This window comes from Peribacillus sp. Bi96 (assembly GCF_918698115.1).
Lineage (GTDB): Bacteria > Bacillota > Bacilli > Bacillales > DSM-1321 > Peribacillus.
Map to the genome: position 1 here is coordinate 1 of NZ_CAKKLV010000017.1, position 57,671 is coordinate 57,671.

Genomic DNA, 57,671 nt, shown 5'->3' on the forward strand with positions numbered 1-57,671 from the left:
ATTCGAAGAAGACTCAGGATGTGCCTATGGAAACAATGGAAATTGCCAAGAACGAGAGTGAGGAAACTCAAAGGATTAGGCGTCCCATTTGGAAAAGCATATGAATGGGGAAATAGCAGAAAGGGTTATTGGCGCATAGCGCATAGTCCTATTCTAGACAAAACGCTTAATAATGTTTATTGGCTCCACCAAGGGTTAGTAAATCTATATGAACGATATACAAAACTACGTCAGACTTAAACTGAACCGCCGTATACCGAACGGTACGTACGGTGGTGTGAGAGGTCGGAGGCTAGGCGCCTCCTCCTACTCGATTTAATGAACTCCCATAAAAATTAAAATATTCTTAAAACCAAAAAAGAGCATACAAAAATAGACCTAGAAAATTACTTTTTTTAAAAAGGCTGAGCCTTATGAGTGATCTGATTGAGTTTGATAAATCGTTAAACAGAAACCTCCAATTATAGAAAATTAAGTAGAGGCTAGAGTGACGACCAAAAAAAAGGATAAATCTCCCATGAGTGCTACCCATAAAGGGCGCGACAGTCGGTGGTACACCATGGTCGTCGGAGTCAGATTAACGGATGGGCTCAAAGACACCATAGTTCAACGACCTTCTTCGCCAGCCATTAAAACATTATCGACATAGAGACCAATTTTCATTCTCTGTGGTGAAGCGCTGATTTTTGCGCTTCATGGATGGCTAACGGGTGCTTTCGTATTATAAGGTCGAACAGTAAAAAAATTACTGGTTGACCATTTTTTAATAGAATCTATTATATCAGTAGCCAGGGTAGGACGTACGGGTGCGTGGGACTTGATCCCGTGAACTAAACTGTCCGCCCCTACTTGTAGAAACATGTTTGAGGCTGGTTGGGACTTAGATCTCGTATAACAAGCGAAGCTATGACACCGCATGGATGACTAAGGGGTACTGGTTAGTAAGTAGAGGAGAGAAAAATAATGAATCCAGTTGTTGGTCTGGATGTGGCAAAAGGAGAGAGCCAAGTTCAGGCATTTTTAGATCAATCTAAACCGTATGGGTAGAGCTTTTCAATAAAGCATATCAAAGAGGAATTAGATCATTTTTTAGACTTTCTAAAAGAAGTTGAAGAGGTGACAGGGCAGATGAATTAATAAAGGAGTTATGTACATTTTTTATTCAGTAATGGATGAAATTGTAGATGAGTATTTCCCAAGCATTTATAAAAAGTGAAGATGAATTGAATGAAATAGAAACGAAAAAAACAAATCAAGATTTAATTGAAATTTATGTTAAACATCCTTATGCAAAAAAACTATTGGTTCTGTGATGCCTTTAAGTATCTCATAATAACAGTTTGCTCGAAGGCATAGCAGAAGGGATTAACCTTGGTAATCAGTATATAAAAGTTAAGCCAACGACATCTAAAATATGATACATCGCATTTTAGATGTCGTTGGCTTAGTTGGCTTAATATTACTTAGAAACGGGCTGAACATTATAGTATTCTTCGAGTGTCACCCCTTGAGCTTGAATGTCTTTTGCTATCTCTATACCTACATAACGAATATGCCAAGCCTCATATTTATAGCCTGTAATTTCTTGCTTACCTTCTGGGTAACGAATGATAAATCCAAACTCACTTGCATGTTTAGCTAACCAATCAGCCTCTTTAGTTTGACCAAAACATTCCTCAGCAGCACAAGTGCCATTAATGCCACTTACATCAATAGCCAAGCCTGTTTGGTGTTCACTGGTTCCTGGATATGCACTATAAGTTTTAGCCTTTTCAAGCCCATCCCTTTCTACATAATTATTAAAAATAGCTTCTTGCGTTTCCTGTGAACGAAATGCCGATACGCCGGCTAATTTAATATCGTCTTCTTCGGCCTTAAGAAATAGTTTTTCCAAGGCTTCCCCGGCCTCTTTGCGCATCATTCGTTTTTCGATTTTTTCCTTGAAAATAAACGGTACATTTGGATAATAAAGGTCATCAGGTCTGTATTTATCAGGAAGTGGATTTAACTTATTTACTAATACGGGAATGCTTTGAGGATTTGCAGAGACTTTAATAGCCTCTTGTTGAACCGTGTTAATATTAGGTTCATTTTCCTTTGGGTTAGAAGTTGTATTTATTGTACCAACACTTTGATCGTGTATATTATCTTCTTCTTTAGAGTTATCCTTAACTGTACAGCCTAAAGTACATAAAAAAATAAATGTTAGTAAAGCTATGGTGTAAATGGATCTTAACATAGTGCGGCCCCCAAGTTCAATTTGTTACTAATCCTGCTTAATATTTTTATACAAAAATTTAACAATCGATAAGTTAGGGAGGGAGAAAGCAAAAATGAAGTGTCCTATCATTTATTCTCTTATATCCATCACATTTCGATTAATCATTGAATATGAAAATAAATCTTATTAAAAAAGAAAATAGTCGATAGATTCCCATAACTTAAACATAAAATCGTATATCCTGTATTTGTTTTTTAAATCGTAATTATTACTATTTATAATTTGATAAAACTCACAATATCAAATAATAAGATAAAAATCAATATCTATAAAGTACATTCCTACTAATTTCTGTAATGCCCACTCATCTTTTCCTTCTGTGCTTTAAAGAAATCCCCCATATATTGACGACCATAAGGTACTGTGTAATGAAATCCCAGTTTTGTTCAACGGAAAAGCCATCCTTTTGCTGTTGAACCCTCATGATAAATTCCTAGATTGGTTCATTTTGTTACTTTTGTTCAGATTTGCAAATAGGATTTTATATTACCAACAGTATCTAAGAATACCCCGACTAACTCCTTATATCTGTGGCCTGGCTTCCCATTTCTAATAAATCGTCGTGCTGCACCGATATGTAATGGCGAATAAAATCCAAAGCGATAAACATAGAAAGAGATAAAATTGAAAATTACGACACTTCTCAATCGGCACTAGTGTAAAAAAAACAGACCAAATATTGACACTTTCCAACATTATGCTATAATTCATTTTGCGATTATAAATCGTAATCATTACTATTTGCGGTGAATAATACTTTATGAAGAAAGGAAAACCCAAAAATATAAGTGTAGAGGGTAGTTGAGATGATCCAGGAAATAGATTTTATAAAATTTAATCCAACACAAAATATGACAATTCTCGTTAAAACTAATTTTCTAGTTGAAGAGTATAAGCACATTGCTTCGAAAATCATGTCATACGACAGCGTGCATGCAGAACAAGTTGGATTTATAGAAAAGCCGATAAATAATAAAGCTGCTGCAAAGTTACAAATGGCTGGAGGTGAGTTTTGTGGTAATGCTTGTATGGCACTGGCAGCTTTTGTAGCATCTGAAAAAGGACTAAAGCATAATGATTTGGCGGAGATAATATTAGAAGCTTCAGGCACAGATAAATTAATAACATGTCAAATGAAAAGAAATTTAGGTGAATATCACTGTCTGGTTACTATGCCTATTCCTAAAAAGATAGAACAGAGAACAATAAAGTATGATGGCAACGATTTGAATATGATTATAGTGAGATACCATGAATTTATACACATTGTGATAGAAGTGGAGGAATTTAGTAAAACAGTAAGGGAAAAAGCGCAATCTTTAGCAAAGTTGCTTGGAGTAACTTTAGGTACCAACTTGATCGGCGTTTTATTGTATAAATCGAAATCTGAGGAAATGGCTCCCCTCATTTATGTCCCACATTTAGATAGTATGATATGGGAAAGGGGGTGTGGTTCCGGTACAGCCTCCTTAGGAGCCTATCTAGCTTGGAAGAATAAAGGAGAGATTGTTAAAAATATAAGGCAACCCGGTGGCGATATTAAAGTATTTGCTACTTGTCATGGAGAAGATTTAACAAGCCTTATGATTGAAGGGTCGGTTCAAATAGTAGCACAAGGCAAAGCTTTTATAGATGGTTAGTTATAACATTGTACTGGGGGAAAATTAATGAATGCATTAATAACTTTTCAAGAATATTTAAGTGAGTTTTCAGAAAAATTTGATGGATTAGCAGGAAGTTATAATCATACAATCAATAATTGTTCAGAGTTAGAGAGTTTAATAGATTATTATTCAAAATTCATAACAAACGAGAGGAATAAAGAAGTTTGGAAACAACTAGAACTACAAGAATCTAGTGATTTGAATCAACTTGTGATGAACCTAAGAAGAAAATCGGCACTTTGTGTTGCTATTATGGAGAAATTTCGTGCAATCAAGCTACTGGATGGAAATAGTGAAAAGGCAGACTACTTTAAAAATATAGAATCATGTATTGAAAAAGAATTTGGCAGTTTTCAAATTACTTCGGAGTCAAAAGTATTGTTAGTAGGATCAGGTTCATTTCCAATGACGCCATTATTAATCGCTAAGCGAACAGGAGCAGAGGTTGTTGGCATAGATATTGATGATGAGGCTATTCAACTTGGACGAAACGTAGTAGAGAAATTAGGAAATGGATTAAATATTAGATTAGAAAAAATATTAGTGGAAAATCTTGATTTTACGAAAAACGTGACTCATATCATTTTTAGTTCAACTGTTGAAAATAAATATTACATATTGGATCAATTACATACATTAACGAATGAAAATGTAGTTGTTGCTATGAGATATGGTAATCATTTGAAGTCCTTATTTAATTTTCCATCAAGAGAGGTTGATGGGCAGAAGTGGAAGATGGTTGAAGAAATATTGCGTCCAGATCATGTGTTTGATATCGCATTGTATAAAAAAGCATAGCTTACTAAATTGTAAGAAAAGGAGGCCTTTATGAATGATTTTAAGCGAGTCCTACTATTAGGCACTGGCCCAACATCTATCCAACTAGCTATGAATCTAAAAAACCAATTGAATTGCTACGTAGGAATTGTTGGGAGAGAATCTGTTCGTTCAGAAAATTTTTTTGAGGCACTTAAGGAAAGTAATCATTTAGTTCGTGTAAGCGTTCAAAATGAAAAGCATCGAACTATGCAGGGTGAATGCTTCATTGATCAAGTTTTTAGGGGTTATGGAACAATTAAGGGTGAATGGGATACTATTATTCTTGCTGTAACAACGGATGCTTATATAGAAGTATTAAAACAAATTAATAATGAGAAATTAAAACAAGTAAGGTGTATTGTATTAATTTCTCCGACTTTCGGTTCCAATAGCTTAATCAATAATTATATGAACCAGCTTAATTCAGATGCGGAAATTATCAGTTTTTCTACATATTACGGTGATACACGATGGATGCACGATAAACCTTCTAATCATGTTTTAACAACAGCAGTCAAGAAAAAAATTCATATAGGCTCTACACATTATCCATCTAAAAATGTCGAGGGACTATGTAAGTTATATGAACAATTAGGTATTACTCTTGAAAATATGAAATCTCCAATAGAAGCAGAAACGAGAAATATTTCTTTATATGTTCACCCACCGTTGTTTATGAATGATTTCACACTAAGTGCAATATTTGGTGACTTAGAAAGCAAGAAATATGTTTATAAACTTTATCCTGAGGGGCCCATTACACAATATTTAATTAGGGATATGCTGGCTCAATGGAAAGAAATCATGAATATCTTAGGGAATTTAAATATAAAAAATTTAAATCTACTTAAATTTATGACAGATGATAATTATCCCGTGAGATTGGAAAGTTTATCACGTCATGATATAGAGGATTTTAATCATTTAGAAGCTATCCATCAAGAATATTTATTATATATACGTTATACCGCACTGTTGATTGATCCTTTTTCTGAACCAGATAAGAATGGGAAATATTTTGATTTTTCTGCTGTTCCTATTAGAAAAATGTTCGTCAATAGGGAAGGATATTTGGATATCCCTAGGATGCCTAAAGAAGACTATTATCGTATAAAAATAATTCAAGGAATTGCAAAATATTTAAATGTAAATTGTCCAACAATAGATAAATTCATTAAAACATATGAGAATAAAATTGAAAAAGTGGCTCAATCCCATGAAGGTGAATTGCTATCTAATGCATTTGTTGTTCAAAGCTTTGATGAAGATTTGAATATGATATGCAATGAGATAGGAAAAAGTTTAAAAACAAAAACACTGTAGAACTTAGACTAAGGTTTGTATCTGCAGGAATAGCTAAGGGCAACTTGCCATCTGTATTTTTACTTGGCAAGTGGAATTTTTTCAGTTATGTAGCTTTTTATATATACTTTTGGAGGAAAATAAAGTGAAAAAAAGAAAAATGTTTGTTTTCTTAACTATGCTTATGTATTTATTTGTACTAGTAGGATGCAGTGACGGAAATGATGCTAAAACCGTTTCAACGAATAACAAAAAGAAGACAGAATTAGTTTATGCATCAGCCAAAGATATTAATGATATGAATCCTCATTTGTACGGAGGTTCAATGCCAGCTCAAGGCATGGTGTATGAATCATTAGTTGAGAATACGGAAGATGGAATTAAGCCATTACTTGCTGAATCATGGGAAATTTCTAAAGATGGAAAAGTATACACGTTTCATTTAAGAGAAGATGTAAAATTCCATGATGGGGAACCATTTAATGCAGAAGCAGTAAAGAAAAACATAGAGGCTGTACAAAACAATGCAGAAAAGCATTCTTGGATTAAACTATCTACAAAAATAGAAAGTGTAAATATAGTAGATGCTTATACAGTTGAACTTGTGCTATCAGAAGCATACTACCCAACTTTGGTTGAATTATCTATGACCAGACCTTACGTATTTTTATCACCCAAAGATTTTAAAAATGGGGGAACTAAAGATGGCGTAAATGGATTTAATGGTACAGGACCATATATTCTCACTAAACATAAAACTGATGAGTACGCCACTTTTAAAGCGAATGAAAACTACTGGGGTGGCTCACCTGAAATTAAGAAGATTACTTCTAAAGTTCTTCCAGCAGGGGAAACGACATTTTTAGCTTTACAAAAAGGAGAAGTAAACTTTGTTTTTACTGATGACCGCGGTGCAGACAGTCTTGATGTAGAGGCAATGAATCAATTAGTTGATTCAGGTGATTATCAGTTGGTTAGAAGTGAACCAATGAATACGAAAATGATTGTAGCAAATAGCAGTAAATCTGATAATCCAGTAAGTGAAACAGCTGTTCGTGAAGCCATTTGGCACTCGATTGATAGAGAAACCATTAGTAAGGATATTTTAAATGGTACGGAAACAGTAGCCAATACACTATTCTCACCTAACGTCAATTATGCAGATGTTGATTTGAAGAAAAGAGGCTATGATTTAGAAGAAGCGAAAGAGATTTTAGAAGAATCAGGATGGGCAGCAAAAGATGGTTCTGATGTTAGAACAAAAGACGGCAAAAAATTAGCAATGAAACTTTATTATGATAGCAATTCTTCCTCCCAAAAAACCCAGGCTGAGTTTATCCAAGCTTCAGTAAAAGAGATCGGTATTCAGCTAGAAATTATCGGTGAAGAGTCAACTTCAATTGCTAATAGAAGATCGACGGGTGACTATGATCTATTATTCAATCAAACATGGGGACTTGCGTATGATCCACAAAGTACAATCTCTGCTTTTACTTCTGAGGCATCTTATTTACATACTACAAGCGGTATTGCAAACTCAGATGAACTCTACAAGAAGATTGATGAAGTAATGGTGTCACCTGATGAGAAAACACGAAAATCATTATATGCGGATATTTTGACGATTGTACATGATGAAGCAGTCTTTATTCCCATTTCAAATGGCAGTGTCACTGTAGTTGCCCCAAAAAATTTAAAAGGCATATCATTTAAGCAAACGCAATTTGAGTTACCATTCGAACTGATGAACTTTGAATAGAAATATAAATAAAAAGGGGAAGATTCCCCTTTTTATTTATGTGAAGAGTAACCTTCTAAGTATTATATTGCAGAAGTAAGTGTGGTTTTTTAAATTTCTATTAAAAGGAGATTTTCTATGGGAAGTTACATCATTAAGAGACTATTCATATCAATCCCTTTACTTTTGGTCATTTCATTTTTAACGTTTATTTTAATTAATCTTTCTCCCTTAGATCCAGTTGAAGTGGTATTGCAAGCGCAAGGTGTTCCAACAATAACAGATGAATTAATTGCTCAAACGAAAGATGAGTTGGGGATGGATAAACCATTTATTATACGATACTTCGATTGGGTTATTGCTTGCTTACAGTTGGACTTTGGGGTTTCCTACGTGACAGGAAAACCGGTTTGGTCGTTAATTGGTCCTGCTTTTCTAAATACGTTAAAACTAACGTTGGTTTCATCTGTTGTCATTATTGTTCTATCGATACTTTTAGGTGTGATCTGTGCGATGAAAGAGGGGGAAATTATGGATAAGTCAGTAAGGGGATTTTCATTTTTCCTAACGGCAATGCCGTCATACTGGATGGCGACTCTTATGATTTGGTATTTTTCCGTAAAAGTGGATTTATTGCCAACAAGCGGAATGGAGTCGTATAAAAGTTATATTCTACCGGTTATTGTCATTGCGATAAGCTATGCAGGCATTTATTTTAGGGTCGTTAGAAGTTCGATGTTGAGTAATTTAAATGAAGACTATGTACTGTATGGAAGGGCATGTGGCTTAACAGAGAGGAAAGTCACCATGCACATCTTAAGAAATTCATTGCAAGTGGCCATTTCGATATTTTGTATGGCTATACCTATTATATTGGGAAGTACAGTCGTTATAGAAAATGTATTTGCTTGGCCAGGATTAGGAAGTTTAAGTGTTCGAGCTATTCTAGGCCGGGATTTCCCGATTATACAAGCGTATGTACTTATTTTAGCAGTGGCCTTTGTATTATTTAATACCATTTCCGACATTATAAACGCTGTGATGAATCCTAAATTAAGGAATGAAATATAAATGAGACTATTTGAAAATTTAATAAAAGATAGGTTAGGCACAATTTCTCTCATAGTTATCGTTGTAACAATCGTTGTTGGCATTTTCGCCCCTATATTTGCTCCACATGACCCTGAAGAAGTAAATATGAGCCTTCGTTATGCTTCTTCATCATGGGATTACCTATTAGGTAATGATCACTTAGGACGATGTATTTTATCCAGAATTATTTATGGCATTCGTCCCAGTGTTTTATGGGTTTTAGTTGCATTATTCATATCTGTCTTGATTGGAGCGGTTTTAGGATTTCTAGCAGGCTACTTTAGAGGAAAAGTAGATGCCACTGTTATGAGAATTTGTGACACGATGCTATCTTTTCCAGGATATGTAATGGCATTAGCTGTTGTTGGTATTTTAGGTGTGGGGCTTGAAAATATATTGATTGCGTTTACCTTGATTAAATGGGCATGGTTTGCTCGAATAATCAGAACGTCTGTTATGCAGTTTGCTGAAAAAGAATATGTGAAATTTGCCAAAGCATCAGGTATTAGTGACGTGAAAATTATTTATAAGCACATGGTTCCTGTTACATTTTCTGATATCGCAGTGATTTCGAGCAGCTCAATTGGTTCGATGATTTTGCAAGTATCAGGCTTTTCATTCCTAGGGTTAGGAATTCAAGCCCCAAATGCTGAATGGGGAATGATGTTAAATGAGGCAAGGGAAGTAATGTTTACAAGACCAGAATTAATGTTAGCTCCTGGACTAGCCATTATTATGGTAGTATCTGCATTTAACTTTTTCTCTGATGCACTTCAAGTTGCCATAGACCCTAAATTAATTACCTCAAAAAATAAGCTTCAAGAAGAGTTAACAATCTCTAAAATTAAGCTTCAAAAGAGGTGGCAAAATAATCTATGAATATATTAGAAGTTAGAAATCTGAGAATATGGGATAGTAGCTCCGGTAAAGTGATTATCTATAATAGTTCATTCCATTTAAAGCAAAGAAGCTGTCTGGCAATTGTAGGAGAAAGCGGAAGCGGTAAGTCTCTGACTTGTAGGTCAATAATGCGATTAAATAAATCCTGGCTTCACCAATCAGGAGACATTTTATTTAAAGGCGAAAACTTAAACGAACTTTCAGAAAAGGAGATGAGAAAGAGAAGGGGAAGAAAACTTTGCATGATTCTACAAAATGGGATGAGTGCATTTGACCCTTCCTGTGTAATTGGGGTTCATTTAAAGGAAACGCTTGTTGAACATTTCGGTTGGAGTAATAAAGAAATCGAAGAAAAAATGAAAAATGCTATGGAAAGTGTCATGCTGAAAAATCCGATAGAGATTATGAATAAATATCCACACCAGCTATCGGGTGGAATGTTGCAGCGAATAATGATTGCGTTAGCATTAGTATTAGAACCAGACATTATTATTGCTGATGAACCAACAACAGCTTTAGATACTATTTCACAATTTGAAGTCGTTGAGCAATTTATAAAAATACGGGAAAGAATGGGCTGCTCTATGATCTTTGTTTCCCATGACTTGGGAGTTGTTAGAGCAATTGCTGATGAAGTTATGGTCATGAAGGATGGAGAAATTATTGAAAGAGAAAAATCAAAAACTATATTTTCAGAACCGGAACATGACTATACCAAATATTTAGTATCTACTAGACTAGCGTTGAGTAATCATTTTAAGAAAATAATGGGGAGAGCTTAAAATTGCTAAAGGTTGATAGTGTGGAGAAGTCTTATAAAAGTGGTGGACTCATTTCAAACAAAAGACAAAAGATTTTGAACAATATTAGTTTTGAATGTGGAAGTGGCGAATGTCTCGGTATTATCGGAGAAAGTGGGAGCGGGAAATCCACCTTAGGTCGTTTACTAATAGGAATTGAAAAGCCAGATCGGGGAACCGTTTTATTTCAGGGTGAAAATGTAGGGGATAGAAGAGTGAGATCGGGTAACATTAGCGCTGTTTTTCAAGACTATAAATCTTCCATTAACCCATTTTTTACAGTTGAGGAAGCCATTATGGAGCCATTAAAAATTAAGAGCAAGCTCAAAATAGAAATTCAAAACAGGATTGATAATCTATTGAATCAAGTTGGGTTAAATCCGTCCTACAGAAAAAGATATCCTCATGAATTATCAGGGGGAGAGGTTCAAAGGGTATGTATTGCAAGGGCCATTTCCACAGAACCAAAATGTATTTTATTAGATGAAGCAATCAGTTCTTTAGATGTATCAGTTCAAATACAAGTGCTTGAATTACTTAAGGAATTAAAAAACCTCTACAATATGAGCTATGTATTTATTACTCATGATATTCAGGCCGCCGCCTATATTTGCGACAGGGTCATTATTTTTAGAAATGGTCAAATTGAAGAAGTAATTAAAATCGAACAATTAAAAAACGTTCAGTCAGAATATGCTAGAAAATTATTGGACAAATTAATAACTTTTTAGATTATTTTCGAACTAGGAGGAGAAAAAATTGTGAGTGGAGCTATGTCTTGGCCGTTTCTGCGTTTATATCTGTTGGTTCTTCTTTATTTTAGTGCCAATGCCATTCTAAATGTTATTATCCCCTTACAAGGGGAATCATTAGGAGCCAGCAATACTACTATCGGCTTGATTATAGGGGCGTATTTATTTACAACCATGTTCTTTCGTCCGTGGGCAGGTCAAATTATTCAAAAGCATGGACCGATAAAAGTGTTGCGCATTATTCTTATAGTCAATGGTTTTGCTTTAATATTATATACGATTACTGGGTTAGGCGGCTATCTAGTTGCCCGTATGTTACAAGGGGTGTCGACAGCTTTTTTTTCCATGGCATTGCAGATAGGCATTATTGATGCACTACCAGAGAAGGATCGCTCTCAGGGCATCTCACTTTATTCTTTATTCTCTTATATACCAGGTATTATTGGACCTATACTGGCATTAGGAATTTGGCAAGGAGGTATGGATTATTTTACAGTAGTGATGATAGCAATTGCCATCACTACAGGGGTGTTTGGCTATAGTGCCAAAATGGAAAAAGGAAAGGATCAACCTGCTTCAGTTAAAAATGAGCAAGGAGTAAGTATGTTTAAGGCATTTAGTCAGTTGGTAAAAAATCCGTTTCTGTTTAAATGCAGCGTATTGATGTTAGTTACCTCCATTGTATTTGGAGCGATTACAACCTTCCTACCACTGTACGCTATGCAATTAAAAAACGGCAATGCTGGAATTTATCTCATGCTTCAGGCTGGTACCGTTGTCTTTGCTCGTTTTACTTTAAGGAAAAGGATTCCTTCAGACGGTAAGTGGCATTCATCTTTTATCATGGGGGCTATGCTTCTTTTAGCAATAGCGGCGCAATGTGTAAGCGTATCTATAACGGGTGGGGCTTTCTTTTTCTATGCAGGTGCGATTTTAATGGGGATAGCTCAGGCAATTATCTATCCAACGTTAACAACGTATTTAACCTTTGTATTGCCTAAGGTAAATCGAAATGTGTTACTTGGTTTATTTATTGCTATGGCTGATTTAGGTGTTTCGCTAGGTGGTGTCATTATGGGGCCGATAGCTGATTTTTCCTCATACTCATTTATGTATATGATTTGTGCTATCTTAGGTGTGACGATGACCATTTTTGCATATGATCGACGAAAAATATTTGTTGGGTAAATATAAAGGAGTCTTTCAAAATTTTCATATATGACTTTTGGAAGGGTTTGTTGAATTTAATATTTTACTCTTATAGAGGATAATCTTTTTATAGGGTTCTTTTTCTTTTTAATGGCTAATTAATTATGTATGAGATAAGCCTAAATTAAGAAAGAATGTAAGTTGGCATATTGTTGTGAATTAAAATCAAAATGATCAATCTTTTTTATAAAAAATAACTCATCTATAGAAAAAGCTCGTTTTGATCAAACTCTAATCAAAACGAGTATTTTTGTTTGCAGCTAAATCAGCGTTTACGGAAATTTTTTAAACAAACTTTATTCCAAACCAACACCCATACTATAACCAATCAATTGCCTGATAAGCTTCGTGAGAAATTTTCAAAAGGAATGCTTTTGAATCTCTTATACTTCAATAGTAATGAACTTATCTGTAAAAGGCCTGAAAGGATACCTTAGGCAGCCAGTCATTATTAAACCTTGAAACCTGGGCATTGGTTATCCTTTTGCGATAATGATTGTTAAGAAAAGAATCCGTTTTAATTATTTTTTTCAAAAAGGATTCTTAGTATTGGCTATCAAAGGATGTATTTGTATTTTTAGCTACAACTTTGTTAAGGTTAGTAGCATGTATCTGAATTAAAAAGATAGAAAAAGAATTCAATTACCAGTACTGGGGGAATGTGTATTCAAATCGTAATCATTCCAATTTACAAATCGTAATAATTACGATATACTACAAATGCTAAAAAAGAGTGAATATATATCGGAGGGTAATTTTATGAAAAAGTTTAACAGAATGGTAGCTCCTGTATTTGCAATCCCACTTATGCTTGTCGGATGTCAACAAGGGGATGGTAATGAGAGGGCGGAAAATCAAATAAAGAAGGATACTGATAAGATTCAAATAGTCACTACTTTTTATCCAATGTATGAGTTTACAAAAAATGTTGTTGGCGATCTCGCTGAGGTAGAATTATTAATTCCTTCTTCCATAGAGCCTCATGATTGGGAACCTTCACCAAAGGATGTAGGTAATATACAAAATGCAGACTTATTCGTCTATGACAGTGAGTATATGGAGACATGGGTGCCTGATATCGAAGAGAGTTTAGATTCTAAAAAGTCTACTTTTGTTAAAGCGAGCGAAGGAATCACTCTAATGGAAGGTGAAGAGCATGAACATGCAGAGGAAGAAGAGCAAGCACATAGTCATGAAAAGGATCCACACGTTTGGTTAAGCCCTGCACTTGCACAAAAAGAAGTTGAGAATATTAAGGATGCATTAATAAAGGTTGATCCAAATCATAAGGAAGAGTATGAAAAAAATAGTGTGGCTTATATAGAAGAACTAAAGGACCTAGATAAAGAATTTAGATCTACACTTGCAGATGTTTCAAGTAAAGAAATTATTACTCAACATGCAGCTTTTGGATACTTAGCAAATGAATATGGTCTTAAACAAGTAGCAATTGCCGGCTTGTCTACTGAAAACGAACCAAGTCCTGCTAAGCTTTCAGAATTGAAGAATTTTGCATTAGACCATAATATAAAAACTATTTTCTTTGAAGAAGTAGCATCCCCAAAAGTAGCAAAAACTCTAGCAGATGAAATAGGGGCGGAAACTCAAGTACTTAATACCTTGGAAGGATTAAGTGAAGAAAATCAAAAAAAAGGCGCTGATTATATTCAAGTAATGCAAGATAATTTAGGTAAACTAAAGGGTGCATTAAGTAAATAGTTAATGAAATAAAAGCGTGATACATGACATAGTCACTCTTTTTATTTTTTTGTAAAACTGAAAAGGAGTGACATGATTGAAACTTGTAGAAGTAAAAGCAATTAAATTTGGGTATGGCCATTCTCCAGCACTAGACGATATTTCCTTTCAAATAAATAGTAGTGAATTCATTGGGGTTACAGGACCTAACGGTGCCTCTAAATCAACTCTGTTGCGATTGTTGCTAGGCTTATTAAAGCCTTGGAGCGGAGAGATAAAAATAAGTAAAAGTAATGAAAAAGGACTACCGTTAAAAATTGGATATGTACCTCAACAAATAGCTTCATTTAATGTTGGTTTTCCAAGTACTGTTATAGAGTTGGTCCGTTCCGGGAGATTTCGTAAAGGAAAATGGTTTGCTAGATTGACTGCTCTTGACGAGAAGGTTGTTCAAAATGCTTTGGAAATGGTTGGGATGTGGGAATTTAGGAATCATAAAATCGGGGCATTATCTGGTGGTCAAAAACAAAAAATCTGTATAGCACGTGCTTTAGCAGCTGAACCAGACTTTCTTGTACTTGATGAACCAACAACCGGGATGGATTTTGAAAGTAGAAAAAATTTTTATGAATTTATGAACCATCGAGTTAAGGAGCACAACTGTACGGTCTTGATGGTAACCCATGATCAAGAAGATGTAAAACCTTTTCTTGATAAAATCATTCATCTTGAGAAGGGAGAACGAGATACGTGGAAATGTTTGACCTTGAATTCATGCGAAGGGCATTTTGGGCAGGAGGATTAATTGCCATCATTGCCCCAATATTGGGAGTCTTTCTCGTATTAAGGAGACAAGCGTTAATGGCTGATACCCTCTCACACATTTCCCTAGCTGGAGTAGCTGTCGGTTATTTCATTCATACTGATTTAACGCTTTCAAGCTTTCTTGTTGTTATCATTGGTGCCGTTGCAGTAGAGTATATGCGCAGAGCTTACCATTCTTATTCTGAGGTTTCCATTGCCATATTAATGGCTGCTGGTTTATCTCTTGCCCTCTTTTTAATGAGTATTAGTGCTGGTGGCATGACAACTAATGTGGAACAATATTTATTTGGTTCCATTGTAACTATTAGTAATCGGCAATTATATATCATGCTGATTATAACCTTAATAGTTCTCCTGTATTTTTGGATATTAAAAAGACCGCTATTTTTGTTAACATTTGATGAAGATACTGCATTTGCTAGTGGGATTAATACACATATTCTGTCACTCTCATTCAGTATTTTAACTGGACTTGTAATAGCGGTCATTATCCCTACAATTGGTGTACTGTTAGTATCAGCCCTGCTTGTCTTACCAGCTGCCTTTTCAATAAGGATAGCAAAAGGTTTCAAATGGGTAATTATTACCGCGATAATTACTGCTTTTTTCGGCATCATCACCGGTTTAAGTACTTCCTATTATTTAGGAACTCCTCCAGGAGCAACTATTACGTTGCTTCTTGTTGTCATCTTATTACTGGGATTTGCTTTTCAAAAGATTTACTTTTTAAAAAGAAAAGGTCATTGATATGTACTAAAAAGTTTTTTTGTTAACTTAGGGAAACCGTAAATCTTTCTGAGAGAAGAAGTGCCAATAATCATCTTACAGTGATAAAATGCGCACCTTCTCTCTAGAAAAATGAATAATTTTATTTATTCACATTCCAATATTTTAAATCATTTCATTATCTATTGTATTTGTCAGCAGTATCGTGTACATCGAAATTAACTATTTTTTAGGCACTCATTAAAGAGTTTATGAAAAAAATAATGAAATATACTTTTTTGATTTTCTAATGAAAATATGATTTAATTTTAATGTAAATCGAAATGATTACGATTTTAGGTGAATATAAAATGATAGATTATTTAAGACAGATGTTTGGGGGGATTATTCCATTAGGAAAGGAGTTTATAATGATGAACTTACAATATGAAATAAATTCTGTTTTAACTAGAACGGGTTATAAGATGACGAATAATAGAAAACTATTAATTAAATTGATAAGTAACAGAAACAGTGAATTTATTTCCGCCAGAATTCTTCATAAAGAGGCTAAATTAAAAATCCCCGGTATCAGTTTAGATACGGTTTACAGAACATTGGTTTTATTGGAAAAAAAAGGGTTTATAGAGAAGAAAGGTATGTGGGAAAGAGAATGTAAATATCAATTAGTGTCTGAAAATACGAGGAGTATGATAAAATGCTTGAATTGTGGGAAAAGTGAATCTCTGGATAAAGATAACTGTCCTATAGATTTCTCAAAGGTTTCCTTTAATAATCAATTTAAATTACAAAGGTTTGAGTTTTATGGGTACTGTTACGATTGTTTAGAGAAATAGTTAGTAAATCACGTTACATCAAGGGTATTGAATTATAGATATACAATAGTAATTAAAAATATTGCCCTAATCACTCACATAACATAAACAAGTTCAACTTCGAACTGTAATAGTAGGTTATGTCTATAGATTGTCTCTAAACTTCACAACATAAATCGTAATTGTTTCGATTTGTGTTGTGAAATAGAACAAGGAAAAATGGATAATAGGATTCATAATAAACGAGATTCATTTAGCTAATAAGCTTTTTATAAAAGGAGGAATATACATGATTACGATTATAGGAGGAGGCCCAGCAGGGATTGGTATGGGTGTTCTATTAAAGCAGAATGGAATAGATGATTTTATTATTTTAGAGAGGGATCAAGTTGGTTCAACATTCTTTCAATGGCCTGAAGAGACAAGGTTTATCACACCATCTTTTACTGCTCATGGTTTTAGTTATTTAGATTTAAACGCGATTTTACCTGATACGTCACCTGCATATACTTTTGGAAAAGAACACTTATCAGGGGAGGAATATGGCGAATATTTATGTATGATTGCTGAACACTATAAGTTGCCAGTTAGTGAAAATACACAAGTACATAAAGTAGAAAAAAGGGAAGAAAAAAAGTATTGGGTACAAACAAGTGAGAAGGGTGATGGTTTTTTCTCAAATTCAGTTATTATTGCTTGTGGCGAATTCCAATTTCCAAAACGTCCTTTTAAATATGGGATACATTACGGCGATGTTACCTCATGGAAAGAAATTGAAGGGGATAGAATCATTATTGGTGGTGGTGAGAGCGCAGCTGATGCGGCCTATCACTTAAATAAAGAAGGGAGAAAAGTGGATGTATATTACTCTGCGAAACAGTGGTTTGATATTGAGGTAGATCCTAGTAGGACCTTATCACCATTTACAAGAGAAAGGCTTGAATCAACAAAAGCGCTTAATGGAATCTTTGAACATCCAATGAGTAGAGCAATCTCCGTCGAAAAGGACGATGAAAAAGACATGTTTCTCATTCAATTCGAGAATGGTGATGTTGTAGAAACTAAATGGGAACCAATTATCTGTACTGGTTTTGGAAGCGGTGCGAAGCAATTCAAGGAGTTATTTGAATGGAACGAAGAAGGACTACCAATCTTAACTGAAAAGGATGAGTCCACGCTAGCCCCTTCAGTATATTTGATTGGACCGAATGTAAGGCAAAGTAATACAATTTTTTGTTTTATTTATAAATTCCGCCAAAGGTTTGCCATTATTGCTGAGGATATCATTTTCCATCATAATCTTCCTCGCAATCAAGATATTTTTGAATTGTATAAGAAGTCTGCCATGTACCTTGATGACTTATCTTGTTGTGAGAAAGGGTGCGCCTGTTAGGAGATTAATATGAAAATTGTATTATTAGGTTTAGAATCATCAGGAAAAACTACGCTACTTAAAGGATTATTACAAAAAAATTTCCCTACTCAGGGATCTAATGTTAAAGGATCTACCTCTACAATACTAGAAGTGAATGAAAATCAGACCCGGTATATGGATACACCTGGAATCCGTATAGGAGGTGAATTAGTCTCAAGTCAATATACAAGAAAAAAGATAAAATCTGCAGATCAATATTGGTTTATAGTAAGAGGCACCCACTATAAAGAGGAGATTGAAGTCTTAACAGAAGTTTTCCCTTTTGAAGATAAGCCGATTGCTGTCATAGTTAGCTTTGAAGATAAAATGGATCAAGAATCACTAAGTGAATTAAATGATTTTAAAGAAAAAAACAAATTCCCTTTATTTATAATGGACACACGAAGAGTTGATTCAAGAGTTGGGGATAAAATACGTGAGTTAGCAAGATCAGTTACTTTTGCAGAAAGTGTGGAAATTAATAATTTACGTATAAAAAAAATAAAGGACTTAAAATCACTGTTCCAAGTGCGAATCTTAGGGCCATATGTGGCTCTTATAACTTTACTAGTTATCTATTCCCTCCCAATCTTTTTAGCCTACCAGTTTTCTAAAAGAGTAGAGGGCATTGTAGAATCAACCATTGTTAATTCTCTTATTAGGTGGAGTGGAGGGGCTCCTGAAACCTTAAAAACTGTGCTCTTTGGAGATTTTGGACTACTATCATTGGGAATCTACTCCTTCGTTTGGGCTTTTCCGGTTGTGATTTTATTCGGCTTAGCTATTGCGATTACAGAAGAAAGTGGATTAAAGGATCAAATTACAGATGCACTTGATCCACTTATGAGAAAAGTTGGTTTAACCGGACAAGATCTTGTTCCTATCATTAACGGTTTTGGATGCAATGTTGTTGCAATACAATCTAGTCGAAGTTGCAACATTTGTACTAGGAAGAACTGCATTTCAGTTATTTCCTTTGGCTCTGCCTGTAGCTATCAGCTAGGAGCGTCTCTATCTGTCTTTGGTGCTTCAGGACATATCTTTCTTATTATCCCGTATATATTCATCTTGATATTAATATCACTTATTCACGGAAAAATTTGGAATAAAAAAACATTGGTACCAATGTTTAAAAAAAGAGAGACTTTCTTGCAATGGCCTTCCGGACAAACTTTATCCTATAGACTAAAGCCTGTTTTAAGTCAATTTCTTGTCCAAGCTATGCCAATTTTTTTAATTATTTGCCTGGTTGCTTCATTATTTGATTTTCTGGGATGGATGGAAATTTTAAAGGAGTTTATCGCACCCTTATTGGCTGTTATTGGCTTATCTACTGATATAGCCCCTGCATTTGTTGCAAGTTTATTCCGTAAGGACGGAATATTATTATTGAATGAAGGTTCCGGAATTATGGCAGAACAAATAGCAATAGGAGAACTATTTATTGCGGTTTTCCTCTGTAGTACATTTACTGCCTGTTTAGTAACCTTAGTAAAAATAATGAAAGAACTTTCTTTTAAAGAGGCATTCTTATTAGCTGGAAAACAAATGATAACAAGTATTTTAAGCGTTATTTTGTTTTCCATTCTTTTATCGTTGTATAATTAAGTTTCTCACTTACTATCATAAATAATAAACCCAGATGATGAAGTTAGAGGATAGAATCATATGGAATGAATTGCATTATTTATTCCCCAGTACTTTTTACTATTAAAAAGTACTATATAAAGTAAGAGCAGATTTGATAGTGACTTTATCAAAAGCTGCTCTTACTTTTGTTTATATTGGTAATAGCCTGTCTATACTATTCGGTTATATCTACATATTCATATAAATAGACATCCTTTGGAGCTTGGATTTTCTTAGAAGTGATTAATTGGATCACTGGAACGGTCTCACCATTATAGCTTCCCTTAGTTAATTTCCCTTGAATAGTGTACCAACTATTCGTTTTCATTTTTTTTACATGACCTTTAACCTGGTAACCATATAAGTTAGCATCAACGATACAACAGGTCATGGAAAGGCGAGCAATAGCAATTTGATTTTTCGGAAACTGATTCTCTCGATATACAAAACCTGAAATTTCTATTTTTCTTCCTTCGATATCTTCAATATTTGTCATTAAATAGTCCAAGACTTGAAAATAATTTTTATCGTCAACTTTTATTACATCATGTTGATGGAATGTTTCGTTCTTGGCAGAATCGTCAGACTGGATCTGTTTTTGAACAATTCCTCTCTTTGCCAATACATCTTCGCTTAATGTGAAATTAGTCAATGTAAACCCAAGTAAAATTGGTATCAAAAATAGACCATATTTGGAAATGGAGGTAAGAGACGACTTTGATTTCTCTTGATCTGTTTCACATCCACAGCAATGAACATTCTTTTTTTCTTTTTTCATTCGTAAACATCCCACAATCAAAAATGCTGCTAAGGAAATTAATGAGTATGACAGCATTTTCGGAGCAATTAATTGAGTTAAATTTCCAGATACATATAGCTTGAAAATCATTAGACCTAATCCAAGCAACAATAACGCTTCAAATTTATAAGTAAAATTTTTCACTACAAACCTCCTCTACTGATCCAGACCCCTGCTAACAGGCATAAACTAAGGACGACTAAGAAGACTAGCAATATATATATAAATACAAAACGCCATTTAAAGCATGACATCATGATAAGAGTGTTTTTCAGGTCGAGCATAGGCCCAAATACTAGGAATCCCAAAATTGAACCCGGTAAAAAACTATGGGAAAAGGAGGCAGCCACAAAAGCATCTGCTGATGAACAAAGGGAGAGTATATATGCTATTCCCATCATCAGTACTGTTCCTTGGATTTGTGAATTTCCAAGTTCGGCTAGTATTGTCCTATCAACACAAACTTGAAACACACTGGCAAATACTGCACCTATGATAAAATATTTCCCCACCATAAAAAACTCATCAGTAATATGATTAATTAAATGAGTTAATTTATGTGATAAAGAGGAAAAGTGGTCGTGTTGAGTATGATTGTGCTCATTTGCATTTTCTTTAATAATGTCTTTTCTACAAAAAATATAAACGAATGCACCTACTATAATGGCGGTAAGTATACAAATGATGACCCGTCCATATATAATTTCTGGGTTCTTTTGAAAAGCATAATAGGTAGATCCAAATACTATGATATTTAAAATGGGTGCAGTGACTAATAGAACGACACCGGCATGTATAGGGACACCCTTAATAATCAGCCTACGAACGACTGGTATAATTGCACATTCGCATACAGGTACGATCAGTGCGGCAACGATAGACCAAAAGAGTGCGGCAATTGGTTTTTTTGGTATCATTCGCTGAATTAATTCTTCACTAATAAATAAGTGTATGAACGAGGAAGCGATTGCTCCAAGAAATAGAAAGGGAATGGATTCTAAGAATAGTCCTAAAAATACAACGAACATTGAATTCAGCATAGGCATGGTTGATAGATTAATTTGAGTCGGAATAAAGCGTTCCCCCAAAAAGAAGAATCCTAGAAAAAGAAGTGATAGGATAAAAAATAATAGATTTGCCGAATAGCGTTTAAAACGCATCATATTAAGAACCACCTTCCTTACAAATCTTAATAATTACGATTTATGTTAATAAAGCATATGCTTGTCTTTATTCAACATGCTCACTTTTTTTTTCAAGTAGACATAGTTGTTAAAAGAAAAAGACTCAAAGTTTAGTAAATTCTTGATAGACTACCTGATAGAAAATAAGTAGTTTTTTTTGTCTTTAACCACTTATAAATAATTGATTTATGAAAGTAAATATTATATGGTTAAAGAACAAAGCGTAATGATTACGATTTATTATATTTTCGTACTCTTCAAAGTATTCCAGCGTAAAATGAATTTTTCTAGAGACTTGTTTAGGAACCAATCATGTGATCACTAAATGGTTTCTAAATTGTACAGAACTTTTGTACTTAACTAAATTAAGAGGAATTCCATGTAGTTTTAGAAAAAGGTATTACTCGTGATCAATATTTTTATAACTGGTAAAGAATTATTATTGAAGGGAAGTATTAAAAGATGCCAATTCTGGAATTACCTAATAAACTAGATCGACTTCAATATTTTGGTTCAGCCTGTCCTATTAATGGAGTTAAACCAACAGACAAACAATATATGCCAGACTTGCAAAACATAGAAAGAAATTATTTCTTTAAAATCGATAATGTAGGAATTAAAAAAATTAAGTATCCAGTCATTGTTAAAGCAGAATCTGAACCGGTAATTCAACAAACCATTGGTGAGTTTACACTAACTACTGAGTTGTGCAGTAATAAGAAAGGGATAAATATGAGCAGGCTCCCAGAAATTCTTCAAGAAGCCTATTCAAAGGGGATAGAAATGAATCCTCAGTCATTACGTCATTTAGCAAAACGGATGGCAGAAAGGATGGAACAGAAATCTTCAGCTGTCCAAGTGTCTTTTCCATGGTTTTTTGAAAGAACAAGTCCTGTACTGGGTATGTCAGGTCTGATGAGTGCAGATGTAAATATAGAAGTAGGCTACCAGGAGCCAGCTATATGGAAGGAAAAGATAGGGATGATAGCAACAGTTACAACACTTTGTCCTTGTTCTAAAGAAATCAGTGAATATAGCGCCCATAATCAGAGAGGAATTGTTTCTATTGAAATTGAAACTTATTCAGATAGGAGCTTCCCTCGTGATTTTAAGGAAATCATGTTAGAAGTAATTGAATCGAATGCAAGTGCTAAGCTTTATTCCATCTTAAAAAGGCCTGATGAAAAGAAGGTGACGGAACAAGCATTTGAAAATCCAAGATTTGTTGAAGACCTGATTAGACTGGTTGCTGCGGACCTATATGAATTAAGGTGGGTTCAATCATTTCATATTGAATGCCGAAATGAGGAATCCATTCATTTACATGATGCTTATGCTTCATTATCTTATGATAAAGAAAAGGTGATACCATGATACTTTCAGCAAAATACCGAGAAATTGTTGTTGAGGATGGGCAGTCCATTAATATAGGGCCAAACTCATTCCTTTTAGCTACTACAAAAGAATGGATTAAACTTCCGGGTAATATTACCGCGTTCCTAGAAGGGAGAAGTTCAGTAGGCAACATGGGACTATTTATTCAAAATGCAGGGTGGGTTGACCCAGGTTTTGAAGGGAATATAACCCCTTGAGCTTTTTAACGCGAATAGAATCTCGATAAAATTAACTATAGGTCGTTGAATTTGTCAACTTGTCTTTTCAGAAGTGCATCAACAAGCAAAATTATACAATGGTAAATACTTTGGTCAAAAAAATGCGACATCAAGTAGAATTTATAAGGATTTAGAACTCTAAAGAAAGAGATGAAAGATTTTATTTATAAAAAAAACTTGTAAATAGTAATCGTTACGATTTATAATGGTATAGCTATTAACAATAGCGGGAGAGAAAAAGCAAACCTTTATAATAAAGAATAGCTATGTATTATTAGATATTAAATCGTAATGGTTTCGGTTTGTGTGCGTAGATTATATTGATGATATAAGGGTGCTTTTTGAAAGGAGTGAAAATGTGGGTTCGAAAAGAATTCCAGTTACAGTACTAAGTGGTTATCTTGGTTCAGGAAAGACAACACTGCTAAATCACATTTTAACTAATCGAGATAATCTTAAAGTAGCTGTTATTGTCAATGATATGAGTGAAGTAAATATTGATGCTACCTTGGTGAAAAAAGGGGGATTTTCTAAAACTAACGAGAAACTGGTAGAAATGCAAAATGGCTGTATATGCTGTACGCTTAGAGAAGATTTACTGATTGAAGTGGAAAAGCTTGCACAGCTAGGAGATATTGATTATATCGTTATAGAATCAAGTGGAATAAGTGAACCAATACCCGTAGCTCAGACCTTCACCTATGTTGAAGAAAGTTTGGGAATAGATTTGTCTAGATTATGTAAGCTGGATACTATGGTTACCGTTTTAGATGCTAATCGTTTTTGGCATGATTACGCATCAGGAGAAACTCTATTGGATCGTAAGCAGGCAGTTGATGAAACTGATGAGAGGGAAATAGCCGATTTATTAATTGATCAAATTGAATTTGCTAATGTGATTGTACTGAACAAAGTCGATTTAGTATCGTCAACAAATGTTCAAGAACTAAAATCAGTTTTACAAAAATTCAATCCAGAGGCCCGTATTATTGAGAGTGAATATGCACGTGTACCACTTACTCAAGTTCTAAACACAGGACTTTTTGATTTTGAGACCTCCAGTCAGGGGGCAGGGTGGCTTAAAGAATTAAATGAAGAGCATGTCCCAGAAACAGAAGAGTATGGTATAGCATCATTTGTATATTGCCGCAATAAGCCATTCCACCCAGAAAGGCTAATGAATTGGATACATAATTGGCCAGTAGAGGTGGTACGTTCTAAAGGATTTCTTTGGTTAGCTACACGGAACGACATTTCCGGACTTCTCTCGCAAGCTGGACCTTCTCTAACTATTCAGGCAGCAGGAAATTGGATAGTGAGTCACCCCGAAGAAGAGCGAATGCAAATTTTAAAAGATGAACCAGAACTCTTGGATAGATGGGACGAAACATTTGGTGACCGTTTAACCGAATTGGTTATGATTGGAATTGATATGAGTCAAAAAGAAATTGAAAAAACCTTGGACGAATGCTTACTTACGGAAGCAGAAATGAATCAAGATTGGTCGGAATTTAAAGACCCACTACCTTCTTTTTAAGAAATATGAGTAAATATAAAACAATGTAGGAGGAAAAAAGATGAGAATTAATATTACGTTAGCATGTACGGAAACTGGAGATCGCAATTATATTACTACAAAGAATAAACGAAATAACCCGGATAGAATTGAACTAATGAAATATTGTCCACGATTAAAAAGACGTACGTTACACAGAGAAACCAAATAAAGCATTAAGAGAATAAATAAAAAAGCAAAAGCATTTATAATAAAACGTAATCGTTTCGATTTGTAAAAGGAGAATTATTATGGCGAAAAAATCAAAAGTTGTTAAAGAACAAAAAAGGCAGGAGATGGTGATGAAATATGCAGCCATTCGTGCAGAGTTAAAAGAAAAAGGTGATTTTGAAGCACTAAGAAAACTTCCTAGAGATTCTTCACCTACACGGCTTAAGAACAGATGTGAAGTAACTGGAAGGCCAAGGGGATATCTAAGAAAGTTTAAAATGTCTAGGATTGCTTTTAGAGAGTATGCTCACAAAGGTCAAATACCGGGTGTGAAAAAAGCTAGTTGGTAAAATATTCAATATTTCAACTACCGGATGTTGAAATCTGGTAGTTGATGTTTTTATGTAAATATTAAGGGGTGAAAATATGGAGCGGATTAATCCTATCTTAATGGAATTTTTACTTCGAAGTGTTATCAAAAAATTACCTGATATACACAGAGAAGTTTACCAGTATATTGAGAGTATGGAATATCAATTAGAGGAAGTTTCTGTGGATGAAAAACAATTTCTTCAGTTAATGATTGAGAAATCTCCATTTAAAGCGGCAGCAGACCACTTCTCACTCCATATCTCTACAATAAAGGAAATAATGGATGGGGCACAAATGGAAATAGATAAATCTATAGATGAACGGTGTAATCGAATTAAATGGATTGATTATACCGATAAATTTAAGCAATCCGATAAAACTACCCAGCGAGCATTTATCTTCTTATCTTAACCTTAAAACCATCTGCGCAAAAGATAACTGAACCATTCTAATTTAAGTATTGAGTTATTTTCCAATGATACTTCATTAATTTCCTTTCGAGATAAGGGAAAAAGACTAATCTGGTGACTAGTTCAATAGATTTATGTATGGCCCCATTTACCCTCACAATTAAGATTGGATGCATGCTATAAACTAGGTATATTGATGAGAAACAACAAATGGAGAGAATTTGCATACAAGGATTGTAAGTAATTATGATATTGATTATACATAAGGAGGTAGTTATGTTTAAGTGGATTATTGTTGGAGGCGGCATACAGGGAACCACATTAGCCACATTTTTATTAAAGACTGGCAAGGTAACCATTAATGAGTTAGCTATTATTGATAAAAATGCTAGGCCTTTGGAAAAGTGGAAAAAACGAGCTGATATCATATCTATGCCGTACCTTCGGTCACCGGTTGTACACCACATCGATGTTAAACCAGATAGTTTAAAAAGCTACGTGAAAAGAAACAAAAATGATTGGCCTACAGCTCTGTACGGATATTATAAACGTCCTTCACTTGATGCTTTCAATGAACACTGTAATCAGCTTATGGAAGAAGTAGCAATTAAAAAAGCCTGGATACAAGGAGAAGCATTAACCCTTGAAAAGACACATGATCGTTGGTCTGTTTCCTTAACTAATGGGCAGAAGGTATATGGAAAAAATCTTGTCTTAGCTTTGGGGATAGGTGAACAACTTATGTGGCCTGAATGGGCAAGGGATTTGAAGAAAAAAAACCCAGATAAGATATTACATATTTTCGATGATAAAGTACTGGATTTCACTTCAATTATGGCACCTATTGCTATCATAGGTGGTGGGATTACAGCTGCACATCTAGCTGTAAAAATGTCAAACCATTTTCCTGCTGAAGTTACATTAATAAAAAGGCACCCCTTTCGAATCCATACCTTTGATAGTGACCCAGCGTGGCTTGGACCAAAGAATCAGACGGGTTATCGAAAAATAACGGACTACCGAATGCGAAGAGAACAAATCAAAAACGCCAGACATAGAGGGTCACTTCCGCAAGATTTATATGCAACCTTAAAAAATAGAATAAGAAAAGGAACAATCCATGTTGCCGATCATGAAGTGATGGCGATAAAAGCAGAAGATAAACGGGTGCACTTATTCGACGATAAAAATAATAAAATCGGAACCTTTGGAATGGTAATATTAGCTACTGGTTTTGAATCATCTTTACCCGGTAAATCTCTAATACAACCTATTATAGAAAAATATCATTTAAGGTGTGCAGAATGCGGTTATCCTATTGTTTCAAAAAATTTACAATGGGGAGAAAACTTATATGTGACAGGTGCATTAGCAGAACTTGAAATGGGTCCTATAGCACGTAATATTTCTGGTGCACGTCAAGCTGCAAGTTTAATCGTAAATTCTTTATGCTAAAACATAGTATGTAAATCGAAATGATTACTATTTATTAGATGGTGAGGGAAATAAAATGAAAAAAATTCCGGTGACCGTATTAAGTGGTTATCTAGGGGCAGGAAAGACAACTTTACTGAATCATATTTTAAAAAATAGCCTAGGATTAAAAGTAGCAGTGATAGTAAATGACATGAGTGAAATAAATATTGATAGCGAACTGGTCAAACAAGGTGGTCATATTTCTCGGGTAGAAGAGAGGCTTGTTGAATTGTCCAACGGCTGCATTTGCTGTACATTACGTGAAGACTTGCTTCAAGAGGTAGAAAAGTTGGCTAGAGCAGGAGATATTGACTATATTCTCATAGAATCAACGGGGATTAGCGAGCCTATTCCCGTGGCACAAACATTTTCATATATAGATGAGAATATGGGTATCGATTTAACTAAATATTGCCGATTGGATACTATGGTTACGGTTGTAGATGCGAATCGATTCTGGCATGATTTTCATTCAGGGGATTCCTTACTGGATAGAAAGGAAGCAGTAGGTGAGAGTGATGATAGAAATATTGCTGATTTATTGATAGATCAAATTGAATTTTGCGATGTACTCATTCTTAATAAATGTGACTTGATAGAGGATGAAAACTTAAATCAATTAGAGAATGTATTACGTAAATTACAACCTGATGCTAAGCTGATCCGTACAGAAAATAGCCAGGTAGATGCAAAACACATTTTGGATACTAGACTGTTTGATTTTGATAAAGCAAGCGCCTCAGCAGGTTGGCTTCAAGAATTAAATGAAGGGCATGCTGCACATACACCCGAGACCGAAGAATATGGAATATCATCGTTTGTTTATGCAAGAAGATTGCCTTTTAATTCAGAGAAATTTTCAAATTGGATACATTCAATGCCTAAAGAAATCGTACGAGCTAAAGGGATTGCATGGTGTGCGACCAGAAATAATGTCTCTTTGCTATTTTCACAAGCAGGGCCATCAGTGACACTTGAGCCATTGTCTTATTGGGTTGCCTCTCTATCGGAACTACAACAAGAGGAGATATTTAAAAATGAACCACAAATCCTTAAGGAATGGGATATTGAGTATGGAGATCGTCATACTAAGCTAGTCTTCATTGGGATGGATATCAACACAAGAAAACTCACAAAAGAATTGGATGCGTGCTTGTTAACGGTAAGTGAGCTAGAAAGCAACTGGGCAAGGCTTCCAGACCCATTTACTTGGAATGTAAAGATAAATCTTTTTATGAATAGTAAGATTATATGATAAGTACTCAATTTGCGGAAATAAGTTTATTTAAAATGAGCAAACATGAAAACTAGTAAAAAGGAAAACAAAAGTTTGCAACAAATAAAGACATAATATTACTAACATAATTTTAAAGTAACATGTTTATTAAGGAGTAGTTAAAATGGCACAAGTAGAGGTAGTTATCATAAGTGGATTTCTCGGAAGTGGAAAAACTACTTTGTTGCAGAATCTATTAATGGATGAGAAAGGTAGCGGAAGAAAAGTGGCAGTTTTAATGAATGAATTGGGCGAGAAATCCGTTGATTCAGACATAATAGGTGACAAGGTTCCTCTACAGGAATTGTTGAATGGGTGTATCTGTTGCACGGCTAAAGATGAATTGGAAATCTCTTTATTAACATTATTCCATATGCATCAACCTGATGTAATATACATAGAGGCATCTGGTGTGGCCCATCCTATTGAAATCCTGGATGCTTGTCTGTCTCCTATCATTGCTGACCGTATATCCATACGCTCAATTATAACTACGGTTGATGCAGACAGATGGTTACAAAGGAGCAGAAATAGTCCTCAACTGAATCGCTTATATGAAGAGCAAGTAAAACATGGAGATACCTTGATCATCAATAAAACTATTCGGTTAAGTAAAAAAGAATTACAGCAAATTAAAGCTGATTTAAAATCAATAAATACAGGTGCAACTCTTCATATAACTAATTTTTCGAACATATCATTATCAGGTATTCCTTATTCCAATCGTAATTCCATTTGTGAATTTGAGAAGTTGAATGTTCATCAAAGTTTGCATATCCAATCATTAACCTATACCTTTACGAATGAAATTAAAAAAACAGATTTTGAAAATTGGTTAATGAAACTTCCTGATACGATTCACCGAATAAAAGGCTTTGTTCGATTCGAGGAAGAAAAAGGGAAAGTTAATCTATTCCAATATACATACGGTGTACCTTCTTATTATCCACAAGATATTGCTTTTAAAAATCATTTCGTTATTATTGGAGAAAATCTAGACAGTAGGAAAGTTTACTCTCAATTAAAAGATCTCGAAAATAAATATTAATAAGACGTGAACTTAAAATACTTCTATATTAAGATATGAGCTGCCATAAAGTAGAATCACCAACTATGCGAAAAATCTGCTCATTAACAATATTGGAAGCCTGTTATACGGTTTAATGTGGATCTTTTTAGGCGTGGACTATCTTTCATCAGTACTAATCCGTCCGGGTTGTTTCTCTTGTTTTTTGACGTAATGAAATTACGGTCTCCTGTTTTAGTACATGTTAATTTTTACTATCCTCTAATAATCCTTTACATTACTCTAAAATAGTTTAAAGATTTAAAACGTAATAATTACGATTTAAAAACAAAAACCTTCTATACTGGAGTGGGGATTGAAGGTTTTGCAGAAAAAGCAGTTGAAACCTTGAAAAAGGAAAACGTAAGTATTTTAAAAGCAGCAGAATGAATTGAGCTCATAGACTCAACTCATTCTGACGAACATGAACATGAAGGCGAAGAAAGACACTCTGACGAACTTGAACACGAAAGCGAGGAAACACATTCTGATGATCACGAAGGAGAGGAAGGGGCAACTGAAGATCATGTGCATGAAGACGATGGCCATGACCACGTAGATTTGGATCCCCATGTATGGTTAGATCCTGTTCTTGCCATTGACCGTGCTAACAATATTAAAAATTCGTTAAGTGATATAATGCCAGAACATGTTTCAGAGTTTGAATCTAATTTTCTTCAATTAAAAAGCGATTTAGAAAAACTAAATCAAGATTTTAAATCAACCGTCGACAACTCCAAAACGAAGTATTTATTAGTATCTCATGCTGCATATGGATATTGGTAAAGTCGATATGGAATTGAAGAGATTGCTATTTCAGGTTTATCTCCTCCACAGGAGCCTTCTCAGAAAGAATTACAAGAAATCGTTCAGGAATCAACAGAACATGGCGTCCATTATGTGATTTTCGAGCAGAATCTAACTCCAAAAGTTGCAGAGATAATTCAAAATGAAATCGGTACGAAGTCTCTTACTCTTCATAATCTAGAAGCGATAACAGAGGAGAATATAAAACAAGGTGATGATTATTTTAGCATCAATAGAAAAAATCTAGAAACCATTCAGACAGCATTAAATGAATAAAATCAAACATAGTATAAGAGAAAAAATATTTAACATAGCTAGAATCTAAAACTTTCATAACCCTTCCATCTTCTTGTGGCAGGGCTTTCTTTACTATTAGTCATGTGAATTTAATTGTTAAAGTTTGCTATATATTATTAAGTAAATCTTTCATTCATACTCTACAACTTTCTAATATATTTTATGGAAGAAGCACTACATTATATTTTAAGGGAGGTACCTATGATTCGGATTATTCGAGGTCATATGATAGATATAACCGGAATTATCATAATAGCGCTAGCTCTTTTCCTGTTTTCTTTCAGTTCTAGTATAAAAGATACCTTTGTTATTCCACCGTCATGGTTAAATTTAAATACTATTTTTCTAAGTATTTTAATAGAAGCCCTGCCCTTTGTTTTAATTGGGGTCCTCATCGCTGGAGTGATCCAAATCTTTGTTACTGAGGAACATATTCAAAGGTGGATACCAAAGAATAAAGTTATGGCTGTAATCATGAGCTGTATTGTAGGAGCGCTGTTTCCTGCCTGTGAATGTGGAATCGTCCCCATTGTTCGACGTTTAGTTGTAAAAGGAGTACCTATTCATGCTGCGATGGGTTTTATGTTAACAGGCCCTCTTATCAACCCGATTGTTATTGCTTCTACATATATGGCATTTGGAAACGATTTTAAAATTGCTGGATTGCGTATGGGGTTAGGTTTTCTGGTTGCTATAATGGTTGCCTTTGCTGTCAGTTGGATTTTTAAAGGCAATCAATTTAAGGCTTCCATCATTTCTGTTTCAACCCATAATCACAGTAAAAATCAATCACTTTCCACTCGTTTTTGGTCGATGCTCACACATTCAATTGATGAGTTTTTTGATATGGGGAAATACCTGGTTATGGGAGCTTTTTTAGCTGCTTTTGTACAAACCTATATGCCAGCAAAATCCTTGTTGGAGGCTGGAAACGGTCCGGCTTCTTCTATAATTGTTATGATGGGATTGGCTTACGTTTTATCTCTATGTTCTGAAGCAGACGCGTTTATAGGAGCTTCCTTTAGCAGCATTTTTCCAGTTTCATCAATCCTTGGCTTCTTAATTTTCGGACCCATGATTGATTTAAAGAACACACTTTTGATGCTGAGCGTTTTTCGATTTAAATTTGTTATGGTTTTGCTAGCATTGGTTGTTTCTATGGTGTTTATCACTTTAATGCTGCTGCAAAGCTTTTTATAAGGAGGGGAAAATCATGCAACTCCAATTTCAGCAAGCTGCTAGAGCTTTAATTTTACTAGCTTTTTCGTCCCTCATATTTAAGCTTCATTTCACCGGTGAAATTACAAAGTTCATTAACCCAAAATATGAAAGTTTAAGCCAAGTAGCTTCTGTAATATTTTTGATTTTGTTTTTTATTCAAATTACAAGGACATGGAAAGTAAAGAAAAGCAGCTATCATCATTGTGATCAGCACGACCATGACTGCGACCATAACCATGATCATGGAGATTCTTCTTTTAACACAAAAAAACTAATTTCGTATTTTATTATTGTGTTTCCATTACTAACTGGGTTTCTGCTTCCAGCCAAAGTACTCGATGCTTCTATTGCCAATAAGAAAGGGGCAATACTGGCACTGTCAAACCAAAAACAAGCACCTAAAGAAGACAAAAATAAAGAAAACAGTAACCCTCCAGAAGTAATGGAAGAGAGTAACATAAATGGTCAGGCTAATCCCTCTATAGATGACAACCCTGTAGACCCAGCTCTTCTAGAAAACCAGCAGGAAGAAATCTCAGAGGAAGAATATAATCAACTGATACAACAGTTAGAACAAAACCAAAATATTGAGATGAATGACTATGTTTATGCAGCCTATTATGAAGAAATGAGTAAAGATATTAATAAGTTTAAGGGAAGAAAAATCGAATTAAAGGGCTTTGTTTATAAAGAAGATGGATTTGCTCAAAATCAGCTGGTAATTTCAAGATTTTTAATTACTCACTGTGTCGCAGATGCAAGTATTATTGGATTTCTTTCAGAGTTCCCAGAGGCTTCTTCCCTAGACAAGGATACATGGATCAAAGCAAATGGTGTAATAGAAATTACGACGTATAACGGGAAGGAGCTTCCTGTAATCAAAATTACTGATTGGGAAAAAATCAGTGAACCTATTGAGCCTTATCTTTATCCGATTAGTGTAAAAATATTATAAAACATTTGCAAAAAGAAGCTGATTTCATCGGCTTCTTTTAATTTTATTTAACTTTTATAGTTTATGCAACTTGTTCGTCAATTGAAAGAAAACGACAATGTTCATATAGGCTCTTAACTATACTACCATGATGGGAAAACATTTAAGAATCATGAAGGTGAACTTTAACCTTATTGCACTTCAGTGCAACTTTACTGTCACTCAAGGGCGATTCACTATGTCTGTAATTATTATTCTTCCTATAGGAGCTCAATTACATGGTGAAACATTAGCAATTAGTCCTGAAGGTATTCCTTCTCCAGTATTGGAATACAGCGATAAAACTCCAAATGTAGATCGACATATACTTCAATATTCAATGCAATATGACCCAATTTTCACAATTCGTTATAAATATTAAACTAATAACAGGGTAAACTCTTTACTGGGTTTGCTCCTTTTAATGATTGATATAATATTTCATCAATTTCTATTACCGTCATCCTTTGAGAATGCTACAAAATTTCTAGATTTAGAAGCCTTAGATCTTTTGACCCTTAACTTTGCAGTTGCAGCCATCTCCCTCCTTATATTCATTATTTTGATAGGGGTCTTTAGTGCTCCCTTATCTAAAGATTCTAAGTCTTCCTGAATCCAGCATTCTTGGTTTTTTTGTATATTATAATTATAGTTATAAGGCCCTTTATCCAAAAAGGGCTTTTGTCGTTTAAAATCCTTATTAATTGTCGATACCTTTAATAAAAGGAGGCGGTAAAAATTTTTATCATAGAGCTAATTGTAGCCATTGTTTTGGCTGGGGCTTTTATTCAGTTTCGTCTGACAAAAAGTAAGGAACATTACAAAGCTGCATTGCTAGCACACCATATAGACACAAGTGATGAAATGAAAAGGACTTTAGCAATGGGGCTGTATCTTAGGTTTAGAAAAGAAAATCCAGATGATAAAAAATTAATAAAAGATAATTCCATTTTTATTAAACAAGATCCAATTGCTTTCGAGTCTTTTGTTGCTGAGGTATTTGGTAGATCAAGGGGTGGAAATACATGGGTAACTCCTCCATCTGGTGATTATGGGGTAGATTTTGAGCATGAAACTAAAGAAGGAAAGTATCTTGGTCAAGTTAAATGTTATAAAGATGACTTGGATTTTGAGGCAATAGCTATACTTCATTCCAATATTATTAAACAAGGATTACAGAGTGGTTATGTAATAACAACAGGAGACTTCACAAAAAATGCTCGGAAATACGCTGAAGGGTTAAATATTGAATTAATCAATGGGGTCCAATTAGTTGATCTATGGTTAGAAGGATTAGAGAATGGTGAACAGGAGATTAAGCAGGTAATTCCTGAATATGTGTAAAAAACTATTTTTAGGCTGACCCATAATGTGAGATTTTGAAAAGAAACCTTACGCTCCCTATCCTAAAGTAAAGTGGGGTTGACCGTAGTAAATAATACTTTCAATTTTACAAAGAACAGACGACAAGTTTACATATCGGCAATCAATAAACACAGAAGAGATATTACGTCAAGGCTATTGGTTTATTTGCTGTTGCTCACTCTATGGAACTGATTATTGAAACAAAAAAGTTAAGTTACGTGAGTTAACAATTAAAAACGTAATTTCTATGTTAGAGTCTAATAAATTTAATTTCAAATAAAAACTGGGGGTAAACCTTTTATAGGGTTTGCTCTCCTTTTAGTGAGCTGATTAACCTTACGGGTAACCCCCATAACGGGCATTTGTTCGGACTGACTTCAGGCTGGCATATAGTTCATTCATGGTAATTCCATATAAAACAACCTTTTATCAGTTAATTTTTAAATGAGGTAACTAAATCTGCTGCTAAGAGATTTGAGCCACTTACTCCTTTCAAATATTTTAAACTTCCCTCACTTGACCAATCAATGTTTTGAATATGGGTTAAACTCTTAGAAATTTTAGTATTGTTCAATTGATTAGATGAAAAATTATAGTTCTCTGAAATAATGTGATTTCCAGCGATGGATAGAGCATTTAAACAAACTATATGAGTTAATCTATATTTTTTGTAATCGTTCCATTGGTTAGGCAAAATAAGTCTGACTTTCTCGTCAATAATTTTAAAACATTATGGATGTTTTGTAATGTGATATGCTTTTCTTTATTTCTCTTACCAATAAGAGTTCCAATGCTGTAAAAAGGACTATCAGGATTAATAATAAGTTGGGTTGCAATCCAACTAAGGTTGTCGTTGTTTCTTTTCAAATATCTGCTTAATGAAGATCCAATACCTTTAGCTTTTGTATTATTGATATCAAAAAATTTAATTTCTTCATCTTCATCCAAACAGTGAAAAGCTAGGAAGGGCACATTTAACATCGCACTTGTTTTTTTTGTATATACTCCGATTCCCCCTAATCTATGCTGACCATCCATTAGAGTACCTTTTTTTTGCCTATTAATTTACCCATATTAGGACAAGTTTAATTCCCACTCGTCTCCGGAGTTAAGCAATTATTTCATACTTTCTCAGAACAGTTCAGTAAAAACTAACTCAAATCTAGCCGATATATATATTTAAGGTATAATAATAAAGAAAGATATTTTTTTACGGATTAGGTGACGAAAATATGAAGCTAATCATTGCGGAGAAACCAGATCAAGGTTCAACGCTAGCAGCTCAATTTAAAACGAAGAAACAGCAAGGCTATATAGAAATTTTGCCTAATGAACTTTTCCCCGATGGTGCTTATGTAACATGGGCTGTCGGACATTTATGTCAACTTGTATCGCCGGAAACGTACGATTCCAAATGGAAAAAATGGTCGATGGATACATTGCCGATGATTCCTGAGAGATTCCAATATGAAGTGACCCGGCAAAAGGCGAAGCAATTCAATGTTGTGAAGACTTTGCTTAGGAAACCCGATGTCGATGAAATCATCCATGCCGGCGATGCCGGGCGTGAAGGAGAATTGATTGTCCGAAACATCGTCAATCTATGCAGCGTCAATAAACCGATGAAACGTTTATGGATTTCCTCTTTGACCCCAAAATCCATTTATGAGGGATTCCAAAATCTGATGAGCGAAGAAAAAACAAGGCCACTTTATCATGAAGCGTATACGAGAGCTTGTGCAGACTGGGTTGTGGGCATGAATGCATCCCGAGCGTATAGCATCTTATTGAAACAAAGGGGCGTTTCGGATGTATTTTCAGCTGGCAGGGTTCAGACACCTACCCTCGCTTTGATCGTGAAGCGGGAAATGGAAATTGAGCAGTTCAAGTCTGAACCGTTCTGGGAAGTGTTCGCTGATTTCAAGATGGATGGAAAGAAATATCAGGGGAAATGGCAGCAGAACAATGATTCGAGGATCAAGACAAAAGAACTGGCTGAAAAAATAGCCGCCTTTTGCAAGGGTAAGGAAGCCGAAATTGCAGAAATGGCTACAGAGAGAAAAGAGTTTCAGCCCCCTTTATTATTTAATCTTTCCTCATTGCAAGCAACAGTAAATAAGATTTATAAATATTCACCGAAACAGACACTTGATATTGTCCAAAGTTTATATCAAAAAGGGATCGTTTCTTATCCACGTTCCGACTCCAATTATGTGACTGAGGGAGAAGCCGAGACATTTCCCGATATATTGCAAAAACTAAGTGGCTTTTCTGAATATGAATCACTTTTCCCTGTGCCTCAACCTAGTATCATCAATAATAAACGCTTTGTAAATGAAAAAAAAGTGACGGATCACTATGCCATTATCCCGACGGAGCAGGTTACCGACCCAAAGCGACTTTCCGCTGAAGAACGGAATATTTATGACTTGATAGTACGGCGGTTGATTGCGGCTCATTATGAGAAAGCCATTTTTGATTACACAACCATTAAAACACTCGTCGATAAGCGGGCAGAATTCATTTCAAAAGGGAAGCAACAGATTCAAGAGGGATGGCGCAAAGTGATTTTCCAAAATGACAAGGATGATGATGATGTCCTTTTGCCGTCCGTTTCACAAGGAGATACTGGAAAGGTCGCCAATTTAAAGGTGAAAGAAGGTAAGACCCAGCCTCCAAAGCGCTATACAGAGGGCCAGTTGATCACCTTGATGAAAACGGCGGGAAAACATCTGGATAATGAAGAATTGGAAAAGGTGCTGATGAAAACCGAGGGCCTTGGTACCGAAGCAACCCGAGCTGGTATCATTACCATGCTCAAAGATCGCAAGTACATTAATGTCAAAAAAAATCAGGTGTTTGCGACAGATAAAGGGAAAGTGCTGATTACGGCCATTGGGGAGAAAATCCTGGCTTCACCTGAAATGACAGCTAAATGGGAAAAGCGTTTAAGGGAAATTGGTGAAGGAAAGGCTTCAGCCGGTGTTTTTATGGAAGCTGTTAAAAAGATGTCAGCAAAAATTATCAGTGATGCCGTGGAGTCATCGGAAAGCTGGGATTTTCAGGGGCTTGATACCGAATCGATTCAAAGGAGCGGCTCTAAAAAGAGAAGCGCAGCATCAGTGGGCAACTGTAAGCTATGCGGTTCTAAGATTGTCGATAAAGGGGAATTCTACGGATGTGTGAGTTATCAAAAAACGAAGTGTAACTTTACGATTTCCAAAAAAATCCTCAATAAGAAAATCAGCCAAGCCAATATTAAAAAGCTGTTGGCGAGTGGGGAAACGGATTTGATAAGCGGATTTAAAAAAGGAGAAAAGACCTTTGATGCCATTTTATCTTGGTCCGATTCCGAAAAGAAGATCAGTTTTACATTCCCGACAGAAGAAGCCATTAAACAAACATGAGAAGAAACTTCATTAAAAGGCGCCCTGAGACGATATCTGCTTGTTTCGGGGCCGCTTATATAGTAAAATTTTTAGATATGCGTTTGAATGGGAGGTATCCGAATGCCTACACCGAGCATGGAGGATTACATAGAACAAATTTATTTACTTATTGAAGAAAAAGGGTATGCAAGGGTTTCTGATATTGCCGAAAATCTTTCCGTCCATCCATCTTCTGTTACAAAAATGGTTCAAAAACTGGATCATGAAAAATATTTGATATATGAAAAGTATAGAGGTCTCGTTTTAACTGCAAATGGGAAAAAAGTTGGTAAAAGGCTCGTATACCGTCATGAACTTTTAGAACAGATGCTAAGATTGATTGGGGTCAAGGAAGAAAATATCTATCAAGATGTTGAGGGGATTGAACATCACCTTAGTTGGAATGCCATTGATAGGATTGGGGACCTTGTTGAGTTCTTTGAGGAAAATCCTGATCGTGTCGAGGATTTACGCAAGATACAAAAAAGAAATGAAGAAAATTCAAAATAAGCTGCCACTGGCAGTTTTTTTTATTTGTATTAATAGGATAAAATCATATGCTTTCTAGAACTCGGCATTCATCATTTTACCACACACGTTGTTTAAAGGAGGACGGCACAAAAGTCGTTTAAAAAAGGATTTATTAAGTAAGAGCAGAATAGTTATATGAAGCCCCCTTATTTGGAAAATGGGTGTTTTAGTTGAACGTTAACGGGAACGGGTTAGGCCCCCTTGTTATTTCTGTGATTGTTTCAGTTACTTATATAAATAGGGGTTAAATGGGAGGATGATTGCCTGATGAATTTACATACTTGGCATAAAGAAACGGAAAAGGAATGGGATGCCTTTGCGCCTATATGGGTGAAGAATTCGCAAGAAATGTGGGAAACAGGCAGCCGAAAAAGTATTATCCCGTTTTTCTCTGAATATGTACCACTTGGATTGAAAGTGGCTGACATTGGCTGTGGGGATGGAATGGGTTCCTTAAAACTAGCCCAAGCAGGATTTGAAGTGACTGGCGTCGATTTATCCAATGTCATGATTGAATTTGCAAAAGGGAAAACGGCTCAACACCCTAATCTATCTTTTATTCAAGGAGATTTTAATAATCTCCCATTCAAGGATGAAGAAATGGATGCGGCAATGGTCATTAATTCTTTGGAATATACGGGTGAACCATTAACCGTGATGAAGGAAATTCAACGGGTAATAAAGCCTGGGGGTTATGCCTGTTTTGCCATACTTGGTCCGACAGCGGAACCTCGGAAAAAATTCAGTTTTCAACGATTATTAGGGGACCAAGTGATCATGAATACCATGCAACCTTGGGAATTTGAAAAAATGGCAGCTGAAACGGGATGGAAAGCGATCGCTGAGACCGGCGTTGCGAAGAGAGGAGTGGACTACAAAAAATTAGGACATTTTTCAAAGGAATTAAAGCAAGCTGTATCGTTCATGTGGCTGTTCCTCCTTCAAAAGGATGGTGCTCAGTGATGGAGAAGTATCAAATCGATCAATTCGTTGAAAAGACGAAACAGCAGGATAAAGGGCAAGGCTTGTTTGAGCTTGAAACGGAACGGATACTGGAAATTAATCTTGAACAACAAATCTGGGCAAAAATGGGGACGATGGTTTCTTATCGGGGCCATATTAAATTCGAGCGGGAAGGAATCTTGGAGCATGGTTTGGGTAAACTGTTCAAAAAAGCCTTAACTGGTGAGGGTGCATCCTTAATGAAGGCAACCGGAAACGGCAAACTGTATGTCGCGGATCAAGGGAAGAAGATTTCAATCATACAATTAAATGGGGAATCGATCTGTGTGAACGGGAACGATTTACTCGCCTTTGAGCCGAGTATTCAATGGGATATAAAAATGATGCGGCGCATTGCCGGGTTATTGGCGGGTGGATTGTTCAATGTAAGGCTCGAGGGGAGAGGGATGGTCGCCTTCACTTCCCATTATGAGCCGCTCACATTAATGGTGGAACCCGGAAATCCAGTGTATACGGACCCGAATGCCACTGTGGCTTGGTCAGGGGAACTGCAGCCTGAATTCGTAACGGATGTTTCATTAAAGTCGTTTTTTGGAAGGGGAAGCGGTGAATCTGTACAAATGAAATTTCAGGGTAAGGGATTTGTGGTCGTCCAACCTTTTGAAGAAGTCTACTTCGGTAATAAAGAGTCATGAAACAAAAAACCTGAGGCACTCAGGTTTTTTGTTTCCCATGGCTATTCGTACTACTCATTTAAAAGAGTAACTTTATTTTCCTTACCCTTTCAATCCCACTCATATGGGGTCGATTGGTACACATAATAGTTAAGCCAATTCGAGAACATCAGGCTGCAATGACTCTTCCAGCGATGAAGAGGTACTCTGGTTGGATCATTTTCAGGATAATAATTTTCTGGAAGTTGTGTATGGATTCCACGTTCCCTATCGCGCTTATATTCTTCACCGAGGGTATCGGCATCGTACTCGAAATGACCGGTCACCATAATTCTTTTACCATCAACTGAAGCGGCCATCAATACCCCTGCTTGATTTGATTGTGCCAAAATCTTCAATTCTGGATGGTTCACTAATTTTTGATAGTCAATATCCGTATAGCGCGAATGAGGAGCCATGAAATAGTCATCGAATCCGCGGACTAGATTTTCATTTGGTTCAAGTACCTCATGAGTGTATATGCCGAAGCATTTCTCTGGCAGTTCGTATTTGCCTATTCCATAATGATGGTAAAGGGCTGCTTGAGCTCCCCAACAGATATGTAAGGTCGATGTGACATTTTCAGCGGACCAGTTCATGATACTCTGCAGTTCTTCCCAATAGTTAACGTCTGTAAATTCCAGTTTCTCCACTGGAGCGCCTGTAATGATCATGCCGTCATATCTCTTTGTGCGAATATCATCAAATGATTTATAAAATTGATCCAAATGAAATTTACTTGTGTTTTTCGATTCATGTGTGCTCAAGCGCAGGAATGATATATTTACTTGAATGGGAGTATTGCCAAGAAAGCGCAGTAACTGAGCCTCTGTTTTTTCTTTCTCGGGCATAAGGTTTAAAATCAATATATTCAATGGGCGGATTTCCTGATTGGTAGCCCTTTCCTCATCCATTACGAAGATATTTTCCTGTTCTAAAATCTCTTTAGCTGGCAGTTGCTCCGGAATTCTGATTGGCATGATTAGCCTCCTTCTCCAAAAATCATAATATTTTAATTATATAGAAAATTGCTAAATAGAAAAGCTATTTTAATAATTTCTTGAAAATTCACGGAGGAAATTGCTCGAGAATGATAAAATGGGGAGATATGAATACATAAACTTAAGAAGTTGGAGAGGTGTATGGAGATTGTTTGATCCCACAGCATTTGAGAACATGAAAGTAGTATTGGAAGGTGCAGTTTATGATCGTGACTTCATAGGAGATATATTGGTTATAAGCCGTGATGATATAGTGAACCTTTCTACCATGTCAAGATCATATAAGATTGAAATGGAATTGAAAGATTCAATGGCGCCCATTTCGATTAGCGGTGCCATCGAGATACATGCATCACTCCAGAATCTAAGTTCGGAGCTGCTCGATTCTAATTTGAATGAAACACATTCCGGTTGCACGGTTGATGTCTTCATTTCTTTTCAAACAAAGCTTGATGCAGTGAGAGCCGAAGCATTCTTGAATGATCTGGAAAAGATTTGGGGAGATCAAAGAATCATTACAGTGAAAACGAGCGAAACGGTCAATAGAAAATCTGAACCCATTCATTCTTCTGTATTTAAAGTTTCATTTGGAAGGCTTGTAAAAGAAGAGCAAATGGAAGATTTGGAAGATATGGTTGAGTATTTGATACAATCCATACAAGCAGTGAGAATTCCGGGATGATAGGTAAAGGTATGATTATTTAAGTTGGCAAACGTACGTTTAAATACGGTAAAATGACATCATCATACTAAAGGGAGAGATCATTCATGTCCATTTACGAATTAGAAGTCAATAAAATCAATGGCGAAACCATCTCGCTTGAGGAATACAGAGGGAAAGTGATGATTATAGTGAATACCGCTAGTAAATGCGGTTTTTCGCCACAGTATGATGACTTGCAAAGCTTGTATGTACAATATAAAGAGGAGGGTCTAGTTGTACTAGGTTTTCCTTGTAATCAATTTTTGAATCAGGAGCCGGGCGATGATCTAGAAATCGATTCATACTGTAAATTGAATCATGGTGTAACCTTCCCGATGTTTGCAAAAGTGAATGTAAATGGAAAGGAAGCCCATCCTTTATTCAGTTATCTGACTGAAAATGCACCAGGAGTGATGGGGTCCAAATCGATAAAATGGAATTTTACAAAGTTCTTGATTGACCGTGATGGAAAGATTGTCAGTCGATACGCTCCTAAAACAAAACCTTTGGATATGGAAGAAGATTTAAAAAAAATATTATGAAGAGTGAACTCGAGTTCATCGGAAGCTATAGTTTCTGTTGGGCTCTTTTTGTGAGTGAAATATATTTATTGCATGCAATCGCTTTCGAAAGGAGACAGCTGGTGGGGAAGTTGAATATAATAGGAGACAACAATTAAGGGGGAAAACCATGGAACGAATCGCCTGGGTAACGGACAGTACGGGGACTTTAGACGAAGAATTATCATTGAATGAGCATGTATACGTCGTTCCGATGATCGTCATCATCGATGGGAAGGAATATGAAGATGGTATTGACCTTTTACCAGACGAGTTATACCGAAGGATGAGTGAGGAAAAGGTTAATGCAACTACTTCACAGCCGTCGGTCGGCAGATTCCATGAGTTATACAAAGAACTTGAAACACGTTATGATCGAATCATTGCCGTGCATCTTTCAAGTGAATTGAGCGGAACCGTTTCCGCGAGCAGGCAAGCTGCGCAAATGGTTACGATTCCCGTGGATATTTTTGATACTTTACTCATTTCCTTTCCGATGCTATTAATCATGAAAAGGCTTATGCATTATATTGGTAGTGGACATTCCATCCATGATGCTTTCGTAAAAACGAGACTGTATGCGGGTAATCATGAAACCTATGTATTAATAGGTTCTTTAGATCAGCTGCATCGCAGCGGCAGGTTAACGAGTGCACAGTATATTTTAGGAAGCCTATTGAGTTTTAAGCCCATCATTTCAATTGAAAATGGCCTGCTTCATACTAAATCGAAGCCTCGGAATCTTAATAAAGCAGAAAAACTGATCTTCAGTGATTTTCGAAGGTCAGTCGAAGCTGGAAAAGTGAAAGAATGCACGGTACTATATGGTGCGATATCGGAGCAAGCACAAAGGTGGAAAAAGATGATTTCCGAAGAATTTCCCGATGTGTTGATCCATGTATCCCCACTAGGAAGTGCCATCGGGGTGCATACAGGGGAACAGACGATTGGAATCAGTTGGTTCAATGAAGATTAAATCACACCATAATTGAGAACCATGGTAAAATAGAATGGGCTTGGAGTGATGAAATGAAACAAATGATGGTTGATTTAACGGAGAAGTTTGTATATGACCAATTGAATTCTGATGCCAGCGGTCATGATTGGTTCCATATCGATCGTGTTCGGAAGCTGGCTTTACATATTGCAAAAGAAGAACAACAAGGGAATGAGTTTATCATTGAAATGGCGACCCTGCTTCATGATATCCCGGATGATAAATTAAACGAGGATGACGTTGCGGGGTGGAAAAAGCTAGATGAGTGGTTTGAGGAAATAAAATTGGACATGGATAGCGTTGAGGCCATTAAACGGATCATCAACACCATTTCATATAGTTCGGGGCACGCGAAGCTTTCTTCCATCGAAGCTGAAATTGTTCAGGATGCGGACCGCTTGGATGCTATTGGTGCCATTGGGATAGCCAGGACATTTGCTTTTGGCGGGAAAAAGGGACAGCCTATGTACGATCCTTCCCTGCCCATTAGGGAACATATGACAAAGAAGGAATACAGGACTGGTAAAAGCTCTTCCGTTCATCACTTTTATGAAAAACTATTACGTTTGCAAGATATGCTCAACACATGTACTGCCAAGAAGATGGCAAGGGAAAGGCATGAATATATGGTTAGCTTTTTAGAGGAATTTTATAAGGAATGGGATGTACGATTATGAAAGTTTTTAGCATGGAACATGTAATGAAAACCCAAGGGGAAAAGCTTCTTTTTAAAGATGTATCCTTTTCGATCACCGAAGGGGAAAAAATCGGGATCGTGGGTATAAACGGCACAGGTAAATCTACATTATTGAATATTATTGCAGGATTAGAAGACAGTGATTTGGGAACGAAGGATCATCCGAATGATTACACGATTTCTTATTTATCTCAAGATCCGCATTTTGATGAGAAATTGACAATCATGGAGTATATGTATGAAAGTTCAACTCCTGTTTTTTCGTTGATCAAGGAGTATGAAAAAACGCTCGTTCAACTACAGGTTGATCCGCAAAATAGCGCAATACAGGATCGTTTGTTAAAACAGCAACAGGATATGGACACGCTTGGTGCCTGGGATACAAGTGCCAATGCCAGAACGATCCTGACCAAGCTTGGCCTTCCAGATCACTCAAGGAAATTGGGGGAACTGTCAGGTGGCCAAAAAAAACGTGCTGCCCTGGCAAAAACGTTGATTGAGACCCCAGATTTACTGATTCTGGATGAGCCTACGAATCATCTTGATTTTGAAAGCATTACCTGGCTTGAAGAATATTTGGCGAAATATCAAAAGTCCGTTTTATTTGTAACCCACGATCGATATTTTCTTGATCGGGTTTCCAATAAAATCTGGGAAATCGCCCTAACACAGCTTTTCGAATACAAAGGAAACTATGCAGATTATTTAGAATCAAAGGCCATTCGTGAAGAGAACGAATCGGTTGAAAGAACGAAGAAAGAAAGTCTATTCAAAAAAGAACTGGCCTGGATACGTAAAGGTGCAAAGGCTCGTACGACAAAACAAAAGGCCAGGATCCAACGCTTCGAAACATTGGAATCGGGTGTGAAAGATAAGCAGAAAACCGAGAGCTTGGAAATGGAATTGAGTGGTGCCCGTCTTGGGAAAAAGGTACTGGAAATGAAAGATGTTTCTAAATCTTTCGGCGATCAGTCCATCATCAACCATTTTTCCTTTCTCTTCAAACCAGGCGATCGAATTGGGATCGTAGGTAATAATGGCAGTGGTAAGTCTACATTATTAAATATCTTGGCAGGACGGGAACCTATAGATGAAGGAAATCTGGAAATAGGACAAACCGTGAAAATAGGGTACTATACGCAAGAAAGCGTCGATATGGATGAGAATCTTCGTATGATCGAGTATATTCGGGAAACAGCTGATTCAATCGCCCTTAAAGATGGCAGTTTCATATCAGCAGCGCAGATGCTTGAAAGATTTTTATTTCCAATGGGATCGCATGGAACGCCAATTCGCAAGCTGTCCGGAGGAGAAAAAAGGCGTCTATATCTACTTAACATATTGATGGCGGCACCTAATGTCCTGCTGTTGGATGAACCGACGAATGACCTGGATACGCAAACTTTAACCGTTCTGGAGGATTATTTAGAAACGTTTTCAGGTGTAGTCATCACCGTGTCACATGATAGGTATTTCCTGGATAAGACGTGCCATCAGCTTCTTGTCTTCAAGAACAAAGGGGAAATTGATTTTTATTATGGAAATTACTCAGAGTTCTTGGAAGAAAAGACGGAGGAGACAGTACCTGTAAAAACGCCAGAGCCTCAGCTTAACCGCACGGAAAAGAAAAAGAAAAAACTAACCTATGCGGAAAGTAAGGAATGGGAAGAAATTGAGGGGAACATGGAACGGGTCGAGCTGAGACTGAAAGACATCACGGCAGAAATGTCAGCTGCGGGGAGCGATTTTGAAAAAGTCCGCCTGCTACTTGAAGAAGAAAAGGAACTAAATGATAAATCAGAGCATTTGATGGAAAGATGGACGTATTTAGCAGAAAAATTGGAAGAGGAATAGGCAAGTGACTGGACCAAGCGAGCAAAAGTGGTCCAGTCTTTTTTTTGTCAATCTCAATTGCATGAGAATCTGAGGTCATTGTGATAATATCTAGTACATGGAAACGTTTTGTAAAAGGAGAGAATCAAATTTGAAAATAAAATCAATAGAACCTACACCAAGTCCGAATACAATGAAAATCAATCTAACTGAAGAGCTTTTAGCAGGTAAAAGCAATAATTATAAAAAGGATCAAGCTGAACAAGCACCTCAGCTCATTAAAGATTTATTTACGATCGATGGAGTGAAAGGTGTATATCATGTTGCGGACTTCTTGGCAGTTGAGCGCAATGCGAAATATGATTGGAAAGATATCTTGATCCAAATTCGACAGGTGTTCGGGGAAAAAACCGAAGAACAAAATCAGCAAAATGTTTTAAATGAGCATTATGGTGAAGTATCGGTTGCCATTCAACAATTTAAAGGTATTCCGATGCAAATTAAAGCGAGTGATAGCCAACACGAAAAACGTTTTGCTTTACCGGAATATTTTATAAAGGGCATTGCCGCTGCCCAAAAAGAAGAGGATAATGTTGTCCTGCTTCGGAAATGGAAGGATTATGGCGTAAGATATGGAGATATGGAAGATATTGTGAAGGAAGTATCGGATGAGTTGATTGCAGCTTATCCGGAAGAACGAATTAATCAGCTAGTGGCTGCTGCGAATGAAATGGTAGATAAAAGGGAAACATTCGTAAAACGTCCAAAAATAAAACTGACGGCAGAAATGCTTAATGACGAAAGTTGGGAAAAGCGGTATCAGGCGTTAGATCAAATGGATGATCCAACTGTCGATGATATTTCAGTTTTGGACATGGCCCTTTCTGATAGTAAGGTCTCCATCCGCAGGCTTGCCGTTGTTTACTTGGGGATGATCGAAGATAGAAAAGTGCTTCCAAGTTTGTATAAAGCATTGAAAGACAAAAGTGCAGCAGTAAGACGGACCGCTGGTGACTGTTTGTCAGATCTTGGCTTTGAAGAAGCGATGGGGGAAATGTCGGAAGCCCTATCGGATAAAAATAAATTGGTCAGATGGCGGGCTGCGATGTTTTTATACGAAGCGGGAAATGAAACGACCCTCCCTTATCTTAAACGAGCGGAACAGGATGCTGAATTTGAAGTGGCCCTTCAGGTCAAGATGGCCATTGATCGCATCGAAAATGGGGAAGAAGCAAAAGGTTCAGTTTGGAAGCAAATGACAGAATCAAGGCAAGCGAATGATAAGTGAATGTAATAAAGGCATACGGGTGATTCAGCCCGCATGCCTTTTATTATTTTTGTGGAACTTTTAGCAGCTGCATGATGGGAAAGAAAGAAGAACTTGAATAAAGGGGGTTCGGTAAAATTCAATTGGATCATCGGATAATCGTCCAAAACACCAATAACGCATATTTTCTTTGCGATATAGCAGTTTTAAAGAATAGAATTCTGTTCTATTATTTCAGTAAAATGATATTTGTGGATTTTTACGTGTTGAATGGTTGCATTTGTACATAAATATGTTAGAATTTTTAGAGTATACTAAAAATTATATTATATTAAATTATCAATCATTTAGTTGAAATTGGGGGTACAACAAATGTCTACATCAAATATGAGAAGTGACATGATTACAAAAGGAGTCGACCGTGCTCCGCACAGAAGTCTATTGCGTGCGGCAGGCGTTAAAGAAGAAGATTTTGGTAAACCGTTCATCGCGGTTTGTAATTCTTACATCGATATCGTTCCAGGTCATGTTCATCTTCAGGAATTCGGAAAAATAGTGAAGGAAGCAATACGCGAAGCAGGCGGTGTTCCTTTTGAATTTAATACAATCGGGGTAGACGATGGAATTGCAATGGGTCATATCGGCATGCGCTATTCATTACCTAGCCGTGAAATCATTGCAGATTCCGTGGAAACTGTTGTATCTGCACATTGGTTTGACGGGATGGTCTGCATTCCAAACTGTGACAAAATAACGCCAGGAATGATGATGGCTGCTCTTCGTGTCAATATTCCTACAATATTCGTAAGTGGCGGACCTATGAAGGCAGGTAAAGACAAAAACGGTAAATCTCTTTCATTAACCTCTGTTTTTGAAGGGGTGGGCGCTTATCAAGCGGGTAATATCAACGAAGAAGATTTACAGGAAATCGAGCAAGTTGCATGTCCTACTTGCGGATCTTGTTCAGGAATGTTCACGGCAAACTCCATGAACTGTCTGGCTGAAGGCTTAGGACTTGCGCTTCCGGGAAATGGTACGATTTTGGCGGTAGCTGAAGAACGTAAAGAATTCGTTAGGAAATCCGCTAAACAATTGATGGAGATTATCAAACAGGATATTAAGCCTCGTGATATCGTGACGATTGATGCAATTGATAACGCATTTGCTTTGGATATGGCGATGGGCGGATCGACTAACACTGTTTTGCATACACTTGCACTGGCACATGAAGCTGGTTTTGAATATCCAATGGAACGCATTAATGAAATAGCTAACCGCGTACCTCATCTAGCGAAAATTGCACCTGCATCCGATTATCATATCGAGGATGTACATAACGCCGGTGGTGTAAGTGCAGTCATTAACGAGTTACTTAAAAAACCAGGTGCCTTTAACGGTGACTGCCTTTCTGTTTCAGGTAAAACTCTTGCCGAAAATGTTGCCGGTTGTGAAATCTTGGACACGGATGTTATCCATACTTTAGATAATCCTCATTCTGAGCGTGGGGGTCTTGCGGTATTGTTTGGTAATCTCGCCCCTCAAGGCTCGATCATAAAAGTGGGAGCCGTTGATGAATCAGTTGGTGGCTACCACAGAGGTCCAGCAATTTGCTTCGAATCCCAAGAAGATGCGCTTTCCGGAATCATTACTGGCAAGGTGAAGGAAGGAAATGTAGTGGTCATTCGTTACGAAGGACCTAAAGGGGGGCCGGGGATGCCGGAAATGTTGGCACCCACATCCCAAATCGTCGGGAGGGGACTTGGAGCGAAAGTCGGTTTGATCACAGATGGCCGCTTCTCAGGTGCATCCCGAGGCATCAGTATTGGTCATATTTCTCCCGAAGCAGCTGAGGGAGGCCCAATCGCTTTTGTGGAAAATGGAGATATTATCGAGTTGGATTTGAATAATCGTACAATCCAATTGGAAATTTCCGATGAAGAATTCGAAAAACGCAAGGCAAATTGGAAAGGCTTCGAATCAAAAGTAAAAACAGGCTATTTAGCCCGCTATTCCAAACTTGTAACGAATGCAAGTTCGGGAGGAGTAATGAAAGTTTAATTTCGGCTATATGTTCTAAAAGCTTGTTTCTATAGGAATCATCAGAAGAGGGTCTCTGCAAGAGGCCCTCTTCTGATGTTAACGTACAAGCTAGCTAATCACTTCTTACAATCTTTGGTATTTCCTCTTAATATAATGGGTCCTGATTTTTCAGTCTTCGAATTAGAAAGACGTATCTGCACTTCTGCATTTTCCACTTTCGCTGTAATTTCATCAAATCTTCCAGCCCAAGTAGGACCATTTTCTTCCGGGGAAGGATAGAGCAGAAATCGCCAACTAATCACACCTGGTATGTTAGCAAGTCCTTCATAGCTATCGTAATTTCCGTAGGATGATGGTTGTGGAAGATGTACTCCAAGTATGCTTATATTCGTTCGTGCAAAACTTGGTGGACGTAACTGCACTTTATAAACTAGCGCCGTACCCATTGCATTTGTAAGTTTTTTATCAATTGGTTCCAAAACCATACTACAAGGGATCGTTTCTGCCTTTGAATACGATGGCTGAATAACATAAATTGCGATAATGAACAGTACCAGAACAAATTCTTTCATATTACACCTCTCATAATCCTTTTAGTTAATTTACCCTTGTTATGGTCTTAATACGGATTGTATTTCTCTTGTTGCACTTTTTTATTTAAGAAAGAAGCCGATTTTCAAACGAACATGGTGGCTGAATGAAAGTATTCTCACATTGTTTCCTTGGCAGTTATAAGATGGGTTTAATTGACTCTAGGTGTAACAACAAATTTACAATGCTCCAAGCGTCATTTTTGCATATGCACGTAAGAATATAGTATGATTATACTAATTGAAGAATTGTAACCAAGGGGGTTTTTTAATGTCAATGGCATATGATGAATATATGAAACAAATGGTGAAACCAATGCGTGCGGAACTGGTGCAAGCAGGTTTTGAGGAGTTGGAATCCGCTGAAGCGGTTGAAAACTTTATGGAATCCGTAGAAGGTACGACGCTTGTGGTTGTAAATTCCGTTTGTGGCTGTGCTGCCGGGTTAGCCCGTCCAGCTGCTACTCAAGCTGTACTCCAAGCGGAAGAGGGTAAGCCGAATCATATTGTAACGGTATTTGCCGGTCAAGATAAGGAAGCGACAGCTAAAATGCGTGAATACTTCGATGGAATAGAACCTTCTTCACCATCCATGGCTCTCTTAAAGGGCAAAGAGGTCGTACATTTCATTCCTCGTCATGATATAGAAGGACAGCCAATGGAAGCCATTATGGATAATTTATTGGCAGCATTCAGTCAAGTAAATAAGTGATGAAGCGGAATGTCCTGGAAACGGGGCATTCTTTTCAAATTTAAAAGCGTATGAAGGGGTTGGATCATGTTTGTCACTACAGTAGGAAGAGCCGATAATGAAACGAAGATATTAGCCGAAAGGTTAGCAGAAGAATTACATATCCCCTTTATAGCCCGAAGAAAACGGTCGGTGAGAGATCTCCAATCGGATAATGATGAAGATGATTGCCTTGTTTTTGGGAAAAAACGGATGGAACTATATCGGTACCAGGAGAAAGAACCATTCTTTTTTCACCCGAACTTTGCAATGGTCCGATTAAAAAGAATCCTTCGCGGGGAAAGTGATCCTTTTGTTGTTGCCGGAGATATAAATGAAGGCAGTTCTGTGCTTGATTGCACCTTGGGCTTGGGCTCTGATGCGATTGTCGCTAGTTTCGCTGCGGGTCAACAGGGACAGGTTGTAGCATTGGAAGGAAATCCATATTTGGCTTTGCTTGTGGAACATGGGCTGAAGACATGGGCGGATGCAGAAGAAAAAATGATTTCCGCGATGAGAAGAATAGAGGTCATTCAAGCGGATCATTACGAATTATTGAAAACATTACCGGAAAATCATTTTGATGTCGTATATTTCGATCCCATGTTTGAGGAAACGATTTCTGAATCGAATGGAATCAAGGGGTTGACTCATTTTGCAGAATGTAAGGATTTATCGATGGAAATAATAAACGAAGCCAAGCGGGTTGCGCGAAAAAGAGTCGTGTTGAAAGACCATTTTCGCAGCTCCCGCTTTGAGGAATTTGGATTCGACGTGCTAAAGAGAAAAACATCCAAATTTCATTTTGGCTTCATTTCCATTAGTAATCAAGATTTATAATCTGTCTCGTTTAGACCAATGGCACAGCCTTCTCGGCTTGAATCGGCAGCGCCATAGTTTGAGCCGTCAGGGTTGATTTGAATAGCCTGAACATTCCCTATAGAGTGGGGGTTATCGTTAAAGGCGAAGCCCATTGATTCCAAGTGACCTTTGCTAGTCATATCCATTCCTGCTTCCCATTCGATATGAGGGCCCATTGGAGTGAAAATCCTAGGCTCTTCAATGGCTGCTTTCAGGTCCATTTTTAAATCGAGTACATTAATGATCGTTTGAACGACTGAACTGATGATGGTTGGTCCTCCTGGTGATCCAAGTGTCAAAATGGGCTCGCCATCTTTAAAGATGATGGTCGGGCTTTTACAGCTGACAGGACGTTTGTTTGGCTCCACTTCATTCATTCCCCCTGGTATGGAATCGAAATCGGTCAGTTCGTTATTCAGCATGAAACCATAGTCGGAAACCATGATGCCCGAGCCGAATGGATGTTCCACGGTGGACGTACATGCTGCGATATTCCCCCATCTATCACGGACTGTGAAATGTGTCGTTTCACTAATATCTTCGTCATTGGGTTGTGGGATGACTTCCCTTTGTTTCACGGAATCATAGATCCAAGGGTTACCGAAGTCAATGGCATTATTCCTTGCTTTGAAATTAATGAATGAGCGGCGTTTAGCTATATATTCATCATGCATAAGACCTGTCAATGGTAATTTGGCAAATTCGGGATCCGCAAGAAATGCCTTTTTGTCTGTAAATGCCAGACGCATCGCTTCTGCAATTAGGTAATATTTTTCCCAAGAATGGACGTCATATTTTTCAATATGGAAGCTCTCCAATATTTTCAGGATTTGGATGACCGTGAATCCTCCAGCACTTGGGGCCATCGATGAAGCAATTTCATAATCCTTATACGTCCCATACATGGGTTCATCAATGGTTGCTTTATAATCCCGTAAATCAGAAAGCTCCATGAAACCTCCAAGTTCCTGTATACAGGAAATGATGCCTTCTCCGATTTCACCGTCATAAAAAGCGGAAATACCTTCTCGTTGTAATATTCGATAGGTATTCGCCAATTTTTCTTTTATCATCAAGTCGCCTGCTTTATATGGTTTACCGTTGGGAATGAAGAATTTACGAGCTTCATCACCTAAGCGGTATTCAAAATTTTCAAGGGCGTCACAAAATACCCAGTTAACAGGAACTCCTTTTTCAGCAAATTCAATGGAAGGCTCGATGAGGTCAGCTAAAGTCTTGCTTCCGTACGCAGTGAGAGCTTCGTCCATTGCCTTCAGTATTCCAGGAACGCCAACAGCTGTAGCGTTGATCGAACGCTTTTTAAATGGGATGACTTCCTCGTTTTCATCAAGAAACATGTTTGGATGAGCGGCTTTAGGTGCTCTTACATGGCCATCGAATATTTTTGTTTTCTTATCTTTTGCATTATATACCATAAGGAAGCCACTGCCGCCGATACCGGTCATCATAGGTTCTACAATATTGAGTGCAAATTGGATGGCAACCGCCGCATCAACCGCATTTCCGCCTTCACGTAATATTTTTTCCCCAATGGAAGTAGCTACGGGATGAGCGGTAACGACCATTCCAGCTTTTCCTGTTGCGGTTTCCCTCTTATTATCATTATCTTTAATGTATTCATTGATATTTTCCAAAGCGATTCCTCCAGTATTCAGTCCTTTATCTGCCAAAGGGTAACGACTTTATGTGAAAAGAAAACCTTGTCATTGTAGTTAAATGACAAGGAGATTTTTCGTAGGTATTTATTTATTCTTAATCAGCAAATGATAAATATACGAAAAATGCTAATGTAACAAGACATAAAGCCACCATGGCAGTTGTAGTCAAAGCCATATTAGACCCCTCCTTAAAAAGACTTGAATCTAATTAAGTTCTCCAATTATCGTAAAAACCCTTCATATAAATTTAGAATTGTTGATATTTAGTGAAAAAGGATGGGTTCATGATGATTATATAGGTATTTATCCTTTTTTTTGATTTTTGAAACATGGGTAACTATATATTCGTAATTACTAAAAAATAAAAGTATACTAAATATAAAGACAATATAAAAAAGAAGGGGGAGTGTGATTTGAAAACAGCAGTTTGGTTCAGGAAAAGTCTCATCATTTTAGTATCCGTTTTGACGTTTGGTCTTGTCACTCCTTCAGATCTAGCTTGGCTAGCTGAAGCCGATTCGTTAAAGGATGCTAAAAAAGGCTTGGTGGAAGAAGAAGGTTCAGCCTATCGTGCCTCACAGAAACCGACTGAACTGGAAGACGAATTCGACCGGGAAGAATTTTTATCGGGCATTCTGGATAAAGCGGAGGAAAACGCTTTTATGAAATTTGGCGATAAGATCAAGCCTAAAATTGGCGATGAGTTCAAAATGGCCATATTTCCAAAAGTGGAAGAAGCCATTACAGAAATGGCTGCGCAATTTCCAGATGAAAAATTACAGCAATTAACGATCACTGAGCAGCCAAGCGCAGGTAGGGCTGAGAAAATTTTTCATATTTATGATTCAACCAGCGGCAAGGATATCATCAGGTTCCATGTCAGGCAGGAAAATCCTCCACTTGAGGGATATTGGTTCAATTTTCATTATCATACCTATCATGATTCATTTGCCACCCATTATGATATAGGTAAAATATATTGGGATAAAAATACGCCGCCAGAGTGGACAAGTAAGCAAATGCTCTCATAGTGGATGGGTTCTTTGATTTTATTTATGTGTAAGAGTATGATGGAAATGACATTTATAATAGGCATTAAATGATACGTTGTCATGCAACGTATTTATTTTGTGTTTGAAAAAAAGTAGAGTATTTCTCATTAATGGGAAGAATGTTATTTTAAATGGTTTTTTAATTTGTAAGTTATAGCAGCAGAGGAGTCTTTATCATGTCAGAGTTGTTAAATAGCATCATTCAAACATATTCCCAATTTTTCGATTGGCATATGTGGGTGGAGGTTTTATCCGATCCAGTGAGCTGGGGATTGATTGGGACGCTCGTACTGATGGAAGGATTACTATCAGCGGATAACGCTTTGGTATTGGCAATAATGGTCAGGCACCTTCCGGTAAAACAACGGAAAAAAGCACTTTTTTATGGTTTATTAGGTGCTTACGCTTTCAGGTTTGTAGCGATTGGAATTGGTGTGTTCCTCATTAAGCTTTGGTGGGTGAAGGTGATTGGAGCGGCCTACCTTGGCTGGCTCTCGTTTAAATACTTTCGGGATAAAAGAAAAAAACAAGCTGGTAACGATGAAGATATCCAGGGTATGAGTAAAAACAGCTTGCTGATCCGTATGTTTGGTACATTATGGGGGACGGTGGCCGCAGTGGAATTGATGGATATAGCATTTTCCGTCGATAGCGTCTTGGCCGCCTTTGGCGTGAGTGAAAAAGTCTGGGTCCTTTTGACAGGCGGGATGATTGGTGTTTTGATGATGCGAGGAGTGGCAGGATTATTTTTAAAACTGATAGATAAGGTTCCGGAATTGGAAAATGCTGCATATGTTCTTATAGGATTCATTGCAATTAAAATGCTAATTGCCGTCTTAGGGATTGAAATCCCGCCTGCTATCTTTTTTGCCTTTATTCTAATGATTTTCGGCACCACAATCGCACTTCATTTTAAGAAAGGGAAAAGGCTAAAAGAACATGGTTGATCACTATATAAAAAAGCTGATATCAGAAATGATGTCAGCTTTTTTAGTTTGTAGACAAAAAGGTTTAGGAACGGTCTCATGCTGAAACCTTTTTGATTTTTATTGAATGGAAATCAGAGGGGCACAGCTAACAATTAAAATGTTCATCGTACACATAGTCATGCTTGCGGAAGAATCTTTCTTATTTCACCAAGTCATACATGAAAGAGAAATCTATGGATGTCTCCATTTTACGAAACAAATCGTACAAGGGCTCCAGTTGATCTCGCTGAAATGAATCAGGTTGACAAAAGGGGTTCTATCTAAATGTTAAAACAAAGTTGATTGGAACGGGTGTACGAGACTCCTGCTTAGAAAAGCGTGTCTACAGGAGACCTCGCAGGCGCAAGCCGAGGAGGCTCACGGACCGCCCGTGGAAAGTGAGTGCCTGGAGTGGAAATTAACGTTTAAATGGTAAAAACTATAAAAAAAGCTGACATCAGAAATGATGTCAGCTTTTTTTATGGAACATATCAAGTAATTGAAGAAGGACGGTAAATGTAGTGAAGAAAAGTAAAGGCAATAAAACGTTAAGCCAGAGTGATGAGAGTAACGGATGCAGAAGTATGCCAAGGAAAATGGCGAACAGCAAAAGGTCGAGAATGATGAACACTTTTAAACTGTAGATATCAAGGACTTCTTCTGCAAGTTCACGATGCTCATTCAGGGTGGCTTTTTTATTATCGGTTTCCATGTAATCACCTTAAACCTTTTACGATTATACTACTGATATATGAAAAGACTGGAGCAAGGGTTCTTTGATGATGTTGTGCAACCGAAATTACCAAAAAAACATAGAGTTTTTACATGAGATCAATATGTTATACTAATATAATAGTATGTAAGATTTAGAGAATTTAAGAAACATATATTATCGTAATGAGAAATGGAGAAAGGGGAGATGATTGTGAAAAGAAAAAAATGGTTAACCATATTTACCATATTTGCCTTTTCCCTCTCTATGCTCTCCTATTCCTTGGCAAAGGAAGATGGAGTAAAATGGCGGAATTTGCCCAAAGATAATCTTATAAGACAAAGTGAATTATTTAAAGAAAATAAAGAATTGCAAAGTATTTTTTTGTTTCCATCAGAAGGGGAATACGATCAAACGGAAGCACTGAAAATCGTAGGCACCATTAATAAATTGCCTCATTCCCTAGTGGTGAAAACTGCTGAGAGTGGTGTTAGGGTCAAACTTTTTAACGGTAATTTAACCGAAAACCAATCTGCTGCTAAATTAAAGGGACAATTCCCGCGCGGTTATCTAAATAAAAAAACGACTTGGGATGATGTGCCTGGAATGGGCGGATCCCATACAGTATTGGTTAAAATCGGAGCGAGTGACAAGGGTCACGGGCATGGCTCTGTCAATTTGGAGCTACATGAGTTAGCCCATTCCATTGATAATATCGTTTATGATGGAATACGTGGGGATATGGATTTTTTGAGTATTTGGGGTAAGGAAGTCAATGGACTGTTTCCCGGACAGTCGTATTTTTCCAATTATCCTGAGGAATACTTCGCAGAAACGTTTGCCATGTTTTATGTAAACTTCGAACAAAATCAATTACTGAGACAAAAAGCACCCGAGACTTATAATTTTATTAAACAATTAGATTAAACTATGGGCGGTTATACGTTAAAATAAGGAGAATGAATGTAGAAAAGGTGGTTTATCATGAAGCAATATTTAGATTTATGTAAACATGTACTCGAGAATGGATCTCAAAAAGGCGATCGGACCGGAACAGGCACGATCAGTACCTTTGGATATCAAATGAGATTCAATTTAAAAGATGGTTTCCCTGTCCTTACAACGAAAAAGGTTAGTTTAAAAGCGATCATCCATGAACTATTATGGTTTTTGAAGGGGGATACAAATGTTGGCTACCTTCAGGAAAATAGCGTACGCATTTGGAATGAATGGGCTGATGAAAACGGTGAATTAGGTCCGATATATGGTCATCAATGGCGTTCTTGGGGAACTGCAGATGGCAGGCAAATCGACCAAATCAGTGAATTGATCGACCAAATCAAAACGAATCCAAATTCAAGAAGATTGATAGTGAGTGCCTGGAATGTTGGGGAATTGGACGAGATGGCCTTGCCGCCGTGCCACGCCTTCTTTCAATTCTATGTGGCTGATGGCAAGCTTTCCTGCCAGCTATATCAGCGCTCAGCGGATGTTTTTTTAGGTGTTCCCTTTAATATTGCTTCGTATGCGCTCTTAACAATGATGATTGCCCAGGTGTGTGATTTGGAAGTTGGGGAATTTGTACATACTTTTGGGGACGTCCATATTTATTCTAACCACCTTGAACAAGTGGAATTGCAATTGACACGTGATCCGAAACCATTGCCTACCATGAAAATAAATCCTGAAGTGAAAAATATTTTTGATTTTAGCTTCGAGGACTTCGTTCTGGAAAATTACGAAGCCCATCCACATATAAAAGGTGAGGTTAGCATATGATTTCGTTAATAGTGGCTATGGATCAAAATCGAGTAATAGGGAAAAACAATCAACTTCCTTGGCATTTACCGGCAGATCTGCAGTATTTTAAAAAAGTGACGATGGGCCATCCAATCGTCATGGGCAGAAAAACATTTGAATCGATCGGCAGGGTACTGCCTGGCCGGGAAAATGTCATCGTTACCCGCAATCAGGATTTTAAAGCCGAAGGTTGCGTGGTTTTACATGATATTTTACAAATCAAAACGTATGCAGACAACAGTGATCAGGAAGTTTTCGTGATTGGCGGAGCCGAAATCTTTAAAGAAATCCTGCCTG

Annotated in this window: 55 protein-coding genes and 4 pseudogenes (1 of these 59 running past the window's edge); 50 read left to right on the plus strand and 9 right to left on the minus strand. The window is 36.7% G+C overall.

The genetic code is table 11. From position 1 onward, the window contains the following. The 3 genes and pseudogenes from LQ203_RS18750 to LQ203_RS27560 all read left to right on the plus strand — a co-directional run. Nucleotides 1-240: pseudogene (locus LQ203_RS18750) on the plus strand (group II intron reverse transcriptase/maturase); the annotation flags it as partial. Between the two features lie 723 nt (nucleotides 241-963). Then, a pseudogene (locus LQ203_RS18755) lies at nucleotides 964-1,125 on the plus strand (IS110 family transposase); the annotation flags it as partial. Between the two features lie 59 nt (nucleotides 1,126-1,184). Continuing rightward, nucleotides 1,185-1,313 (plus strand): hypothetical protein, encoded by a 129-nt coding sequence (locus tag LQ203_RS27560; RefSeq protein ID WP_290370617.1) that lies wholly within the window; start codon nucleotides 1,185-1,187, stop codon nucleotides 1,311-1,313. Nucleotides 1,314-1,459: 146 nt separating this feature from the next. On the opposite strand, the gene LQ203_RS18760 is transcribed toward LQ203_RS27560, so the two are convergent. Continuing rightward, a complete protein-coding gene (locus LQ203_RS18760; RefSeq protein ID WP_230160201.1) occupies nucleotides 1,460-2,239 on the minus strand; it encodes a M15 family metallopeptidase in 780 nt (259 codons plus the stop codon). Between the two features lie 848 nt (nucleotides 2,240-3,087). On the opposite strand from LQ203_RS18760, the gene LQ203_RS18765 reads away from it, so the two are divergent. The 15 genes from LQ203_RS18765 to LQ203_RS18835 all read left to right on the plus strand — a co-directional run bounded on the left by LQ203_RS18765 (nucleotide 3,088) and on the right by LQ203_RS18835 (nucleotide 19,643). Beyond that, the gene (locus tag LQ203_RS18765) at nucleotides 3,088-3,921 is read left to right on the plus strand and encodes a diaminopimelate epimerase (RefSeq protein ID WP_230160203.1); all 834 of its coding nucleotides are present in this window, start codon (nucleotides 3,088-3,090) and stop codon (nucleotides 3,919-3,921) included. Between the two features lie 27 nt (nucleotides 3,922-3,948). Continuing rightward, nucleotides 3,949-4,743: a class I SAM-dependent methyltransferase gene (locus LQ203_RS18770; protein ID WP_230160205.1), complete on the plus strand. Its 795-nt coding sequence runs from the start codon at nucleotides 3,949-3,951 to the stop codon at nucleotides 4,741-4,743. A gap of 30 nt (nucleotides 4,744-4,773) precedes the next feature. Next, nucleotides 4,774-6,087: an opine metallophore biosynthesis dehydrogenase gene (locus tag LQ203_RS18775; RefSeq protein WP_230160207.1), complete on the plus strand. Its 1,314-nt coding sequence runs from the start codon at nucleotides 4,774-4,776 to the stop codon at nucleotides 6,085-6,087. A gap of 139 nt (nucleotides 6,088-6,226) precedes the next feature. Beyond that, nucleotides 6,227-7,825 (plus strand): nickel ABC transporter substrate-binding protein, encoded by a 1,599-nt coding sequence (gene nikA / locus LQ203_RS18780; RefSeq protein ID WP_230160408.1) that lies wholly within the window; start codon nucleotides 6,227-6,229, stop codon nucleotides 7,823-7,825. Between the two features lie 117 nt (nucleotides 7,826-7,942). Beyond that, on the plus strand, nucleotides 7,943-8,875 hold the full coding sequence (opp1B, locus tag LQ203_RS18785) for a nickel/cobalt ABC transporter permease (RefSeq protein ID WP_230160209.1): 933 nt from the start codon (nucleotides 7,943-7,945) through the stop codon (nucleotides 8,873-8,875). After that, nucleotides 8,876-9,775 carry a nickel/cobalt ABC transporter permease gene (opp1C, locus tag LQ203_RS18790; RefSeq protein ID WP_214795855.1) on the plus strand — a complete coding sequence of 300 codons (900 nt, stop codon included), beginning with the start codon at nucleotides 8,876-8,878 and terminating at the stop codon, nucleotides 9,773-9,775. After that, nucleotides 9,772-10,578: an ABC transporter ATP-binding protein gene (locus tag LQ203_RS18795; protein ID WP_230160211.1), complete on the plus strand. Its 807-nt coding sequence runs from the start codon at nucleotides 9,772-9,774 to the stop codon at nucleotides 10,576-10,578. The genes opp1C and LQ203_RS18795 overlap by 4 nt, the downstream gene beginning before the upstream one ends. Nucleotides 10,579-10,580: 2 nt before the next feature. Beyond that, entirely contained in the window at nucleotides 10,581-11,327 is a 747-nt protein-coding gene (locus tag LQ203_RS18800) for an ABC transporter ATP-binding protein (protein ID WP_214795859.1), read from the plus strand. Nucleotides 11,328-11,357: 30 nt separating this feature from the next. Continuing rightward, a complete protein-coding gene (locus tag LQ203_RS18805) occupies nucleotides 11,358-12,536 on the plus strand; it encodes an MFS transporter (protein ID WP_230160213.1) in 1,179 nt (392 codons plus the stop codon). A 780-nt stretch (nucleotides 12,537-13,316) separates the two neighbouring features. After that, nucleotides 13,317-14,276, plus strand: coding sequence for a metal ABC transporter substrate-binding protein (locus tag LQ203_RS18810; RefSeq protein WP_230160215.1), 960 nt, complete (start codon nucleotides 13,317-13,319; stop codon nucleotides 14,274-14,276). Between the two features lie 76 nt (nucleotides 14,277-14,352). Further along, nucleotides 14,353-15,060: a metal ABC transporter ATP-binding protein gene (locus LQ203_RS18815; RefSeq protein WP_230160217.1), complete on the plus strand. Its 708-nt coding sequence runs from the start codon at nucleotides 14,353-14,355 to the stop codon at nucleotides 15,058-15,060. Further along, the gene (locus tag LQ203_RS18820) at nucleotides 15,006-15,827 is read left to right on the plus strand and encodes a metal ABC transporter permease (RefSeq protein ID WP_230160219.1); all 822 of its coding nucleotides are present in this window, start codon (nucleotides 15,006-15,008) and stop codon (nucleotides 15,825-15,827) included. Before LQ203_RS18815 ends, LQ203_RS18820 begins: the two co-directional genes overlap by 55 nt. Before the next feature lie 329 nt (nucleotides 15,828-16,156). Beyond that, a complete protein-coding gene (locus LQ203_RS18825) occupies nucleotides 16,157-16,642 on the plus strand; it encodes a Fur family transcriptional regulator (RefSeq protein ID WP_230160221.1) in 486 nt (161 codons plus the stop codon). Between the two features lie 268 nt (nucleotides 16,643-16,910). Continuing rightward, nucleotides 16,911-18,014 carry an NAD(P)/FAD-dependent oxidoreductase gene (locus LQ203_RS18830; protein ID WP_230160223.1) on the plus strand — a complete coding sequence of 368 codons (1,104 nt, stop codon included), beginning with the start codon at nucleotides 16,911-16,913 and terminating at the stop codon, nucleotides 18,012-18,014. A 9-nt stretch (nucleotides 18,015-18,023) separates the two neighbouring features. Next, entirely contained in the window at nucleotides 18,024-19,643 is a 1,620-nt protein-coding gene (locus LQ203_RS18835; RefSeq protein ID WP_230160225.1) for a nucleoside recognition domain-containing protein, read from the plus strand. 196 nt (nucleotides 19,644-19,839) lie between these two features. On the opposite strand, the gene LQ203_RS18840 is transcribed toward LQ203_RS18835, so the two are convergent. Next, nucleotides 19,840-20,607: a TIGR03943 family protein gene (locus tag LQ203_RS18840; protein ID WP_230160227.1), complete on the minus strand. Its 768-nt coding sequence runs from the start codon at nucleotides 20,605-20,607 to the stop codon at nucleotides 19,840-19,842. Continuing rightward, nucleotides 20,607-21,626 (minus strand): permease, encoded by a 1,020-nt coding sequence (locus tag LQ203_RS18845; RefSeq protein WP_230160228.1) that lies wholly within the window; start codon nucleotides 21,624-21,626, stop codon nucleotides 20,607-20,609. Before LQ203_RS18845 ends, LQ203_RS18840 begins: the two co-directional genes overlap by 1 nt. Before the next feature lie 483 nt (nucleotides 21,627-22,109). On the opposite strand from LQ203_RS18845, the gene folE2 reads away from it, so the two are divergent. The 9 genes from folE2 to LQ203_RS18890 all read left to right on the plus strand — a co-directional run bounded on the left by folE2 (nucleotide 22,110) and on the right by LQ203_RS18890 (nucleotide 29,568). Beyond that, nucleotides 22,110-23,021, plus strand: coding sequence for a GTP cyclohydrolase FolE2 (folE2, locus tag LQ203_RS18850; RefSeq protein ID WP_230160230.1), 912 nt, complete (start codon nucleotides 22,110-22,112; stop codon nucleotides 23,019-23,021). Continuing rightward, nucleotides 23,018-23,239: a hypothetical protein gene (locus LQ203_RS27705; protein WP_356714787.1), complete on the plus strand. Its 222-nt coding sequence runs from the start codon at nucleotides 23,018-23,020 to the stop codon at nucleotides 23,237-23,239. Before folE2 ends, LQ203_RS27705 begins: the two co-directional genes overlap by 4 nt. A 379-nt stretch (nucleotides 23,240-23,618) precedes the next feature. Next, nucleotides 23,619-24,797 (plus strand): GTP-binding protein, encoded by a 1,179-nt coding sequence (locus LQ203_RS18860; protein ID WP_230160232.1) that lies wholly within the window; start codon nucleotides 23,619-23,621, stop codon nucleotides 24,795-24,797. Nucleotides 24,798-24,837: 40 nt separating this feature from the next. Further along, nucleotides 24,838-24,987, plus strand: a complete 150-nt coding sequence (rpmG, locus tag LQ203_RS18865) for a 50S ribosomal protein L33 (protein WP_098373698.1) — start codon at nucleotides 24,838-24,840, stop codon at nucleotides 24,985-24,987. 79 nt (nucleotides 24,988-25,066) lie between these two features. Beyond that, nucleotides 25,067-25,336: a 30S ribosomal protein S14 gene (gene rpsN / locus LQ203_RS18870; RefSeq protein WP_214795881.1), complete on the plus strand. Its 270-nt coding sequence runs from the start codon at nucleotides 25,067-25,069 to the stop codon at nucleotides 25,334-25,336. A gap of 76 nt (nucleotides 25,337-25,412) precedes the next feature. Continuing rightward, entirely contained in the window at nucleotides 25,413-25,769 is a 357-nt protein-coding gene (locus LQ203_RS18875; protein WP_230160234.1) for a hypothetical protein, read from the plus strand. Between the two features lie 275 nt (nucleotides 25,770-26,044). Beyond that, nucleotides 26,045-27,223, plus strand: a complete 1,179-nt coding sequence (locus LQ203_RS18880) for an FAD/NAD(P)-binding protein (RefSeq protein ID WP_230160236.1) — start codon at nucleotides 26,045-26,047, stop codon at nucleotides 27,221-27,223. Between the two features lie 55 nt (nucleotides 27,224-27,278). Then, the gene (locus LQ203_RS18885) at nucleotides 27,279-28,499 is read left to right on the plus strand and encodes a GTP-binding protein (RefSeq protein WP_230160238.1); all 1,221 of its coding nucleotides are present in this window, start codon (nucleotides 27,279-27,281) and stop codon (nucleotides 28,497-28,499) included. A gap of 145 nt (nucleotides 28,500-28,644) precedes the next feature. Next, complete coding sequence (locus LQ203_RS18890; protein ID WP_230160240.1) at nucleotides 28,645-29,568, plus strand: GTP-binding protein; 924 nt, start codon at nucleotides 28,645-28,647, stop codon at nucleotides 29,566-29,568. An 83-nt stretch (nucleotides 29,569-29,651) separates the two neighbouring features. On the opposite strand, the pseudogene rpmG (LQ203_RS18895) reads toward LQ203_RS18890, so the two are convergent. Beyond that, nucleotides 29,652-29,795 (minus strand): annotated as a pseudogene (gene rpmG / locus LQ203_RS18895) (50S ribosomal protein L33); the annotation flags it as partial. Between the two features lie 319 nt (nucleotides 29,796-30,114). Between rpmG (LQ203_RS18895) and LQ203_RS18900 the strand changes: the two are divergent. From LQ203_RS18900 to LQ203_RS18920, 5 genes and pseudogenes are all read left to right on the plus strand, one after another. Then, a pseudogene (locus LQ203_RS18900) lies at nucleotides 30,115-30,669 on the plus strand (zinc ABC transporter substrate-binding protein). A 222-nt stretch (nucleotides 30,670-30,891) separates the two neighbouring features. Beyond that, nucleotides 30,892-31,890, plus strand: coding sequence for a permease (locus tag LQ203_RS18905; protein WP_230160242.1), 999 nt, complete (start codon nucleotides 30,892-30,894; stop codon nucleotides 31,888-31,890). Between the two features lie 13 nt (nucleotides 31,891-31,903). Then, nucleotides 31,904-32,866 (plus strand): TIGR03943 family protein, encoded by a 963-nt coding sequence (locus tag LQ203_RS18910; protein ID WP_230160244.1) that lies wholly within the window; start codon nucleotides 31,904-31,906, stop codon nucleotides 32,864-32,866. Nucleotides 32,867-33,083: 217 nt separating this feature from the next. Continuing rightward, on the plus strand, nucleotides 33,084-33,266 hold the full coding sequence (locus tag LQ203_RS18915) for a hypothetical protein (RefSeq protein ID WP_230160246.1): 183 nt from the start codon (nucleotides 33,084-33,086) through the stop codon (nucleotides 33,264-33,266). Between the two features lie 389 nt (nucleotides 33,267-33,655). Further along, nucleotides 33,656-34,228 carry a restriction endonuclease gene (locus tag LQ203_RS18920; protein ID WP_230160248.1) on the plus strand — a complete coding sequence of 191 codons (573 nt, stop codon included), beginning with the start codon at nucleotides 33,656-33,658 and terminating at the stop codon, nucleotides 34,226-34,228. A gap of 675 nt (nucleotides 34,229-34,903) precedes the next feature. Here the strand turns inward: LQ203_RS18920 and LQ203_RS18925 are convergent. Further along, nucleotides 34,904-35,287, minus strand: coding sequence for a hypothetical protein (locus tag LQ203_RS18925; protein WP_230160250.1), 384 nt, complete (start codon nucleotides 35,285-35,287; stop codon nucleotides 34,904-34,906). Between the two features lie 194 nt (nucleotides 35,288-35,481). Between LQ203_RS18925 and LQ203_RS18930 the strand changes: the two genes are divergently transcribed. From LQ203_RS18930 to LQ203_RS18945, 4 genes are all read left to right on the plus strand, one after another. Continuing rightward, nucleotides 35,482-37,656: a DNA topoisomerase III gene (locus LQ203_RS18930; RefSeq protein ID WP_230160253.1), complete on the plus strand. Its 2,175-nt coding sequence runs from the start codon at nucleotides 35,482-35,484 to the stop codon at nucleotides 37,654-37,656. Nucleotides 37,657-37,758: 102 nt separating this feature from the next. Beyond that, complete coding sequence (gene mntR, locus LQ203_RS18935) at nucleotides 37,759-38,187, plus strand: transcriptional regulator MntR (RefSeq protein WP_230160255.1); 429 nt, start codon at nucleotides 37,759-37,761, stop codon at nucleotides 38,185-38,187. A gap of 288 nt (nucleotides 38,188-38,475) precedes the next feature. Further along, nucleotides 38,476-39,171 (plus strand): class I SAM-dependent methyltransferase, encoded by a 696-nt coding sequence (locus tag LQ203_RS18940; protein WP_230160257.1) that lies wholly within the window; start codon nucleotides 38,476-38,478, stop codon nucleotides 39,169-39,171. Next, nucleotides 39,171-39,866, plus strand: a complete 696-nt coding sequence (locus tag LQ203_RS18945) for an AIM24 family protein (RefSeq protein WP_230160410.1) — start codon at nucleotides 39,171-39,173, stop codon at nucleotides 39,864-39,866. The genes LQ203_RS18940 and LQ203_RS18945 overlap by 1 nt, the downstream gene beginning before the upstream one ends. Nucleotides 39,867-39,955: 89 nt before the next feature. On the opposite strand, the gene metA is transcribed toward LQ203_RS18945, so the two are convergent. Beyond that, nucleotides 39,956-40,864 carry a homoserine O-succinyltransferase gene (metA, locus tag LQ203_RS18950; RefSeq protein WP_230160260.1) on the minus strand — a complete coding sequence of 303 codons (909 nt, stop codon included), beginning with the start codon at nucleotides 40,862-40,864 and terminating at the stop codon, nucleotides 39,956-39,958. Nucleotides 40,865-41,033: 169 nt separating this feature from the next. Between metA and LQ203_RS18955 the strand changes: the two genes are divergently transcribed. The 7 genes from LQ203_RS18955 (at nucleotide 41,034) to ilvD (ending at nucleotide 49,000) form a co-directional block, all read left to right on the plus strand. Continuing rightward, nucleotides 41,034-41,567: a hypothetical protein gene (locus tag LQ203_RS18955; protein WP_230160262.1), complete on the plus strand. Its 534-nt coding sequence runs from the start codon at nucleotides 41,034-41,036 to the stop codon at nucleotides 41,565-41,567. An 86-nt stretch (nucleotides 41,568-41,653) separates the two neighbouring features. Continuing rightward, a complete protein-coding gene (locus LQ203_RS18960; protein WP_230160264.1) occupies nucleotides 41,654-42,130 on the plus strand; it encodes a glutathione peroxidase in 477 nt (158 codons plus the stop codon). Nucleotides 42,131-42,278: 148 nt separating this feature from the next. Beyond that, on the plus strand, nucleotides 42,279-43,124 hold the full coding sequence (locus tag LQ203_RS18965) for a DegV family protein (RefSeq protein WP_230160265.1): 846 nt from the start codon (nucleotides 42,279-42,281) through the stop codon (nucleotides 43,122-43,124). Between the two features lie 53 nt (nucleotides 43,125-43,177). Beyond that, on the plus strand, nucleotides 43,178-43,822 hold the full coding sequence (locus LQ203_RS18970) for an HD domain-containing protein (RefSeq protein WP_230160267.1): 645 nt from the start codon (nucleotides 43,178-43,180) through the stop codon (nucleotides 43,820-43,822). Beyond that, the gene (locus LQ203_RS18975) at nucleotides 43,819-45,696 is read left to right on the plus strand and encodes an ABC-F family ATP-binding cassette domain-containing protein (protein ID WP_230160269.1); all 1,878 of its coding nucleotides are present in this window, start codon (nucleotides 43,819-43,821) and stop codon (nucleotides 45,694-45,696) included. The genes LQ203_RS18970 and LQ203_RS18975 overlap by 4 nt, the downstream gene beginning before the upstream one ends. A 130-nt stretch (nucleotides 45,697-45,826) precedes the next feature. Then, nucleotides 45,827-46,963, plus strand: a complete 1,137-nt coding sequence (locus LQ203_RS18980; protein WP_230160271.1) for a conserved virulence factor C family protein — start codon at nucleotides 45,827-45,829, stop codon at nucleotides 46,961-46,963. A 351-nt stretch (nucleotides 46,964-47,314) separates the two neighbouring features. Next, nucleotides 47,315-49,000, plus strand: a complete 1,686-nt coding sequence (ilvD, locus tag LQ203_RS18985) for a dihydroxy-acid dehydratase (protein WP_230160272.1) — start codon at nucleotides 47,315-47,317, stop codon at nucleotides 48,998-49,000. Between the two features lie 98 nt (nucleotides 49,001-49,098). Here ilvD and LQ203_RS18990 read toward each other — a convergent pair whose 3' ends face one another. Next, the gene (locus LQ203_RS18990; protein ID WP_230160274.1) at nucleotides 49,099-49,554 is read right to left on the minus strand and encodes a hypothetical protein; all 456 of its coding nucleotides are present in this window, start codon (nucleotides 49,552-49,554) and stop codon (nucleotides 49,099-49,101) included. Nucleotides 49,555-49,843: 289 nt separating this feature from the next. Here LQ203_RS18990 and LQ203_RS18995 point away from each other — a divergent pair, with 289 nt between their 5' ends. Next, nucleotides 49,844-50,284 carry a BrxA/BrxB family bacilliredoxin gene (locus LQ203_RS18995; protein WP_230160276.1) on the plus strand — a complete coding sequence of 147 codons (441 nt, stop codon included), beginning with the start codon at nucleotides 49,844-49,846 and terminating at the stop codon, nucleotides 50,282-50,284. A 66-nt stretch (nucleotides 50,285-50,350) separates the two neighbouring features. Continuing rightward, nucleotides 50,351-51,142 (plus strand): class I SAM-dependent methyltransferase, encoded by a 792-nt coding sequence (locus LQ203_RS19000; RefSeq protein WP_230160278.1) that lies wholly within the window; start codon nucleotides 50,351-50,353, stop codon nucleotides 51,140-51,142. Here LQ203_RS19000 and ggt read toward each other — a convergent pair. Further along, the gene (ggt, locus tag LQ203_RS19005) at nucleotides 51,130-52,818 is read right to left on the minus strand and encodes a gamma-glutamyltransferase (RefSeq protein WP_230160280.1); all 1,689 of its coding nucleotides are present in this window, start codon (nucleotides 52,816-52,818) and stop codon (nucleotides 51,130-51,132) included. The two genes, LQ203_RS19000 and ggt, sit on opposite strands and share 13 nt — an antisense overlap. A 437-nt stretch (nucleotides 52,819-53,255) precedes the next feature. Between ggt and LQ203_RS19010 the strand changes: the two genes are divergently transcribed. Both LQ203_RS19010 and LQ203_RS19015 read left to right on the plus strand, forming a co-directional pair. Then, nucleotides 53,256-53,873: a YpjP family protein gene (locus LQ203_RS19010; RefSeq protein WP_230160282.1), complete on the plus strand. Its 618-nt coding sequence runs from the start codon at nucleotides 53,256-53,258 to the stop codon at nucleotides 53,871-53,873. A gap of 197 nt (nucleotides 53,874-54,070) precedes the next feature. Then, nucleotides 54,071-54,841 (plus strand): TerC family protein, encoded by a 771-nt coding sequence (locus LQ203_RS19015; protein WP_230160285.1) that lies wholly within the window; start codon nucleotides 54,071-54,073, stop codon nucleotides 54,839-54,841. Nucleotides 54,842-55,331: 490 nt separating this feature from the next. Here LQ203_RS19015 and LQ203_RS19020 read toward each other — a convergent pair whose 3' ends face one another. Continuing rightward, entirely contained in the window at nucleotides 55,332-55,574 is a 243-nt protein-coding gene (locus tag LQ203_RS19020) for a hypothetical protein (RefSeq protein WP_230160287.1), read from the minus strand. 213 nt (nucleotides 55,575-55,787) lie between these two features. Here LQ203_RS19020 and LQ203_RS19025 point away from each other — a divergent pair, with 213 nt between their 5' ends. The 3 genes in view from LQ203_RS19025 to LQ203_RS19035 are tightly spaced (at most 57 nt apart) and all read left to right on the plus strand, a layout consistent with a single transcriptional unit that may run on beyond the window. Continuing rightward, nucleotides 55,788-56,501: a toxin gene (locus LQ203_RS19025; RefSeq protein WP_230160289.1), complete on the plus strand. Its 714-nt coding sequence runs from the start codon at nucleotides 55,788-55,790 to the stop codon at nucleotides 56,499-56,501. Nucleotides 56,502-56,558: 57 nt separating this feature from the next. After that, entirely contained in the window at nucleotides 56,559-57,353 is a 795-nt protein-coding gene (locus tag LQ203_RS19030) for a thymidylate synthase (RefSeq protein ID WP_230160291.1), read from the plus strand. Beyond that, nucleotides 57,350-57,671, plus strand: partial view of a dihydrofolate reductase gene (locus LQ203_RS19035; protein ID WP_230160293.1) — the 5' portion only. The gene runs 164 nt beyond the window's last position; only the first 322 of its 486 coding nucleotides appear in the window; it begins with the start codon at nucleotides 57,350-57,352; its stop codon lies beyond the right edge, outside the window. Before LQ203_RS19030 ends, LQ203_RS19035 begins: the two co-directional genes overlap by 4 nt.

Excerpts from the sequence above, each read along its gene's own strand:
- LQ203_RS27560 (WP_290370617.1), top strand. The coding sequence starts at position 1,185 with ATGAGTATTTCCCAAGCATTTATAAAAAGTGAAGATGAATTGAATGAA.
- LQ203_RS18760 (WP_230160201.1), bottom strand. The coding sequence starts at position 2,239 with ATGTTAAGATCCATTTACACCATAGCTTTACTAACATTTATTTTTTTA.
- LQ203_RS18765 (WP_230160203.1), top strand. The coding sequence starts at position 3,088 with ATGATCCAGGAAATAGATTTTATAAAATTTAATCCAACACAAAATATG.
- LQ203_RS18770 (WP_230160205.1), top strand. The coding sequence starts at position 3,949 with ATGAATGCATTAATAACTTTTCAAGAATATTTAAGTGAGTTTTCAGAA.
- LQ203_RS18775 (WP_230160207.1), top strand. The coding sequence starts at position 4,774 with ATGAATGATTTTAAGCGAGTCCTACTATTAGGCACTGGCCCAACATCT.
- nikA (WP_230160408.1), top strand. The coding sequence starts at position 6,227 with ATGTTTGTTTTCTTAACTATGCTTATGTATTTATTTGTACTAGTAGGA.
- opp1B (WP_230160209.1), top strand. The coding sequence starts at position 7,943 with ATGGGAAGTTACATCATTAAGAGACTATTCATATCAATCCCTTTACTT.
- opp1C (WP_214795855.1), top strand. The coding sequence starts at position 8,876 with ATGAGACTATTTGAAAATTTAATAAAAGATAGGTTAGGCACAATTTCT.
- LQ203_RS18795 (WP_230160211.1), top strand. The coding sequence starts at position 9,772 with ATGAATATATTAGAAGTTAGAAATCTGAGAATATGGGATAGTAGCTCC.
- LQ203_RS18810 (WP_230160215.1), top strand. The coding sequence starts at position 13,317 with ATGAAAAAGTTTAACAGAATGGTAGCTCCTGTATTTGCAATCCCACTT.
- LQ203_RS18825 (WP_230160221.1), top strand. The coding sequence starts at position 16,157 with ATGATAGATTATTTAAGACAGATGTTTGGGGGGATTATTCCATTAGGA.
- LQ203_RS18830 (WP_230160223.1), top strand. The coding sequence starts at position 16,911 with ATGATTACGATTATAGGAGGAGGCCCAGCAGGGATTGGTATGGGTGTT.
- LQ203_RS18835 (WP_230160225.1), top strand. The coding sequence starts at position 18,024 with ATGAAAATTGTATTATTAGGTTTAGAATCATCAGGAAAAACTACGCTA.
- LQ203_RS18845 (WP_230160228.1), bottom strand. The coding sequence starts at position 21,626 with ATGATGCGTTTTAAACGCTATTCGGCAAATCTATTATTTTTTATCCTA.
- folE2 (WP_230160230.1), top strand. The coding sequence starts at position 22,110 with ATGCCAATTCTGGAATTACCTAATAAACTAGATCGACTTCAATATTTT.
- LQ203_RS27705 (WP_356714787.1), top strand. The coding sequence starts at position 23,018 with ATGATACTTTCAGCAAAATACCGAGAAATTGTTGTTGAGGATGGGCAG.
- rpmG (WP_098373698.1), top strand. The coding sequence starts at position 24,838 with ATGAGAATTAATATTACGTTAGCATGTACGGAAACTGGAGATCGCAAT.
- rpsN (WP_214795881.1), top strand. The coding sequence starts at position 25,067 with ATGGCGAAAAAATCAAAAGTTGTTAAAGAACAAAAAAGGCAGGAGATG.
- LQ203_RS18875 (WP_230160234.1), top strand. The coding sequence starts at position 25,413 with ATGGAGCGGATTAATCCTATCTTAATGGAATTTTTACTTCGAAGTGTT.
- LQ203_RS18880 (WP_230160236.1), top strand. The coding sequence starts at position 26,045 with ATGTTTAAGTGGATTATTGTTGGAGGCGGCATACAGGGAACCACATTA.
- LQ203_RS18885 (WP_230160238.1), top strand. The coding sequence starts at position 27,279 with ATGAAAAAAATTCCGGTGACCGTATTAAGTGGTTATCTAGGGGCAGGA.
- LQ203_RS18890 (WP_230160240.1), top strand. The coding sequence starts at position 28,645 with ATGGCACAAGTAGAGGTAGTTATCATAAGTGGATTTCTCGGAAGTGGA.
- LQ203_RS18905 (WP_230160242.1), top strand. The coding sequence starts at position 30,892 with ATGATTCGGATTATTCGAGGTCATATGATAGATATAACCGGAATTATC.
- LQ203_RS18910 (WP_230160244.1), top strand. The coding sequence starts at position 31,904 with ATGCAACTCCAATTTCAGCAAGCTGCTAGAGCTTTAATTTTACTAGCT.
- LQ203_RS18915 (WP_230160246.1), top strand. The coding sequence starts at position 33,084 with ATGTCTGTAATTATTATTCTTCCTATAGGAGCTCAATTACATGGTGAA.
- LQ203_RS18925 (WP_230160250.1), bottom strand. The coding sequence starts at position 35,287 with ATGGATGGTCAGCATAGATTAGGGGGAATCGGAGTATATACAAAAAAA.
- LQ203_RS18930 (WP_230160253.1), top strand. The coding sequence starts at position 35,482 with ATGAAGCTAATCATTGCGGAGAAACCAGATCAAGGTTCAACGCTAGCA.
- mntR (WP_230160255.1), top strand. The coding sequence starts at position 37,759 with ATGCCTACACCGAGCATGGAGGATTACATAGAACAAATTTATTTACTT.
- LQ203_RS18940 (WP_230160257.1), top strand. The coding sequence starts at position 38,476 with ATGAATTTACATACTTGGCATAAAGAAACGGAAAAGGAATGGGATGCC.
- LQ203_RS18945 (WP_230160410.1), top strand. The coding sequence starts at position 39,171 with ATGGAGAAGTATCAAATCGATCAATTCGTTGAAAAGACGAAACAGCAG.
- metA (WP_230160260.1), bottom strand. The coding sequence starts at position 40,864 with ATGCCAATCAGAATTCCGGAGCAACTGCCAGCTAAAGAGATTTTAGAA.
- LQ203_RS18960 (WP_230160264.1), top strand. The coding sequence starts at position 41,654 with ATGTCCATTTACGAATTAGAAGTCAATAAAATCAATGGCGAAACCATC.
- LQ203_RS18965 (WP_230160265.1), top strand. The coding sequence starts at position 42,279 with ATGGAACGAATCGCCTGGGTAACGGACAGTACGGGGACTTTAGACGAA.
- LQ203_RS18970 (WP_230160267.1), top strand. The coding sequence starts at position 43,178 with ATGAAACAAATGATGGTTGATTTAACGGAGAAGTTTGTATATGACCAA.
- LQ203_RS18975 (WP_230160269.1), top strand. The coding sequence starts at position 43,819 with ATGAAAGTTTTTAGCATGGAACATGTAATGAAAACCCAAGGGGAAAAG.
- ilvD (WP_230160272.1), top strand. The coding sequence starts at position 47,315 with ATGTCTACATCAAATATGAGAAGTGACATGATTACAAAAGGAGTCGAC.
- LQ203_RS18990 (WP_230160274.1), bottom strand. The coding sequence starts at position 49,554 with ATGAAAGAATTTGTTCTGGTACTGTTCATTATCGCAATTTATGTTATT.
- LQ203_RS18995 (WP_230160276.1), top strand. The coding sequence starts at position 49,844 with ATGTCAATGGCATATGATGAATATATGAAACAAATGGTGAAACCAATG.
- LQ203_RS19000 (WP_230160278.1), top strand. The coding sequence starts at position 50,351 with ATGTTTGTCACTACAGTAGGAAGAGCCGATAATGAAACGAAGATATTA.
- LQ203_RS19015 (WP_230160285.1), top strand. The coding sequence starts at position 54,071 with ATGTCAGAGTTGTTAAATAGCATCATTCAAACATATTCCCAATTTTTC.
- LQ203_RS19020 (WP_230160287.1), bottom strand. The coding sequence starts at position 55,574 with ATGGAAACCGATAATAAAAAAGCCACCCTGAATGAGCATCGTGAACTT.
- LQ203_RS19030 (WP_230160291.1), top strand. The coding sequence starts at position 56,559 with ATGAAGCAATATTTAGATTTATGTAAACATGTACTCGAGAATGGATCT.